At 50.4% G+C, this 57,671-nt stretch carries 47 protein-coding genes and 1 tRNA gene (1 of these 48 running past the window's edge); 25 read left to right on the plus strand and 23 right to left on the minus strand.

Features of this window, described 5'->3' with window-relative positions; translation table 11 throughout:
* Positions 1 to 113 precede the first annotated feature (113 nt).
* Positions 114 to 1,022: an oxygenase MpaB family protein gene (locus M2120_RS00005; RefSeq protein WP_280796686.1), complete on the plus strand. Its 909-nt coding sequence runs from the start codon at positions 114 to 116 to the stop codon at positions 1,020 to 1,022.
* On the opposite strand, the gene M2120_RS00010 is transcribed toward M2120_RS00005, so the two are convergent.
* Complete coding sequence (locus M2120_RS00010) at positions 1,011 to 1,910, minus strand: inositol monophosphatase family protein (protein WP_280796687.1); 900 nt, start codon at positions 1,908 to 1,910, stop codon at positions 1,011 to 1,013. The two genes, M2120_RS00005 and M2120_RS00010, sit on opposite strands and share 12 nt — an antisense overlap.
* 815 nt (positions 1,911 to 2,725) lie before the next feature.
* Here M2120_RS00010 and M2120_RS00015 point away from each other — a divergent pair.
* Together M2120_RS00015 and M2120_RS00020 are read left to right on the plus strand one after the other, a co-directional pair.
* A complete protein-coding gene (locus M2120_RS00015) occupies positions 2,726 to 2,968 on the plus strand; it encodes a tyrosine-type recombinase/integrase (RefSeq protein ID WP_280798130.1) in 243 nt (80 codons plus the stop codon).
* A gap of 522 nt (positions 2,969 to 3,490) precedes the next feature.
* Positions 3,491 to 4,330, plus strand: coding sequence for a hypothetical protein (locus M2120_RS00020; protein ID WP_280796688.1), 840 nt, complete (start codon positions 3,491 to 3,493; stop codon positions 4,328 to 4,330).
* A 1,056-nt stretch (positions 4,331 to 5,386) separates the two neighbouring features.
* On the opposite strand, the gene M2120_RS00025 is transcribed toward M2120_RS00020, so the two are convergent.
* Positions 5,387 to 6,238: an FHA domain-containing protein gene (locus tag M2120_RS00025; protein WP_280796689.1), complete on the minus strand. Its 852-nt coding sequence runs from the start codon at positions 6,236 to 6,238 to the stop codon at positions 5,387 to 5,389.
* 221 nt (positions 6,239 to 6,459) lie between these two features.
* Positions 6,460 to 7,362, minus strand: a complete 903-nt coding sequence (locus M2120_RS00030) for a hypothetical protein (protein WP_280796690.1) — start codon at positions 7,360 to 7,362, stop codon at positions 6,460 to 6,462.
* Between the two features lie 848 nt (positions 7,363 to 8,210).
* Between M2120_RS00030 and mobF the strand changes: the two genes are divergently transcribed.
* Positions 8,211 to 11,861: a MobF family relaxase gene (mobF, locus tag M2120_RS00035; protein ID WP_280796692.1), complete on the plus strand. Its 3,651-nt coding sequence runs from the start codon at positions 8,211 to 8,213 to the stop codon at positions 11,859 to 11,861.
* A gap of 23 nt (positions 11,862 to 11,884) precedes the next feature.
* Here the strand turns inward: mobF and M2120_RS00040 are convergent, their stop codons facing one another.
* Positions 11,885 to 12,496 (minus strand): DUF6036 family nucleotidyltransferase, encoded by a 612-nt coding sequence (locus tag M2120_RS00040; protein WP_280796693.1) that lies wholly within the window; start codon positions 12,494 to 12,496, stop codon positions 11,885 to 11,887.
* Positions 12,497 to 12,504: 8 nt separating this feature from the next.
* Positions 12,505 to 13,074, minus strand: coding sequence for a helix-turn-helix domain-containing protein (locus M2120_RS00045; RefSeq protein ID WP_280796695.1), 570 nt, complete (start codon positions 13,072 to 13,074; stop codon positions 12,505 to 12,507).
* 82 nt (positions 13,075 to 13,156) lie between these two features.
* Between M2120_RS00045 and M2120_RS00050 the strand changes: the two genes are divergently transcribed.
* Complete coding sequence (locus M2120_RS00050) at positions 13,157 to 14,566, plus strand: MFS transporter (RefSeq protein ID WP_280796696.1); 1,410 nt, start codon at positions 13,157 to 13,159, stop codon at positions 14,564 to 14,566.
* A 61-nt stretch (positions 14,567 to 14,627) separates the two neighbouring features.
* Here the strand turns inward: M2120_RS00050 and M2120_RS00055 are convergent, their stop codons facing one another.
* Together M2120_RS00055 and M2120_RS00060 are read right to left on the minus strand one after the other, a co-directional pair.
* A complete protein-coding gene (locus tag M2120_RS00055; RefSeq protein ID WP_280796697.1) occupies positions 14,628 to 15,029 on the minus strand; it encodes a hypothetical protein in 402 nt (133 codons plus the stop codon).
* A gap of 16 nt (positions 15,030 to 15,045) precedes the next feature.
* Positions 15,046 to 15,777, minus strand: coding sequence for a CDGSH iron-sulfur domain-containing protein (locus M2120_RS00060; protein WP_280796698.1), 732 nt, complete (start codon positions 15,775 to 15,777; stop codon positions 15,046 to 15,048).
* 185 nt (positions 15,778 to 15,962) lie between these two features.
* On the opposite strand from M2120_RS00060, the gene M2120_RS00065 reads away from it, so the two are divergent.
* The gene (locus M2120_RS00065; RefSeq protein ID WP_280796699.1) at positions 15,963 to 17,273 is read left to right on the plus strand and encodes a histidine kinase; all 1,311 of its coding nucleotides are present in this window, start codon (positions 15,963 to 15,965) and stop codon (positions 17,271 to 17,273) included.
* Here the strand turns inward: M2120_RS00065 and M2120_RS00070 are convergent.
* The gene (locus tag M2120_RS00070) at positions 17,270 to 17,866 is read right to left on the minus strand and encodes a response regulator transcription factor (protein WP_280796700.1); all 597 of its coding nucleotides are present in this window, start codon (positions 17,864 to 17,866) and stop codon (positions 17,270 to 17,272) included. The two genes, M2120_RS00065 and M2120_RS00070, sit on opposite strands and share 4 nt — an antisense overlap.
* A gap of 225 nt (positions 17,867 to 18,091) precedes the next feature.
* On the opposite strand from M2120_RS00070, the gene M2120_RS00075 reads away from it, so the two are divergent.
* On the plus strand, positions 18,092 to 19,615 hold the full coding sequence (locus M2120_RS00075) for a hypothetical protein (RefSeq protein WP_280796701.1): 1,524 nt from the start codon (positions 18,092 to 18,094) through the stop codon (positions 19,613 to 19,615).
* A 497-nt stretch (positions 19,616 to 20,112) separates the two neighbouring features.
* Positions 20,113 to 20,601: a hypothetical protein gene (locus M2120_RS00080; RefSeq protein ID WP_280796702.1), complete on the plus strand. Its 489-nt coding sequence runs from the start codon at positions 20,113 to 20,115 to the stop codon at positions 20,599 to 20,601.
* 485 nt (positions 20,602 to 21,086) lie between these two features.
* Here the strand turns inward: M2120_RS00080 and M2120_RS00085 are convergent, their stop codons facing one another.
* Entirely contained in the window at positions 21,087 to 22,049 is a 963-nt protein-coding gene (locus M2120_RS00085; RefSeq protein WP_280796703.1) for an amidohydrolase family protein, read from the minus strand.
* Positions 22,050 to 22,933: 884 nt separating this feature from the next.
* Between M2120_RS00085 and M2120_RS00090 the strand changes: the two genes are divergently transcribed.
* The 4 genes from M2120_RS00090 (at position 22,934) to M2120_RS00105 (ending at position 26,344) form a co-directional block, all read left to right on the plus strand.
* Positions 22,934 to 23,353, plus strand: coding sequence for a lipocalin-like domain-containing protein (locus M2120_RS00090; RefSeq protein WP_280796705.1), 420 nt, complete (start codon positions 22,934 to 22,936; stop codon positions 23,351 to 23,353).
* Between the two features lie 13 nt (positions 23,354 to 23,366).
* On the plus strand, positions 23,367 to 24,017 hold the full coding sequence (locus M2120_RS00095) for a GAP family protein (protein ID WP_280796707.1): 651 nt from the start codon (positions 23,367 to 23,369) through the stop codon (positions 24,015 to 24,017).
* Positions 24,018 to 24,188: 171 nt separating this feature from the next.
* Positions 24,189 to 25,913 (plus strand): hypothetical protein, encoded by a 1,725-nt coding sequence (locus M2120_RS00100; RefSeq protein ID WP_280796708.1) that lies wholly within the window; start codon positions 24,189 to 24,191, stop codon positions 25,911 to 25,913.
* Between the two features lie 65 nt (positions 25,914 to 25,978).
* On the plus strand, positions 25,979 to 26,344 hold the full coding sequence (locus M2120_RS00105; protein WP_280796709.1) for a LuxR C-terminal-related transcriptional regulator: 366 nt from the start codon (positions 25,979 to 25,981) through the stop codon (positions 26,342 to 26,344).
* A 178-nt stretch (positions 26,345 to 26,522) separates the two neighbouring features.
* Here M2120_RS00105 and M2120_RS00110 read toward each other — a convergent pair whose 3' ends face one another.
* Both M2120_RS00110 and M2120_RS00115 read right to left on the minus strand, forming a co-directional pair.
* A complete protein-coding gene (locus M2120_RS00110) occupies positions 26,523 to 27,566 on the minus strand; it encodes an LLM class flavin-dependent oxidoreductase (protein WP_280796710.1) in 1,044 nt (347 codons plus the stop codon).
* Positions 27,567 to 27,728: 162 nt separating this feature from the next.
* Positions 27,729 to 29,381: a hypothetical protein gene (locus M2120_RS00115; RefSeq protein WP_280796711.1), complete on the minus strand. Its 1,653-nt coding sequence runs from the start codon at positions 29,379 to 29,381 to the stop codon at positions 27,729 to 27,731.
* Between the two features lie 189 nt (positions 29,382 to 29,570).
* On the opposite strand from M2120_RS00115, the gene M2120_RS00120 reads away from it, so the two are divergent.
* Complete coding sequence (locus tag M2120_RS00120) at positions 29,571 to 30,851, plus strand: hypothetical protein (protein ID WP_280796713.1); 1,281 nt, start codon at positions 29,571 to 29,573, stop codon at positions 30,849 to 30,851.
* A gap of 77 nt (positions 30,852 to 30,928) precedes the next feature.
* On the opposite strand, the gene M2120_RS00125 is transcribed toward M2120_RS00120, so the two are convergent.
* Both M2120_RS00125 and M2120_RS00130 read right to left on the minus strand, forming a co-directional pair.
* Positions 30,929 to 32,569, minus strand: coding sequence for a hypothetical protein (locus M2120_RS00125; RefSeq protein WP_280796714.1), 1,641 nt, complete (start codon positions 32,567 to 32,569; stop codon positions 30,929 to 30,931).
* 166 nt (positions 32,570 to 32,735) lie between these two features.
* Entirely contained in the window at positions 32,736 to 33,416 is a 681-nt protein-coding gene (locus M2120_RS00130; RefSeq protein ID WP_280796715.1) for a hypothetical protein, read from the minus strand.
* Positions 33,417 to 34,355: 939 nt separating this feature from the next.
* Here M2120_RS00130 and M2120_RS00135 point away from each other — a divergent pair.
* Together M2120_RS00135 and M2120_RS00140 are read left to right on the plus strand one after the other, a co-directional pair.
* Positions 34,356 to 35,264: an ABC transporter ATP-binding protein gene (locus M2120_RS00135; protein ID WP_280796716.1), complete on the plus strand. Its 909-nt coding sequence runs from the start codon at positions 34,356 to 34,358 to the stop codon at positions 35,262 to 35,264.
* Positions 35,264 to 36,148 carry an ABC transporter permease gene (locus M2120_RS00140; RefSeq protein ID WP_280796717.1) on the plus strand — a complete coding sequence of 295 codons (885 nt, stop codon included), beginning with the start codon at positions 35,264 to 35,266 and terminating at the stop codon, positions 36,146 to 36,148. The genes M2120_RS00135 and M2120_RS00140 overlap by 1 nt, the downstream gene beginning before the upstream one ends.
* A 450-nt stretch (positions 36,149 to 36,598) precedes the next feature.
* On the opposite strand, the gene M2120_RS00145 is transcribed toward M2120_RS00140, so the two are convergent.
* From M2120_RS00145 to M2120_RS00170, 6 genes are all read right to left on the minus strand, one after another.
* Positions 36,599 to 37,033, minus strand: a complete 435-nt coding sequence (locus tag M2120_RS00145) for an HNH endonuclease signature motif containing protein (RefSeq protein ID WP_280796718.1) — start codon at positions 37,031 to 37,033, stop codon at positions 36,599 to 36,601.
* A gap of 19 nt (positions 37,034 to 37,052) precedes the next feature.
* Positions 37,053 to 37,973 (minus strand): type IV secretory system conjugative DNA transfer family protein, encoded by a 921-nt coding sequence (locus M2120_RS00150; protein ID WP_280796719.1) that lies wholly within the window; start codon positions 37,971 to 37,973, stop codon positions 37,053 to 37,055.
* A gap of 500 nt (positions 37,974 to 38,473) precedes the next feature.
* Positions 38,474 to 38,692, minus strand: coding sequence for a hypothetical protein (locus M2120_RS00155; RefSeq protein ID WP_280796720.1), 219 nt, complete (start codon positions 38,690 to 38,692; stop codon positions 38,474 to 38,476).
* Between the two features lie 347 nt (positions 38,693 to 39,039).
* Positions 39,040 to 40,227 (minus strand): hypothetical protein, encoded by a 1,188-nt coding sequence (locus M2120_RS00160; protein ID WP_280796721.1) that lies wholly within the window; start codon positions 40,225 to 40,227, stop codon positions 39,040 to 39,042.
* Between the two features lie 54 nt (positions 40,228 to 40,281).
* Positions 40,282 to 40,512: a helix-turn-helix domain-containing protein gene (locus M2120_RS00165; RefSeq protein WP_280796722.1), complete on the minus strand. Its 231-nt coding sequence runs from the start codon at positions 40,510 to 40,512 to the stop codon at positions 40,282 to 40,284.
* A gap of 397 nt (positions 40,513 to 40,909) precedes the next feature.
* Positions 40,910 to 40,983: transfer RNA gene (locus M2120_RS00170), tRNA-Met, on the minus strand.
* A 73-nt stretch (positions 40,984 to 41,056) separates the two neighbouring features.
* Here M2120_RS00170 and M2120_RS00175 point away from each other — a divergent pair.
* From M2120_RS00175 to M2120_RS00185, 3 genes are read left to right on the plus strand one after another with little or no spacing between them, the layout of a single operon-like run.
* Positions 41,057 to 42,439: an MBL fold metallo-hydrolase gene (locus M2120_RS00175; protein WP_280796723.1), complete on the plus strand. Its 1,383-nt coding sequence runs from the start codon at positions 41,057 to 41,059 to the stop codon at positions 42,437 to 42,439.
* A gap of 26 nt (positions 42,440 to 42,465) precedes the next feature.
* Positions 42,466 to 42,816 carry an SdpI family protein gene (locus tag M2120_RS00180; RefSeq protein WP_280796724.1) on the plus strand — a complete coding sequence of 117 codons (351 nt, stop codon included), beginning with the start codon at positions 42,466 to 42,468 and terminating at the stop codon, positions 42,814 to 42,816.
* Complete coding sequence (locus tag M2120_RS00185; RefSeq protein ID WP_280796725.1) at positions 42,809 to 43,768, plus strand: arginase family protein; 960 nt, start codon at positions 42,809 to 42,811, stop codon at positions 43,766 to 43,768. Before M2120_RS00180 ends, M2120_RS00185 begins: the two co-directional genes overlap by 8 nt.
* Here M2120_RS00185 and hutI read toward each other — a convergent pair.
* The 3 genes from hutI to hutH are packed head-to-tail and all read right to left on the minus strand — an operon-like array spanning position 43,755 to position 48,215.
* Positions 43,755 to 44,960 (minus strand): imidazolonepropionase, encoded by a 1,206-nt coding sequence (hutI, locus tag M2120_RS00190; protein ID WP_280796726.1) that lies wholly within the window; start codon positions 44,958 to 44,960, stop codon positions 43,755 to 43,757. The two genes, M2120_RS00185 and hutI, sit on opposite strands and share 14 nt — an antisense overlap.
* 19 nt (positions 44,961 to 44,979) lie before the next feature.
* Positions 44,980 to 46,638: a urocanate hydratase gene (gene hutU / locus M2120_RS00195; protein ID WP_280796727.1), complete on the minus strand. Its 1,659-nt coding sequence runs from the start codon at positions 46,636 to 46,638 to the stop codon at positions 44,980 to 44,982.
* A gap of 32 nt (positions 46,639 to 46,670) precedes the next feature.
* The gene (hutH, locus tag M2120_RS00200) at positions 46,671 to 48,215 is read right to left on the minus strand and encodes a histidine ammonia-lyase (RefSeq protein ID WP_280796728.1); all 1,545 of its coding nucleotides are present in this window, start codon (positions 48,213 to 48,215) and stop codon (positions 46,671 to 46,673) included.
* A gap of 87 nt (positions 48,216 to 48,302) precedes the next feature.
* On the opposite strand from hutH, the gene M2120_RS00205 reads away from it, so the two are divergent.
* Positions 48,303 to 49,088: an IclR family transcriptional regulator gene (locus tag M2120_RS00205; protein ID WP_280796729.1), complete on the plus strand. Its 786-nt coding sequence runs from the start codon at positions 48,303 to 48,305 to the stop codon at positions 49,086 to 49,088.
* Between the two features lie 9 nt (positions 49,089 to 49,097).
* Positions 49,098 to 49,430, plus strand: a complete 333-nt coding sequence (locus tag M2120_RS00210) for a DMT family transporter (protein ID WP_280796730.1) — start codon at positions 49,098 to 49,100, stop codon at positions 49,428 to 49,430.
* 285 nt (positions 49,431 to 49,715) lie between these two features.
* On the opposite strand, the gene M2120_RS00215 is transcribed toward M2120_RS00210, so the two are convergent.
* Positions 49,716 to 50,708: an excalibur calcium-binding domain-containing protein gene (locus tag M2120_RS00215; protein WP_280796731.1), complete on the minus strand. Its 993-nt coding sequence runs from the start codon at positions 50,706 to 50,708 to the stop codon at positions 49,716 to 49,718.
* A gap of 51 nt (positions 50,709 to 50,759) precedes the next feature.
* On the opposite strand from M2120_RS00215, the gene M2120_RS00220 reads away from it, so the two are divergent.
* The 5 genes from M2120_RS00220 to M2120_RS00240 form a co-directional block, all read left to right on the plus strand.
* Complete coding sequence (locus tag M2120_RS00220) at positions 50,760 to 52,250, plus strand: SDR family oxidoreductase (RefSeq protein WP_280796732.1); 1,491 nt, start codon at positions 50,760 to 50,762, stop codon at positions 52,248 to 52,250.
* Between the two features lie 117 nt (positions 52,251 to 52,367).
* Positions 52,368 to 52,856: a hypothetical protein gene (locus tag M2120_RS00225; RefSeq protein WP_280796733.1), complete on the plus strand. Its 489-nt coding sequence runs from the start codon at positions 52,368 to 52,370 to the stop codon at positions 52,854 to 52,856.
* 106 nt (positions 52,857 to 52,962) lie between these two features.
* Positions 52,963 to 55,197, plus strand: coding sequence for a heavy metal translocating P-type ATPase (locus M2120_RS00230; RefSeq protein WP_280796734.1), 2,235 nt, complete (start codon positions 52,963 to 52,965; stop codon positions 55,195 to 55,197).
* A 10-nt stretch (positions 55,198 to 55,207) separates the two neighbouring features.
* The gene (locus tag M2120_RS00235) at positions 55,208 to 55,564 is read left to right on the plus strand and encodes a hypothetical protein (RefSeq protein WP_280796735.1); all 357 of its coding nucleotides are present in this window, start codon (positions 55,208 to 55,210) and stop codon (positions 55,562 to 55,564) included.
* Positions 55,565 to 55,720: 156 nt separating this feature from the next.
* Positions 55,721 to 57,671, plus strand: the 5' portion of a protein-coding gene (locus M2120_RS00240) for a DEAD/DEAH box helicase (protein ID WP_280796736.1). 167 nt of this gene lie beyond the right edge of the window; only the first 1,951 of its 2,118 coding nucleotides appear in the window; the start codon lies at positions 55,721 to 55,723; its stop codon lies beyond the right edge, outside the window.

Consider the following 57,671-nt stretch of genomic DNA (forward strand, 5'->3'; position numbering starts at 1 on the left):
GAGGCAAAGACCCCTGCTGAAGGCAGCAGTGAACTTGATGCCAGTAGTGCCCACCCGCTGGTCTATCACAACCGCACCTGGCACAAGCTCGACAGTAACTCCAAGCTTGAGGCATGAGTCGATTTAGTGAGAGCATCCGCTCACACCTGCTGGAAACCTTCTCAGGAGATACAGCAGGCACACCCTACTGGGTGAAAAACATTGAAGCCGGCGAAGATATCGGTTTCTTTGGCCCAGGCTCTGCTTCGTGGACAGTTCATGGTGGCATGCCCACCATGGTTGCTGGTATTCGTGCACTGCTTATGCAAACCCTGCATCCAGGGGCGATGGCTGGCGTGCATGACTGGTCTCGCTATAAAGAAGACCCACTGGGCCGCCTTGCCGGCACCATCCAGTGGCTCATCACGGTCACCTTTGGTGACACGGAACTCGCAAGAAAAGAATCAGCCAGGGTATCCAAGTTCCACGACCGCGTTCGTGGAACCTATATCGATGCTCAGGGCAATGAACAAACCTATTCGGCCGGAGACCCTGAACTTCTCTACTGGGTTCATGTTGTCTTCACCGATGCTTTCCTGGGATGCCATCAGGCGTGGGGAGAACCCATCCCCGGTGGTGCTGATCAATACGTCAGAGAGTGGTCTATTGCCGGGGAGCTGGTGGGTGTAGCTAATCCGCCACGCTCGGAAGCTGAACTCGTTGCTGCCCTGCACACCTTCAATACCGAGGGCATTCTCAAGCACGATGAGCGGGTAGAAGAAACAATCGAGTTCCTGAAAAGTCCCCCACTGCGCCGCAGCATGATGACGTTCTACCGGATCATGTTTGCCGGTGCTGTAGCGAGTATTCCTGAGGAATACCGCCAGATTCTGGGGCTGAAGAAACCGTGGTGGCCAGCATTGTGGATGACGGGAGTAATCCTCAAGATGCTCAGGGCGCTCTTAGGGCCCTCCTCAACTTCTGAGGATGCTGCGCGGATTCGTATAGCTCGACTAAAGCGTGAAGGAAAATTAGCGAGCTAGTTCTGCCAGTACAGCGCTGTGGAGGAGTCCGTTGGTTGCCAAGGCGCTACCGTGCCAGATGTCTGCATGGCCATCAATCGAGGTGAACGTTCCACCTGCCTCGGTGACAATCGGCATCAGTGCTGCCATGTCATAGGGTTTGAGGTCGAATTCACCTGCGACATCAAGGATGCCTTCGGCAACCATCATGTAGGACCACATGTCGCCATAGGCACGGGTGCGCCACACCTTGCGGCTGAGGCTCACCAGCTCATCGAGGTAGCCTGCCTGATCCCACTGTTGAATGGAGTTGTAGCTGATGCTGGCATCAGCGAGCTCCTTAACGCCAGAAACTTCTAGTTTTCGTGGTTCTGCCACGGCCACCATGGGCTTCTCGAGATACTCTGTGAGCTCCTCAGGGATAAGAACAGTGGCTAATGGGTCCCGTGACTCGTCAACCCACGCACCGTTGCCTTTAGAACCCCACCAACGCTTACCCAGCGCAGGTGCGCTGACCACGCCAATGACGGGAACACCGTCAATGGCGAGAGAAATCAAGGTCGCCCATACTGGAACGCCGCGCAAGAAATTGGATGTGCCATCGATGGGGTCAATGATCCACTGACGGTGAGGGTGGTCTGCTGTTCCGGTGGGGTGTTCAGAGAGTGAACCTGCCTGCTCACCGAATTCTTCGCCCAGCATGAAGTCTTCACCGCGCTCGCGGCTGAGGATGTCAATGATTGCGCGCTCCACGGCACGGTCAGCATCCGTTACAGGGGTCTTATCTGGCTTAGTGCTCACCTCAAGATCCATCGCCAGGAACCTGGCGCGAGAAATCTCATCTGCAGCATCAGCAAGCTGAAGGGCGAGTTGGAGGTCTTCGTTGAGGGTGTAGTGGCGTCTGGTCACACTCCCACGATACTCGCCCAGTAATACACGATACTCGCCCAGTAATACAAGAAAGCCCTTCCGAAACCGGAAGGGCTTTCTCTTTTTGTTGCGGGGACAGGATTTGAACCTGCGACCTCTGGGTTAAGTTGCCTCATCACCAATCTCGACGTGTTCAGGAATACAAAACGTGCACTGTGGCCAGTAGGCCACACGGGTTAGTTATGTCAATCAATTGGGCACGAATGTGTTTCTACCCGAATGATTGGATAACCATTGCTGCTTAACAAATTTGAAAAATATCTTCAAGCAAGAAACAACCGACCTGGAACAATAACTCAACGAATCGGAGACATTCGAAGACTCCAGGAGCGATTTGAAGACCTAACAACCGTGACCTCTGAAGATTTAGAGAACTGGTTAGCGTCGAAGACTGAAATCTGGGCTCCTGAGTACAACAAGAGACAACGGACTACATACAGAATTTTTTATCAGTGGGCGTTCAATCGGAACTTTATTGAGAGCGACCCAAGTCTTTTGCTAAGTTCTGTTCGCATTCCGCGTACAGTGCCACGACGAATTGGGGAAAAATCTCTACTCGACGCCTTCAGATCGGCAACTTTACATGAACGAGCCATTTTGAGTCTTGGGGGAGTCATTGGGCTTCGCCGAGTAGAGATTGCTACCGCACACCCTCGGAATCGGTTTGGAAACTATCTATTAGTAACGGGAAAAAATGGTGATGAGCGTCATCTGCCTCTGGATGAAATAACAGTCGATTTACTGATAAATCTAGAGAAAATTCAAGGTCAGAGGTCGTATTACTTTCCGGGGAGATTTGGCGGGGATACCCATACTATAAATGGGTTCGCTCGACTACTGGCGGCTTTAATACTCATTCGCTAAGACATAGAGCGGGATCTAACGCGTACAAAGCAACACATGACATCAGAGCAGTACAGGAACTACTTGGACATAAGTCAATCTCTACAACACAGATCTATACGACAGTGGAGCCAGACTCTCTCATCGCTCTCGTGCAAGCGAATCAGCTAGAGATAGCAACTAAGTGCGCATGAAGATACATCCGAATACATCAATCTGAGGAGGTGAATGATGAATATTCCGATGAACCAGCAACTGCCCCAACAGCAGATGCCTTCAGCTATGCCTGTCGAAATGGTTGGCGGTTATGCAGTGCCCCAGGATCCGATGGACATGCTGCACTGTGATAGCTGTCAGTAAATAGAGAAATAGGCTCTTCCGTCATGGTCCTTGATTGTGTCAGAAGAGCCTATTTTTATCTAAATTTTCAACCATTTGCAGATGAGTTTAAGTAAAACTCCTCCAAGGATTGTCAACGCGATTTCTCGCAAATCGCCGAAAACAAGTTCAAATATTCGGAACCAGAAAGTAGTGTTCATATTCTTAACCTGTGCGGCGGACAAAAACGTGGTTTTTGCGTAATTATCTAAATAGGTATTACTTCTTCAATTGTCCCCGTATAGGTGACAAGTACTGGATTTACCGAAATTTCCGGTAATAACCTTTCACATGTAAGTGCTCTTCCCATAGGTAACTCTGAGCGAAAGGTTCTACACATGTTGGTTTTCAAGCAGAAATTTCTGCATCAAACAGCCCTAGCTACTGCAATATTGTGTGCAGTTTCAGCATTTACTGCCATTCCTGCACATGCTGAAACAAACACTGATGATGTGTTAACTACAAGCGAAGTGTCTTCTGCATTAGATAAAGCAGGATCTCTTGTTCAAGATGCGCTACCGTCCGTAACTACTTCTTCAGAGGCTGCGGTCTCTACAACTGGTAACGTAACGGTGGAAGTACCGAAAGACCTCACGTCCGGTGTTGACCTCACAGGTACAGGCCTTGATCTCACTATTCATCTTCCCAACGCTAACGATGCCGCTAAAGGCGTGAAGAACAGTGACGGGCAAGTCATTTACTCCTCACAAGAGGCAAGCGCCAACACTGTTATCCCCACAGAGGGAGGTGTTCAAATGCTCACCACCATCGCTAACTCGTCAGCGCCAGAACGCTACACCTATGAAGTAGAGACAGCTCCAGGGGATTACTTCCAAATTCAAGAAGATGGATCCGCCATTCTCTACGCGGCAGACGGTTCACTCAAACTAGCTGTTGCAACACCTTGGGCAACCGATGCTAATGGGCAGAATATTCCAACACATTATGAAACAGACGGCACTAGCCTCACCCAAGTTATCGAACACTCAACAGCTCAGGGCATTGCGTACCCTGTAGTAGCAGACCCTGTTATTTTCGCAATAGCTGGAATCGCGATTGCAATTGCAGCTGTAATTGGAATCGGAGTAGTTGTCTGGTGGTTTAATTATTGCCGAGGCATGAATATGTGGCCATCAGTTGACACGACGAGGGGATACACAATCAGATGCGTTCGGTAGTCGATAGTTTCGGAGTGTTAATTTCTGCCTACTGTGCGTTATTTATTATTTATTTGTTTCTAGCAGTCATATCCTTTAGTTCACTTACTGAAATAAATATTCCTGGATTCATTAATTTATTTGGATTCAAGGACACCTCCGGTTCACACGCAACAAATATTTATATTGTGCCCCTTGGAAATATGCTCTACGGAATAGTCTCCTTAGTACTTTTTCTCTCAATCAAAAAAACACGCTCCTCTAAAAAATATCAAACTAACTAATTTCTAAATTGATTACCATGAAATGTTTAAATCTAGGAATTTGGGCAAGGTAGCAATTAAGTTGCTAACGGCTAGGTACGAACGGGGGACGTAATTTTGGCGTGTGCCACATGATTCGCTCCAAAATCGTTCTTGACATTTTCACCGCCATTGCGTGTTACGAACTGTTTTGCATAAGTGATCTAGTTTTCCACGGATACTTCTGTAACTGGTTTAGCCCGATAAGCGCTTCACACTGCCTCCTGAATCTCGGTTCCATTTCGAAAAATTCAAGACTCAACTACCAAGCTGGTGGGTGTTCTTGGCTGGTCTATGCCCCCAGGGGTCACTTACACTTTTAGATATTTTGGAGGGAATTGTCGATGAATGATCAAAACGGCGAAAACACTTGGATAAACAAGTTTAACACTTCGTTGGAAGACTTAGTACTGAAGCATGAACAAGAATTCAACAACAAAAAGTTGGATCAAGTGGACTCCGAAAGTATTCCTGGATCACCAAACGCATCTCCTGGCAAGCTAATTCTGAGTTCGTTCTTACAGTTCGTTGGAACGGTATTTGGAACGTTGTTCAGATAACGGTTTAGTTCGCTTGGCTAAGCCTGAGTTCAACTCAGCTAACAACCTAACTGCGACGCTAGATAGCTGTCGCACACACCGCTTACGCGCTGTGATTGCCCACAGATATTTCTCTACTTGCGACAACCAGGTAGAAGTTGCCACTTCGGGAGTGCAGGACGAGGCGAATAACCTGTCAAGGGTGAATTGGTGTGCCGGTAATTGACCAGGAATTTCTAGAACGACAACCGTTTGAGCTCGACGAGTTGATCACCAAACATCATTTCCTCACTTGCCAGAACACGATCTCCAGGCACAATCTTGCGTTCTCCACCACGAACAGTAATCACACTCACGCCGTTACCGGAATGAAGATCTTCCACAAACCAGTCATCTCCTTCATTAGTCAACAGTGCATGTACACGTGAGATTGTCCGTGTCGGATCATCAATGCGCAAAGTCAACGAACCATCATCTGCCGATGGCCGACGGCCAACAACGACACGAGCACCAGGCAGCACATATTCTTTGCCCGCGACAACCAACATCCAAGACGAAGACGGCACCACTGTCCGGTCATCGACGACACTCACGCCACCACCAGCGACATGGTGCAAAGTCTCTGTCCGGACAGCATCTTTTGCTGTCGCCCCTGACACGCCACGTGACCGACTCTTGTCGCTACCTTGTCCGGACACGTCTCCGATGTCGTGTCCGATGTCGTGTCCGATGTCGCCATGTCCTGTCGCACTTCTGTCGCCTGGCTTGTCGTTACTGTCGCTGTCGTGTCGCGCCATGAGAGTTGTTGTCGCGTCACGTGTCGCCCCCGTCGCGTCTGCTGTCCGGACAGGGATTTCGAGAGTGTCGGCCATATCTGTCCTATTGTCGCTGTCGTGTCCGGACATGACACCGGACACGACAGCGGACATGGCGACAGATGCCGCGTCACCGACAGGTTTGGCGACAGCATCATCGGACACCTGTCTTGTGTGTTCTCGCTGCGTTACCTGTTTGAAGAATCGACCAGTTGCCTTCTCTGACGCTTTCACGCTCTTCTTTGACGACCTTGGCATTAGTTCATTAGACATTGTCGAAGGAAGTAACGATATAGAGGTTGGCTGATAGCCGGTGCTCAAATCCAACTGACAGTTATTGCACGACGGCAAACCCGATGGTTGGGTATGGAAACAGAACGGGCATTGCATGACAAGTGACTGGCTCATACCGATTGAACGAGGGACTTGCGCAGTTTGTTCTAGTTTTTACTCCGCATCAGCGTGAATTACTGAATCAAGTGAACTGGCGAATCTTATTCTTCGAAATCAAAGGAAAGTTGCCGTCCGCTTCGATAGTGTTCAAGAACTTTAACGATCACATGGTTCATTTTGAGATTGCCGTTAGAGTCGATGATTTGTTCACTTCGCAAAAGTACCCTTACAGAATCGCTGATACCAAAGACCGATGCATTATCTTCAATACGTTGTTTGAAGGATTCATCTTCAACCGCAGCGAAAAAGGTAGTTTGTCCGTCAGAGAAACGCCACTTTCGGAAATCAAATTCAACACTAACTATTTTGAGTATTCGTTCAGAAGTTGAAGTCGTAAGCATTTCCTCCGGCTGCAATGGAATCTCAAAGGCCGCCACATCATTCTCGAAAATTTGCAGCGGCTGTTCTTCTTGATCAAATGTGGCTTTGATTACGGTGACTCCTTCGGAGTTCAACGGCGAAACAAAGCCTTTAAGTGATTTCCTAAATCCTTGATGGGTGACGAGCAGGAACACGTTACTCGGGATGCTCATTTGTGTGCCATTGGAAAAGACTATTTCGACGATTCCTTCAGAGTCCACTTTGTCAGTGCGTTTGAACTTGCGTCCGCTTATCTGTTTAACAACAAGAACAGCAGCGAAAACCGAAGAAATGATTTCGGTAAGCCCTTTACTGGTTTGAACATAATCCGATTTATAAATCGAATTGACCGCATCCCAGGTTTCTGTGAGGGTCAGCCAAATATCAAATGACCCCTCTTTGAAGGCTTTGATCTTCAAATCAACAGGTGAAGAGCCAACCTCAGTGATTAGTTGGGCATATTGAATTGCGTCTGCAAGTGCTAACACGGCGGTGGCCAAATCTTTGGCATTCATTTCATGGTTTTGCAAAGCTGGTCCGTCATATGCGACCTTGAAATCTTGAGCAGCTACCTCTGTAACCATTCAGCACCCCTTCGATGAACCTCGTGATATAGATGTTACACACCGTCCTTTTAGTGCTGACGGTTTTGTATTAGAAGAAGCTATCTGCGCATTCTTCGATTCCTTCTGTGCTGAATTTTTCAGCACAGAAATGCGAAATAGATTCAGAGACTGTGGCGGCGGCTGGAGGAAAAGCTCTCCGCGTAAGTTTGGCCCATTCTCTCCACAAACCACACCGCCAACAGCCTGAACACAGCACATCAACACCGCAGCCGAAGCTCCTCAATCTTCGGAACTTTGACCTACACATTGGCACTAGAGGAAATTGCGTTGACAGTTGCGTTACATACAGTTGCGCGATGGGGTGCTTCGTAGGGCATGGTAAAGAGTCATGCGCAGGCCGTTTTTGAGGCCAAGATCCGTCAAAAGTTGACTGTGGGGCATCCTGCATCACCGTTAGATGGTGGAGGTGGGTGGGAGATTAGCTGTCAGCGAGCAGGGTGCGGGCAGGTGTTTCTCTCACCCTCTAGGCAGCGAAAGTATTGCTCATCCTCTTGTCGCCGTGTAGTTGCTGAGGTTGAGCGGGTGCGCTTTGCACGCATGTCTGACTCGGTACTGAATGTGTGTGGCCGGTCTGGTTGTGCGCAGGTGTTTATTCCCAGGCGTGAGGGACACCTGTATTGCTGTGCTTCCTGCCGGCGTAAGGCATGGGTTGAAGCATCTGCTCTGGTAGCGAGGCGTTGCCGGGTGTGTGGCGATGTGTATTCGCATCGGACAGTGCGGGCACAGTTCTGCTCCACGCGATGCAGGGTTACAGCACACAGGACTGCTATTTCATTGAACGGCTCGAAGGGAGCACGCAACTGATGATGACGATGAAACTAATCGGTGCAAGTAGAGATGCATGGAAGTATTTGATGAAATCGGTGAACCTGGAGACAGGTGCCGAACGGATCTCCGGTAAAGCGGCGTACTACATGGCTTGTGGGACACCTCCCGGGGTGTGGGCAGGTGCGGGCTTAGCCGCGTTGGGTCTTGCCGGGATGGATGCGGTGGAAGAAGACCAGCTACGTAACTTGTTCGGGGAAGGTTCCCACCCTCTAACAGGTGAAACGTTAGGGAAAAGTTTCGTTATTGCAGCAACCTTAGATGAGCGCATCAAAGCGAGGCTTGAAGTCGAAAGTTTCCAGGAAGCTTCGCTGGAAGAGCAGGCCGAGCTTGAGGCCCGTATTACTGGTGAAGAGCTTGATAAACCTGTGAAGCAGTCAGTGGCCGGGTTTGAGTGTGTGTTCTCGCCACCTAAATCAGTATCGTCTTGGTGGGCGATGGCTGACCCCGACATGAAAGACGCTATTCGGCAAGCACATCATGCTGCGATCAATGCCACGATCAACAAACTTGAAACAGAAATTATTCGCACCCGCACCGGCAGTGCCGGTGTCGCACAAGAACATATTCACGGAATCTCGGCTGCCTTGTTTGACCATTGGGATTCCCGTGACGGTGACCCTCAACTACACACCCACATGCTGATCTCAAACCGTGTTCAAGGCCTCGATAATAAATGGCGCACCATCGATTCACGCTGGTCACTCTCCCCAGCTGTGGCCACTGTCGGAGCATTTTATGACTCGGTACTCATGGATGAACTCTCTGCCCGGTTTGGTATCACCTGGACAACCGATGAGGTCATCAATAACCCTTCACAATATGCCGCCTGGTGTGAAGCAAACCAGCTCACAGATTCCTCCGCGACGGCATATCAATTCTCGCTGGAGACAGGGAATGTGAAATCAGGCAACGTTCATTGGCAGATCAGTGGTGTCCCGGCCAAGCTCAATACTGAGTTTTCTTCCCGGGCAGGACAAATCAAGAGACGCACCGAGACCATCATTGCCAACTACACCCGCAAATACGGACATGCCCCTGATGCGGCAGCGCTGATCAAAATACGTCAAGCAGCGACCATCCGCACCCGTGCCCACAAAAACATTCGCTCCCTGAAAGACCTCACCACGAACTGGCGCAACCGGGCAACACCCATCGTCGGTGACACCTTCAACTTCGCTGACCGCATCCACAACACCGGTTTGAAACTGCTAGAAACCTACAACCTGTGGTTGTTCCGTCACGACGACATCACCCAACACAACACCAACGATGTCGTCACATTAGTACTGAAACAATTAGGCACTACCCGGTCAACATTTAGCCGCACCAATGCTGAAGCGTTCGTACTTCGTGCAACGACTCATTGGCGTTTTCGAAGCGCTGAAGATCGTAACCAAACTACAGCCTGCATCGTTGGCGACGTACTTACCGCAGCTGTCAAACTCACGCCGGCTTCTACAAGGCATACGCCTGCTAAGTTCCGTACACACACCGGTGAGGATATGTTCGCCCCCCGCTCACGCCAGCTTTACACCACCACCGAAGTGTGGGATGCAGAAGAAAGACTGCTGATCGCCGGTGAAGACCGTAATTCAGTGAAGGTCTCTGAAGAAGTCATTGCCACACTTCTTCATGCCCCCACCACGAGTGAGAACCGCACCCTCTCATCCGATCAAGCAGAAGCTGTACGCAACATCATCACCTCCGGCAGGCACGTCGATGTCCTGGTCGGCCCTGCCGGGGCAGGAAAAACAACCAGCCTAGAAAAACTTCGTGAACTCTGGGAGGCAGAACATGGATACGGAAGTGTGCGTGGACTCGCCCCGACCGCTAAAGCCGCCGACGTGCTAGCAACCACGCTTGGTATCCGCACAGAAAACACCGCGAAATGGTTATATGAAACCAGTCGAAACACCATCGACAAACACGGTTTCAGCTACCAGCTTGCCTCCGGTGATCTGCTCATCGTCGATGAAGCCTCCATCGCCGGAACTCTCGCATTAGATGCCCTCCGGGAACAAACACAAGCCGCCGGGGCAAAACTGCTCTTAGTCGGTGACTGGGCACAATTATCAGCAGTAGATGCCGGTGGCGCTTTCGGACTACTTGCAACCTCCCGCCCCGATGTGGCAGAACTAACCAGCCTGCACCGCTTCAGTAACGACTGGGAAAAAGACGCCTCCATCGCGTTACGCCTGGGCAAAACAGACGCCATCGACACCTACCACGAACACGGCCGTATCCATTCAGGACTAAGTGAAACCATCCTTGAGGAGATTATTCAGGCATGGAAGAGTGACGAATCCCAGCTTGCACCAGATGGCACCGTGCAGACATCACTACTGATCGCCTCAAATAACGACATGGTGGATGCTCTCAACCAGAAGGCCAGAAAATGGCGTATCGAACAAGGCGTCGTTGATGCCAGTACCGAAGCCGTCATCTCAACCGGTGTCGCCTCCATCGGTGACCGCATCGTTACACGAGAAAACAACCGCTACCTGCGCACCAACTTCGACAGGTGGGTAAAAAACAACGACGAATTCACCATCACCGCCATCACCGCAGACGGTGACATTCACGCCGCCAACGGCGCCGAACACGTCATACTGCCTGCCGAATACGCCAAAAGCTCCATCCAACTGGCCTACGCCACCACCGCACACCGAGCACAAGGCCGCACCGTCACCACCGCACATGCCCTCATCGACTCGTCCACTACACGAGAAACGCTCTACGTCGGTATGACCCGTGGCAAACACTCCAACACCGCCTACATCATCATTGATGAAGACGACACCTACGGCGATAAATCCTCCACCAGTATGAGAAAAACCTGGCGTGAAATCCTAGAAACCGTCATCACCACACAAGGATCCAACAAAGCAGCACACGCCATCACTGCGCTGGAAGAACATCGCCTAGGAAACATCGGACAGCTCGTAGCCGAATACCACACCCTCATCGGAGCCGTACTCGAAGAGTATTACGCTCCACTACTGACCGAACTAGGACTACTCAACCCCACACATGAATCCCCCTACCTCGGCCCCGTCCTCGCCAACCTTCGCCGCCTAGAAAACACTGGTGCCAACATCCCAGAAACCATCACTACATTGCTGAACTCCAGAAGCACCCACGACGCCCGAGACGTCCTGGCCGTCCTCCACTACCGCCTAGCCAAACACTTCGAAAACATTCCTGAAACACACAACCAAACAAACATTGCAGGCCTGATCGAACCACCACCCCACCTGGACGACCCCGACATCACACACGCCATAGACGACCGCACCCGAGCAATCCAACTCCGCGCAGAACAACTACTCGACACAGCCATCGAAACCGGTGAACCCTGGCTTGAAGAACTAGGCCCCATCCTCCCTGGAGAAGAAGAAGCATGGCGACGTCGAGCCATCACTGTCACCTGCTACCGAGATCTCTACAACATCACTAGCAACACAGCCCTGGGGAAGAACATCACCACCTCCACCACAAAACAGCGCCACCATGACATCGCAGCCCAAGCACTCATCCATGCACCAACACACAACGTGGAAGATTTACAACACGCCGCGACAGAAAACCCCCACCCCAATATCGGCATAACCCACACTTTGCGGCAGTAACGCTAATTTGTTGGGCTGGGGAATTACATACCTAGTGAAGGACCAGAAGGTGTTTCAGGGATGTTGGGCCGTGGCGGGTAAGGGAAGGGTGGTTTGAAGAATTCATGGTTTGAGCTCTGTGAAGACTGTTCCAAAATTGCATCCAACATTCTCACTGCCTTGGAGCTGAGATCTTCTCCTGGCCGATATTTATTGATGATCTCTTCACATTCATCGATAGTAGTAATTCGAAGATGAGAAGTGAGCTGGCGAATATCGTCGACATCTTTACCCCTGCACGCACGGAGCTTCATGAAAAGCAGAACTTCAGGTTGTGGAACATACACCTCTAGATTTTCAAATTCCAGTGCCAACGACCAAATAACCGGCTCACCATATCCCTCAGGAATGAATTGCTGAGCCTGAGAATTAAGCCATCCTGTCGGCAACCTCAATAGAGCTCCAGCAGCTTCACTTGCTGCAACGACCGCACGTTCGGGAAGTAACACTGCATCTACATCCGTTGTTGATGCCCTTTCAAAGCCCATGAGAATAAGTGCTACACCGCCTACAACATTGATGCGTCCCTTTACAGAAGAACGCCCCAGTGCATGTGATACCTCAGTGAGTGCCTCAAAGATTTCATTTTTGTTCATAGCCAAACTCATACGCTCTCCAACGAGCCAACATCTAACAAGACATTGTGTTTCAAGAAACCTTGAGCAAGTTCATCATCATCAGGGTAAAACTTGATAACACTATCGGTGAGTAACTCTTTCTCAGGGGTAATCCGCGCTGGCTGATCTAGCCACCCTGGTTTGGGAAGGCCGAACAATGCCTCTTCAACGGCGCCGGCAATAGCTGCGTCATAAAGTGTTGACCCAGTCAACACGGGCTCCTCTACACTGACAGCAATGCGAATCGCTGGATCTAACGAGCGCAACCCATCAGAAAGCGACAGGACAGCCCGATACGCAGAACGTTCATCACCCGCGGCGAGCAACTTTGCAATATCGAACGCAGCCTCAGCCGGTGTCGTCACAGCCGTGGGGAGAATAACAAACTGACTCCTGGTCTTCAGGAGCAAGTTCTGAAACTTATCGGCAGAAATCCGACGCTTCTGGGCCTCAATCTCTGCAATAGCCGAGCGAGAAGTGGCACCAAGAACAGCAAGTTGAGCACCAGAAAGCCCAGCCTTCACACGCGACTGTCGAAGCCGTAACCCAAGCGACATACCAAAAACCCTTCGTCACCATATATGGTACATCTTACTCTGCTACTTCGGTTCACTTTCAGAGACATACCAAACGCACAGGATGATTGTGCTGGATATGCCGTGTCACCTGCTGGGTGACGAAACATGTTGTTTGGTACAGCTGACAGGTAATTTGTTTGTCAATCAGTGTCAATCTTTAGAGGAGAACGTGACGATATTTACAGGGCGTTTAGGCCATAGATTCGCTGCATGGATTGCAGGTTCATTTGTTTCGAATGTTGGTTCCTGGATGCAAGGCACAGCTCAAAGCTGGGTTGTCTTAACACAATTGAGTAATAATGATGCGGTTACTGTTGGTGCAGTGATGTCGTTGCAATTTGCGCCATCGTTTATCTTGGTAGCGCCAGCTGGTTGGGTGGCGGATCGACTTCCTAGAAAAACCACTCTGCTGATTACACAGCTTCTACAAGGACTTCTCGCAGCGATTCTAGGTTTGTTGCTGATCCAAGGTGTGGCAACAGTTGACACGATGTATGTTTTTGCCTTACTTCTTGGCATAGTTAGCGCGTTTGATAACCCCAGTCGACAAGCATTCGTGAATGATTTACTTCCTGAAAATGACATTGCTCAAGGTGTTGCGATGAACGCAGCAGCGTTTAATGCCGCAAGACTTGTTGGGCCTGCCCTGGCAGGACTATTGCTCGCAGTGTTTTCATCGGGTTGGGTCTTTGTAATTAATGCATTTACATACCTGGCGGTAATCGTTGTACTACTTTCAATTCGCCTAACGGCAAAAAATACTCAACAAAACCGTACCCGTGAAAAAGAATCAACCTGGGATGGTTTTCGTTTTGTTCTCCGCAGAAAAGACCTAGTTTCTGTCCTAGCATTGGCATTCATCGTCGGCGCATTCAGCATGAACTTTCCCATCTTTTCATCCACGATGTCTTTAGCATTCGGTAAAGGCTCAGAAACTTATGGGGTTTTATCTAGCGAAATGGCAATCGGTTCTTTGATTGCTGCCTTACTAGCAACTAGAAGAAAAAAAGTTGAGCTCAGTGTCATGCTGTGGTCGACACTCGGCATTTCGATCTCCTCATTGGGGATGGCCCTATCGCCAACAGTTGAAAAATATGGTGCTGTCAGCATTTTGATGGGCTTTTGTGTCGTAACACTGCTCACGACCGCAAACGGATATATCCAGGTCTTCACCCCGGCCAAACTCAGAGGGAGAGTACTCGCAATATTCCTTGCCCTGTTGGCAGGTAGTACACCAATTGGCGCACCACTTGTCTCACTCATTGCACAAAATGAGGGACCACGTTGGGCACTCGCAACCTCTGCATTTACTGCAGCAGCAATATATATTGTGATCCTCTTATGGAATAACCAAAGCAAGTCACAGTCCAATTCTGCCGAAGAACCGATCACCACAGAATTTGGTAGCGAGAAAATATTTGCACAAGCTAACACAGTTTCCCCCCTGCCTCCTGAATGCCATTGCCGCTAAGAGCGTTCAGCTGGCCTGCATTCCCGACACAAAAGGTGGACCATCCGAAAGTTCGGTTTGTTCAGATAGTTGTTGGAGATTTGGACCAAACCGATAACAAAGCATCCAAATTTGGTCGCATTTCATCCGCTGAAATAAGGGAAATAATGAGTTTGTCACCAGAAAATTCAATAAAGCTAAACCTATATCGGCCAATCCACGTCTGATCCCACAACACATGGGCTGAATTTTTCCCTGTATGTATGGTTTTGCCACTACCAGTGATGATTATTCGAAAATCTTGTCTGGAGTTTTTATATTTGGCCATCAAAACAACGAGTCGATCATTGTGAGTGAAGGTGAGCAACCCCATATAGGTCAGCTCTTGCTCGATGAATTCCTCGATATGATCGTCACCAGGTGATAAAAATCCCTTAAGTTTCCACGTTCCCCGAAGAGATTCTTGCAGACTTGACGAACTCATCAATTAAGTTGTTTCGCTAGTTAATCCCATCGCGATATTTCACTGACGCATGAGAGCCATCACAGAAAGGCTTATTGCTTGAGCTTCCGCATCGACATAGGGCTTGCCTTGTGCGAATTTCGTATGATTTTCCTTCTGCACTAATTACTTCAATACCACCCTGAACCATAATGGGGCCGCTTGCACCAATTTTGGGGTCTTCAATAAGTCCCAGCGCAGGTTCGACAGTATCTTCGATGATTTCTTTTGACTGATTATCCACAATAAGTAACCGGCCGCCGGGACAGTGATGTGCCATTCGTGTTGCTAATGCATCATGCTCGACTGTCCCAATCTGAACTTCTCCCCAGACACGCTCTCCTGCGTCACAAAATCTTCCATAAGCGCAATATTTTTCGTTATCCAATAAAGACTTAGTGGGGCCAGATATAAGTTCAGAGTGTTGAATTAACGGCTCAAAACTTGCTGTTTCTTCCAATACCCCAGCAGGAAGAGTCTGATGCGTACCGTCACAAAATGGTGCATTGCCAGAATGTCCACAGCGACACAGGTGAGCACCCTCGTCGCAGTCAAACACTTTACCCTCAACATAGTTCCAAGAATTTCCCTCTGGATCTTGCTTGATTGTCTGTTGTGAAAGCTTGGGTGCACCGTTGACAACGTAGGGTCCGCCTTCAGTGATTGTGATTCTAAATTCTGGCGAGGAAGCAGTCGTCCCTGGCTGAATATTTCTACTTTTTTCGGACATTGTCCCTCAATTCTTATTCTTGCCTTGCCGCATTGAACTCCGGCAGGAAACGTCGTAATTGAAAAGTAGTTTCTAGATATGAATCGCACCAGTAGATGTAGCCCCTGGGCCACGCAACGATCGATTCGAGATGACTAAATCCATACACTTGAAATAAATATACGAGTTGTTGGAGAGATATTTTGATGCAGAAAAGTAACCTCAACGAGGATTTAGCCGGTATGCCTCCCCAGCTACCTAATGACTTAATTCAGATGTTTGACAAAGACATCATTCCTGTTACTTATCTCTCACGGGTAAGAACCTTCTTTCTCTCATACACAGGAATAACCCTCGCCGTTACCTGTAGCGTGCTTATTAACTTGTGCGGTATCTTTCCGGCACTGGCTGTTTCAGGAAACGAGGAGATTTTTCCTGGACTAATCATTATTGGCTGTGGGATTGCAGCATCCTTTTCGCTTTATGCCCTGAACAAGTTTTCACTCATTTCCACGACAGCCCTTATCGGGTTTAGCTTCCTCAATCCTGCTCTGGCGCCCGCTGTTGCATTCTTGTTGGCGTTGTTGGGTATGCGTGGCCAAAGATGGCGTTTACTTCCGGTGGCAATAATGGGATTCATTGCACTCATCTGTGGACTATTTTTTGTTCATCAATTTCATTTTTTTGATCTGACTCCCGGGTCTATGTTTGCGATACTTACCGCGACAGTTTTAGCATTTACTCTCGGTTCACTTGGCGGAATCTGGCTAGATATTGCTGCACGAATTGATCACCAATTGGTGGCGACTCGTATCCGCCTGATTCGATATGAACAACTCGAAGCGCAAACAAATCAACAAAATTCACGAATGTGTATTGCGCGAACGTTACATGATGAAGTGAGTAGCAAAATCGCTGTGATTTCTTTGCACGCTGAAGTCCTAGAACATGAAGTTAAGAACAAGTCTGGGGGGCCTCAACAAAATGTACTAGCAGCTATCGAGTCAATTCGTGAAAGTTCACGAGCAGCAATGAATTCTTTAGCAAAAATGTTGGAACAACTCTCCAAGCCAGTACCAAACAACTCGTCATTTCCTCAATTCGCAATTCGTGAAATCTTAGATCTTGCCAACAAAAATGCGGCAGTTTTAGGCTTCACCATTGAATATGAACGTCCTGAAGAAATTTCTGAAGAAGATGAGGACAACTTCGCTTACTTTCTCCATGAGGCGTTTACTAACGCGTTCAAATATTCGCCAAAAGGCACGGTTATCGTGGCGAAATATATTGTGGATGATTTCATCATTACGGCCCGTGTGAAAAACCAGGTTTCAGATTCACATAAACAAGACCACAAGAGAATTAAAATGGGGTTACAAAATCTTCGCGAATACGCACACTTACAGGGCGGATATTTTCAGGTCCACCAAACTGAAGATCCTAGAAACGTCAAAGAATTTATTATTGAGATGACATTGCCACGAGATGAGAAATTCCTGGTACACGTTAATAACTAGTTTGAAACTTCACGATCCTTCAGCATCACTAAAGCCAGTTCAACGCGTGATTCTGCTTCAAGTTTCTTCATCGCTCGTGAAACGTAAGTTTTTACTGTCTCAATCCCAACGCCTAAATATTCCGCAATTTCGGTGTTAGTCATTCCCCGCGAAACTAGCTTTCCAACCTGAATTTCACGTTGTGAGAGATGTGAAAAATCACTAATTATTTGTGCCGGGAATTGACCTTTAAGGGAATCGATAAACTCTGTCACATCAAGTTTTGAGATAAGCCTCACATCAAGACCATTAGCTGCCTCGTACATCTCTCGAGACTCTGAAGCTGTCATGAGTACAACCTCAATATTTGGAAATCTTGATCGGACCGCTGCGGCCAGATGAAGACCTGAACGGTTACCTAAACGAACATCGGCAAGAACAATATCTGGCTGCTGAGAAATAATGACTCTCAGTGCTTCCTCCGCACTTACGGCAGATTCAATTATTTCAAGCCAAGGCTTGCATGCGGCAAGCAACAGCACTCCTTGCAAGACAAGTGGATCATCATCAACTACTAAAACCCTTACCGGTTTATTCTCGCCAACTTGTGACACTAGAAAGCCTCCACTATTCGAGCACTTCCCAGCATCTATTCAGGAAAGGCTCTGTACAAAGAATAGTTACAATTAGAGTTAGTCGATCCAAACTGTAGCCCTGGGGCTACAGCCTTAACAAGGGAAGTCGATCCTTACCCAACTTCTCAACTAATAGAAACAGCATTCATGCGCAAATATGGAGTTCAGACCACAAAGCAAACTCTACGTAACACTGTTTCTGTAGTGCTTCTATCATTATTTTTGAGCCTTGCGGGAATGCAGGCTGCTATGGCGACAAGTGCAGTGTGGAGCGTTCCTGGATCGATACTCGCTCAGTCGACTCAAATTGCCGACTCACCTGTCGTAGCTTTTGACGGTTACGGCAATGCCACAGCAGCGTGGATACAGTCTGATGGTTCAACAAATCTCGTCATGACATCAACTCGCCCCCCAGGCGGTTCCTGGTCGGCACCAGATACTCTGTCAAACGCAGGAGTGTATGCAGACCAGCCCTCAATTTCAGTGAATTCGACAGGCGATACCCTTGTAATGTGGCGTTCGGCAAATACACTTGGCGGTGCAAGTTCGGTAGTTACCGCGTCTAAGACCGCCGGCAGCACATGGACAAGTCCAGTTTCCCTTACAACTTCTGCCCCGGGAACCTCGTATATTCAAGGTGCACTTGACACTAACGGGAATGCAGTAGCCATCTGGGCACGGTGGAATGGCAGTAACAATATAGTTCAAACGGCCAATAAACCAGCTGGCGGATCGTGGACCACTCCAACTAATTTATCCACTCTGGGCCAAGAATCTGGAAGCCCCAGAATTGTTACAGATGCGACAGGCAATACGACAGCCATCTGGATTACATACGGAACGTTTGGCGGAGGCTCAGTGATGGCATCCTCAACAACGTTAAACGGGAACTGGGCTACTCCAACAGTTCTAGCTAGTTCACCCCAAGGAGTGGAACAACCCGGACTTGGAGTCGACGCAAGCGGCAATGTTACTGCTATATGGTTATGGTCAAACCCGAGTTACCAAGCCGCCTTACAATCGTCTGTCTCGACCACTTTCGGAAGTTGGTCATCAACTGTGACAGTTACTACAGACCCGGTAGCTGAACTTCAGCTTTATATCGATGCAAATGGTAATGCATCAATTATCTGGACCTCGTGGAGTGGTGGCTCTATTATCAAATCCTCCTACCGCCCATTTGCGGGAAGTTGGGAAACCCCAGTCAATGTATCAACGTTGAACTCTGTAGGGCTTTCTACACCACAGATTGTGATGGACTCTTTTGGGAACAGGACAGCTGTGTGGATTGCTTATGATGTGAACTACAAGTCGACTGCCAAAGTTGCGTCAATGCCTGCTGGCGGCAGCTGGCAAAGCGAAATCACTCTGAATTCAAACACTCAAGATTATGCATTCAACCCTGAGTTAGCAGTAGATAATTCTGGAAATGTCATTGCTATGTATCACGGGAATTTTACGGGTGGGATAAATGCTTTCGTTGCATTCTCTGACGCAATAATGCCAACTCCGACTCCGACTCCGACTCCTAGCCAAACCCCCAACGGTTCAGGATCAACACCGTCAGTAACACCTACCAGCGATCCACTCGTATCTGCAGCAGCTTCTTCCTCGTCCCTTGCAAATACAGGCGCGAAAATCAATGTCACATTGATAATTTTCGCATTTGTATTTTTCATACTTGGTAGTGGATTATTTGCATTTAGATTGTTGCAAAACCGCCGCTAAATTCCATGCTGTGCAAAACATTTATTGATGCATGAACATCATTTTTAAGAGGATAGCTTTACCCTTCACACCCTCATTAATTGATGCATATTTTGGCATTGCGGAGGCTATGTCTCGCCCAATAGTGAAGTTGGGCAAAGATAACACTAATTTCTTGGGGTAATGATTCTCTGATTACTTTTGCACGCCCAAGTCAAAGTGGATGAGGTTTATCATCCTTGGCAGCACGAGGGCTTACATTTCCATATTTTTGGACGTAAATATTCCACGTCATTTAGATCACTCAGCACGTATGTGAAGGAGCTCCCTGCACATGACTTCTTTGGAATGTGCGCATATACATTACGGATTATTCAAATCGAATTGTCTGAGAATACGTTAGCCAACAAGGTTCCAGCAATTCTTTTGTAACCGTTAGGCCACAAGCTCTTTTTGGCGCTAGATAGTAAATGTAGTTTTTAAATCACTATTTCAAAATACTGTGGGGACAAAATATCATGGAAAATTTCACCGGAATTCCTGAAGACACAGCACTATTTATTGCAATTCTGCTCGTTGTTGCATCCATCATTGCCATCGGCATTTTTGTTTTTACGGTTATTGCTTACATGTTCTTTTTTGCAAAATTTGAAAGACCGCGTTGGTCAGCTTGGATTCCCATTTGGTTTGAATGGAACATGTTCAAGTGCGCAGGAATGTCCACTGCTTGGATTCTCATTCCCATCATTGCTTGGTCATATCCTTTTGTGATCGGATATTTTTACGGTGACTATGTAACCCAAAATCCCGTTTTTGGTTTGATTAATTGGATAGATATTTTAGTCTCCATCGCTTATCTCACTGTGATGTGGATTTCTGCGGCACGTATTTCAGTGAAATTGGGATTTAGGAGAGCACTCGTGTTAGTTGCAATCTTCGCTGAACCGGTTTGGGCGGGAATTATTGGTCTTGGCAAGTCACAACCTTCTGAACAATCTACAAATTAAGGATGCTGTCCTTGTCATGACCATCTCATCAATTTCGTACAGTGCAATGATTTCGATCACAAATTGTGCCAACTCCCCACGATTCGGTCTTGGCACTAATGAGTCTTTGTATGGCATGACTTTTCAATCGGCCATCGCCACTTCTTCCGATTCAGACATCAGTGGACAGCCCGATGTGGGGTGGATTATTTGGGTCGTAAGCTGCATAATCGCTGCCGTATGGATTGCACTCTATATTTTCAAGCAATCAAGATCAAAATGACAGAGGGTACAGATTCCATGCCGGAGTAAGTGAGAAGTTGTCCGGTCCTCTATTGCGAGTAATTAACGCCCTCAGTTCATCCGTTACATCAGCAATGACGTGTTGAAAATAAGTAGTCATCCGGCGAAGCCAGAATGTGGATGTCTAGGCTAAACAATGCGTAAAGGATTCGCCGCCTAGAGAAATCAATTTCTCTAGGCGGCGATTCAAGCCGATACTGCTTCTACAGATTCCAATCCTTCGGATCAAAAACTTTCTCTGCATTACCGCGATATATTTCTTCGACCGTAACCTCATCCAGTCCAGATTCTTGAACGTAATCAACAGCTCGTTTAAAAATTGGTCCAGATTCATAAGGAAAATCAGTACCGAAAAGCAGACGAGACGATCCAAACGTAGCGTCAGCAGCTTGGAGTGCAGGTACATGCCCATGCCCCACAGTGTCGTACCACATTTTCTTTGCTTCGAGGCTTGGGCGATATGGCGTTGATGGTGCTTCCCACTGGTACTGATTATCGAGTCGTTGCATCAACATAGGTAATGCACCACCTAAGTGAGAGTTAATAATTTTGATATTGGGGTAGAGCGAAGGTATGCCATTAATAATCATGTCTACTATCGAAACGGTGTCTTCCACGGGGGCTCCAACCATCCATGTCATGGGCGCATCCTTGATCAAAAGTGATTGAACAGACTCACCTGCTGGATGAACGTATAGGACCGTGCCTCGCCGATTGAGTTCAGCCCAGATTGGAGAAAATTTCTCATCCGTGAATGGAATTCCCTGCACAGTAGTAGTTGTCGCAACACCAACAAAACCAGGAAGAGAGAGAGCTCGATCCAACTCATCTAGTGATTGTTCAATATGCGGAAGCGGCAACGAAGCGAACGCTCGAAATCTTGTTGGATGTGCCGCGACCACTGCAGCGTATTGGTCATTGACAAACTGGGCAGCAGCGACAGCCTTTATTGCATTAGAACCATAGGGCATTTGCGGTGAAGTGGAGAGAACTTGAACTTGCACACCAGTGCGATCCATCAAGTCAAGCCGTGCTGAGAGTTCCGGTCCGCCGCCTGCACCCTGGCCACGTTGAGTATCGGTGTCGGTTTTTCCCAGATCTTTAATGAGATCTAGGTAGTCATCAGTCCAATAGTGGGCATGCACGTCAATAGCGTGTGGATTCATTTAAAACGTCCTCAAGGTAGTTTCGAAGGGTTTACCCGTCCTAAGGTATGTGTCGAAATTCAAAAGTGGAACGCCATCTCACCCCACAGGGGACAAATTCATGCATAGCGGCGGCATTAAGTCCGCCTAGATATTGCACAACTTCTTGTACGCAGATTACGTGCATGTTTGATGCACTGGTTGCACTGGTGTTGTGTCAGAAATTTGAAATTGTGCACACTTCACTTTGGATGCGAATTCCCGCATTTAATTAATTATTGAAAATGCGTAGTCAGTGTTGGAGAACAATCTCAGATAGAGAAAAACGTTAATTTCGCCCCATCAATGACTATGTAATAGAACTTATACGAAGAAAAAGTAATAACTGAGTTAAGAGCACATATTCCGAAGTCACCTGCCAGAGGTTTACAACTAAAAAACCTCGCACAACCTCACTCACATTGCTCGCAATAGTTTGTTGAGTCCTTTCTTCCTCATGTCTTACTTAGGTCGTCTGATCCGGACAAGTTTGAATTGTGATTTGAATCTTTGCCGCTCAAATTCTGAACATGAAAATTATGCATGAACGACCTTGATAAACAAGTTGTCGTCGCTCGAAGGTGAACAAGTGAGCTTCTAATTATCCAGATATGTTCCCGAGTCCACACCATCCTTTGTAATCCCTGGGCTACAAAGTATGTGGCATTGGAAACTACTCATATACATTAATTTCTCATCCAAGTAATTCCTCGATTACTAAGGAAAAAGGCAAGCCCTGACACAGGGAAATGTTGACTTGCCTGGGGTCATTGCTTTCGCAAACATGCCGACCTCAACTCCGGTGCGAAAGTAGTGACCCCGTCTCTCCAGCTAGTGAAATGACACGACTCGAGAAAGTGTGAGAAATGGCAGCCTCCATCATAGGCGTTTGGAAACTTCAACATCTCATCCGAACAAATCTTCATATTTGTGAGACTGTGCTTCCATACGGGAATGAACCATATGGATTCATCACCTTCATGGCAGACGGGACGTTCTCAAATACTGTCGCGTCACAAGATAATCAAGGTCAACTCATTGCAGAGTCTGGGAAATACATAACACGCGCTAAGAAAAAAGTCGAACTTCGCTTCAGATCCGCTTTTGATGAAACTGGCATCGAAAACACCGAAATTCGCAGCTATCAAATCGATCATGATGTGCTGACGATTGCCTCTTGTCTTCAGGATGAAAGCGGATATGAATATTTAGAGACCTTGGTGTGGCATCGCTGGCCGGTTCGTACCGAAAATCAAGGTAACCCCTCAGTCACAGTGAATGCTTGACTGAGTTGACATTGTGACTTCTGACCAGATTGCTCTCTTAGTCCCGCTTGCGATGGGCCTTATTGCAAGCCCCGTACCTCTTGCTGAACTGGTAGTCATCCTGATTGCTCAGGGAAGGGTGCGAAATTCAATACTATTCATTACTTTCCAAGGGATCTTCCTCATCATCGGACTTGTGGCAGGAAGTTATTTCTCAAAATCTCTTGCAACGCTCCCATCTGTGCCGAGTTCGATTCAATTCATCATTGAGTTGATTCTTGGTGTCACACTGGTGATTGGAGGGGCTATTTATGCAACGAGGAAACGTTCAGCCCCGTCTCAATCTCAGCAATCAAATAGCAAGCGCATCCACACTGGAACTGTGATATTCCTCGCGTTAAGCGCAACATTAGCCAATCCAGTAAATTTGCCGCTCATATTGGCCGCAGGCCATGTAATCAATACATACACTGCGACAGAAATGTTGAGTGCCGCCTTATTCCTATTGGTCTCGCTAATGCCTTTTATCTTTATCGTCCTAATTGGTATAGCTGGAGGTGCCAAATCCGCGCAACTTCTACATACACTTCGTGTCTGGTTGATGAAACACAGTCACACCATTAATGTTATTTTCTTTGAAATTTTAGGCATCTGTTTAATACTCATAGCCTTCAAATCAATGTAATTCTCAAAGAAGAAGAGGACCGAGGCGCCACCGGATAACGATTCCCTTCATTGTCCCCAAACCGGTTACAAAACTTGAAATCGCCTGAAAAACCAATGTTTTATTAACAATGGTGTTCCTTATAAAGATGCGCCCAGCTACCTTGGCACCCACTAACAAGAATTCATGGATATGAAAATCAAAGACCTTAGCATTGCTGCTCTCTCTGCGTTCCTTCTTAGTTTAGGAATGGTCCTTCCCGCACAAGCGGTCGTGACGCCAACGTCCGGCCCCGCATCTGGTGGGACAGTGGCCACCATTGATGGCATCAAATTTGTACAAATCGCTACCTCTGTCGGCGGTGAACATCATCTTGGGCTCACGAGTGAGGGGACAGTGTATTCGTGGGGAATGAACACGTATGGCGCTCTCGGTAACGGCACACAGTCAAATTCATCAATTCCTGTGCAGGTCAAAGGCGTTGGGGGAAGCGGTTTCCTAACAGGTATCAAATATGTTGCAGCGTCGTCCTACAGCTCTTACGCAATTTCAATTAGTGGTGAAGTTTTTGCCTGGGGAGATAACCAATATGGTGAGCTTGGAGATGGGGCCCCTGTTTATCAGCCTCAGCCGGTTTTCAGCACCACCCCTGTGCAGGTATTAGGTGTCGGCGGTTCGGGTTCTCTTACCAATATCGTTGAAATTTCTGGTGGTGGTAACCATGTGATTGCGTTAAACAGTTCGGGGGATGTTTTTACGTGGGGACAGTCAATGGTGGGTCAGCTAGGAAACGGAACCTATGCTGACACGTCACTTCCAGTGCAGCCAACTGGTGTCGGTGGCGGAGGCCCACTCACGGGAATAGTCCATGTGACAGCAGGGTGGCAGCACTCACTCGCGATTACCCAGTCAAAAACTGTTCTTGCTTGGGGAGCAAATAGTTATGGGCAGTTGGGTATTAACCAGCCACTTGGATTTACTCCAACCCCGGAATATGTTGTTGGTGTTGGCGGAACCGGATTGTTAAGCAACATCACCGCTGTTTCAGCATCATTACATTCAATGGCCCTGTCTTCAAGTGGTGAGGTTTATGCTTGGGGCGCCAACTGGGGCGGTCAGCTAGGTGATGGCACCATATTCAGTAGCCAGGCTCCCGTTCAAACACGCGATATTGGTGGTACTGGCGTGCTGAGCGGCATTACCGCAATTCAGGCAGGAGTCCAGCAGGGTTATGCCATCACTACCGCAGGGGAACTTCTTTCTTGGGGTCCGAATATAAATGGCGAAACGGGAAACGGACTGCCTCCTGCAGGGAGCCTAGTCCCCGATTATGTTTCAGGAATTGGTGGAACAGGTCACCTCACTGGAGTCTCTTCCGTTGGGACAACATATGATTCAGCCTCTGCAGTGCTTACAAATGGTGACATCGTCAGCTGGGGCGCAAACCAATATGGACAACTCGGTAACGGGGTAAATGGCGGTAGCCCATTGCCAGCTATGGGGCCGAACTTCCGTCCAACCTCTATCGCTTTCGATGGAACCCCAGGCACATCTCTGAGCGCATCAGGATCAAGCTGGAATGTCACTACCCCCGCACATGCAGCTGCAACTGTCAATGTTGTAGGCACTGCAGACCTTTATGGAGGTTTGGTAATTGCTGGTGCACCTGTATCTTGGACGGCTGGAACATTCGAATATCTTGCAGCGGCATCAGCCCCTGTTAGTTCGCCAACTCCAACTCCTTCGGCATCTACTTCCGCATCACCGACGCCATCACAGTCTGCATCAAGTAACACAGCTTCGAGCTCTACCCCACTCGCCTACACAGGAAGCAGTTTTGTTCCACTTGCAGTACTAGCTGCAAGTGCTGTATTGGTCGGTCTCGTATTCCTGATTAGAAGACGTTCGTCTAAATAGTCATTTGCTGAGGAATGAGTTACCCAAGCTCATTCCTCAGCAGAGAAACCCTCGACCCAGTACAGATGACGAAAACAACCTCAGAAAACCAGATGGACTTTCCGCTTGCTATTTCTCAGATGGCAAACCAACGAGATTTTCCCCTCGACTCAGTTGTGCACCGGCTTACTCGAACACAGTTTGAGGTTTTCCAAGCTGTAGCAACAGGTATGACAAATAGGGAAATTGCTGATTTACTCGATGTCCGAGAAAACACTGCCGCCAATCATCTCATCGCAATTTACGACATCCTTGAAATACCCGTCAATTCAAATCGTCGTGTAGCAACATCTCTTCTCTTTCACCTTGAAATACAGCGCTCAAATCAGCTTAATTTGACAACTGAGGATCAACTCAAGCAGCTAATCAAGAAAATATTTAGCGAGTTTTAATTCGCCTTCGACATGAAATCTCAACGCTCAGAAATTTCATAAATTGACAGCCAAAATGCGATGCAATCCAGTTAGGTCAAAAACTTAGTACTCCACACCGACTGAAGAACATGCAAACCTAATCGAAAATATCTCATAATCTCACTCGGAAATCTGGATACGCGGTAAAAATCTATTTCTACTCCAACTGAAAAAGTAATTCACGCACAAGAGGAACCACAACCTCACCATAAAGTCGAATGCTTTTCATCAAATATTCGTGAGGCAGCGTTCCGGCACTATATTTCAGGTCAAAGCGTGAAATCCCTAACCCATGAATACTTCGAGCTAATTTTTTAGCGACTGTTTCTGGGGAGCCAACGAACAGTGCTCCTTCCGGACCTGCTTCTTGTTCAAACTCGGCACGAGTCAATGCAGGCCAGCCACGAGAGCGGCCAACGCGTTCGCGCATCACCTGAAAATGAGGGAACAACATATCTTTAGCCTCATCATCCGTTTCTGCAACGAAACCAGGTGAATGTTGACCGATAGGAAGAGGTTCGAGTTCAAGCTGTTCCAAAGTATGGTGGTACAAATCAACAAATGGGCGAAACCGTAGCGGGTCTCCGCCAATAATTGCCAACATTAAAGGCAAACCATACTGAGCCGCCCGAACCACTGACTGTGGACTTCCACCCACACCAATCCACGTCTTGAGTTTGCCGCCCTCAACTGTTGGATAAACCATCTGCTCACGTAGAGCAGGTCGAATAGTTCCTTCCCACGAAATGGGACCACCATCAACCAGCCGGGCAAAGAGATCAAGTTTCTCTTCAAATAGCTTGTCATAATCCTGCAATTCAAACCCAAAAAGTGGGAACGATTCAGTAAACGAACCCCGGCCGACCATTACTTCTGCACGCCCGTTTGAGAGTGCATCCAACGTAGAGAATCTTTGAAAAACACGAATGGGGTCATCTGAACTAAGCACTGTAACAGCAGAACCAAGATGAATGTTCTTAGTTTGAGCAGCAATAGCACCAAGTAACACCTCAGGAGAAGAAACAGCGAAATCATCACGATGATGCTCACCAATACCAAAGAACTGTAAACCAAGCTCATCCGCAAGAACAGCCTCGGCAGCCACATTCCGCAAAACCTGGGCCTGCGAGAGAAGAACCCCATTTGGATCAACTGTGACATCACCAAATGTATCCAACCCGAATTCTATATTTTGTGCCACGGTTAGTCCTTTTCTGTGATTTCTTCCAACGGTTTGAATATTCGCAAAATAAGTGATCTAGCCAATTTCTCGTGGATTACGCACAAAATCCCAAAATTGTTTGAACATCTACAAAAGTAATTTTGAGCAGACCAGTGTTGAAATACTCATTTGATCATTCAATTAATCGATTTGCTTTTTCCGCAAAATTCGATTTCTAATCAACACGAAAACAACCAATCCAGCACCAGCCGTGAGAGCAAATACGCCAAAGAAAATCAGGGGTGCATTCACACTAAACCCTGTGTATGCAAGGGGTGTGGAGGATGCGGCCGAGACTGATGTTGTTTGTGTAGGTGTGGCAGATGCCGAAGGTGTAGAACCGGCCCCTGCAGAAGAAGGTGTCGGTGTCGGTGTCGGTGTGGGTGCTGGAGTTGGGACAACAGCATCAACCACAATGACGTAGGCGATGCTCTGTGCATCAGTAATGCTAAATGCAGCTAAGAGGTTTCCCGACGGGGCGACTGCAATTGATGTGCTTACAGGCACGGGGGTATGACTTGGTGTTTGAGTCAGGTCTGTAACAGTGCCCCAACTTCCCCCGGCAGGCATTGTTGCTGTTAGAACGATGCCCTCCCCAATCAAATTCGATGTACTCCACAATGCGGTGACATTTCCTAATGCATCAGAAACTATTTGTGGATCGTTAATTCCATTAGGGTTCGGTGACGATACATCCACAGCAGCAGTCCATGCACCACCGACTGGTCGAGTAACAGCTTGTAGGACAGTTCCACCACCATTGTTATTTGTATATGTGCGCCAAACTGCAGCAACATTACCGGCTGGGTCAACACTGGTAACCGTGTCAAAAGCATTAAAGGCAAGAGTCGCAACTGTTACAGGGCTCGACCAGCTGCCTCCAAGTGGGAGGTCTGCAGCTCGAACAGTCGAAACAGAACCTGTACTCCAGAGTGCTGTCACTTTACCGTTCGAAGAAACAGCAAGTGCAGGAGCAAAAATACCACTTGGGTCAGTGTCCAAAACTGTAGGTGTGCCGACCAATAACCCCCATGAGCCATTTACTGACTTTGAAACCACAACTGCCTCGGTGGTTGTAGCTAACATGTTGTACTGTGCCCACACTGCAGTCGAAGTACCCGACGAGTCTGTCACGATCCGAATCGGCGCCATAGCCGAAGACGTCATGACATCAGATAGTGGAACTGAAAGACTCCAACTGCCATTAGCTGGCTTGCTTGACGACTGGACCTGGCCGCGTCCGCCAAGGGTGGCATTAGTAACTAGCCACACTGCTGTCGCATTTCCGTTGGCATCGACAGAAATGACAGCATTCGAAGCGGGAGAAATTGCATAATTCAAAGCAACAGGTGTGCTCCATGAACCACCGAATGGTTTAGAAGATGAATAGACGAGTTGGTTAGCGTAACCATTTACAAAAGCAGTCCATACTGCTTCGATGTTCCCAGACGAAGACACTCCCGTACTGATAGAACCAAAGACACCACCATCGGAGTTAGGGACAGAAAACACCGTTTCCGGAGCAGACCACGAACCACCTGCAGGACGGGTAGCCGATTGGATATGTACCGTCGATCCATCATTGCTAGCCCACAACGCTGTGGCATTACCTGAAGAATCGAAAACCACGTGTGGAATATAAACCCCGCCAAAGCCACCCTGTGCAAGCACAGCTCCAGGAAGACTCCACACCGCAGTTGCTGCGGTGGCACTGCTGATTCCGAAAGTACAAAAAATTACAACGAGTGAAGCCGTCAATATCGTCTTCACCGAACGAAAAAGTTTCTTATGCATACCGTCAATTATGGAATGTTTGTATTACTAATCACACTTGATGTCCCCCTCCGGGCTACAAATATGTCCTAAGTGTGTAAATCGGTATTAGATTTCAAAAACTATGGGTACTTACTTGAAGTATTCCTTTGCATTGAACTTTTAAAGCACTTAATTTCAAGGTGATTATTCAAGTTGAAAGGAACAATAATGGGGTCGATTTGCCGCGTTTCCACTGCAGATGAATTATTGGCTGCTTTATCGCAACACACTTCAATAATTGAAGTTGTTGGCGTCATCGCAGGCATGCCATCGATCACTCTTCCTCCTGGAACAGAATTGAGAGGAGGTACTTTGCGTTTTGGTGGTCCTGGCGTGAAAGTAACAACAGATAACTCCATTCGGGATATTTCCATTGAAACTGCACTCACGGAAATCGCAATCAAGTCAGACTCAACCGTTGATTCCCTCGGCACTCTTTGTATGGAAAACATCAAATCCATTGGTCAGATAGCGGTCATTGCAAAAAATAGTCTTCGGTCGGGACACATTGTCGCGAAAAATGTGTGGGTGCAGCAGGCTGATTTACGCGGGAGAGAACGACGTCCAAATGGTTATGGCGTGGATGTTCTGCAAGGTGCATTCACAATCTGGAATACCCATTCCAGCCCAGAAACACTGATAACAGCAACTTTGGAAAACATTTCTGCCGGCACAGCAAAGACACCTGTTCGTGGAAGCGGAATCTTTGTTGCGGGAGGAGCATTTCACGATGGAGGAAAATTTACTGCTGACCTCATTACAACAGGAGAAATTATTATCGATGGAGGAATCACTCTTGGAACTCCGGACATCATTAGTGGAGGAGTATTTGTTCTCTCAAGCGCAATCGTCGAAAATGTAATAAATATGGGCCCAGTAACATCACACGGCCCAAACGATATGGTTTTAGATAACTGGGGAACAGTCACAAAGTGGGAAGCGCAACGACCCATTACTTCTACCGGCGCTTCTGGTATTGGTTTTGTGAATTTCGGTGACATTACTACTCTCAAAGTAAACGCCCCCATAGTTACTACCGGCCCTGGTGCCAGAGGCTTCAACCTCTACGATGGATCGCTTCTCTCCGCAGTTTTCGAAAGCATCGCAACAACTGGGGACGGCTCAATTGGTGTTCAAATCAGCAAGCCCATGGGCGAGATTACAATATTAGGAAATCTAACAACAACCGGGTCGGTCGGCACGAGCCTTGTAAAGGGCCACCAATTGGTTCTATCTGCTGATGCCCTGAGCATAAAACAAGGGGGAAGCCTCGGAGCTCTGAAAGTAGGTGGGAATATCTCAACCTCTGGTGATTCTGTGACCACAATAGAGTTACAAGGCCCTATTGATCGCATTTCCATTACCGGGGAAATCTTAACCTCTGGGCAGGGAAGTACTGCATTCGTTGGCGAAGACAACAGAATTTCTGAAATTCTCAGTAAGCATTGAATACTCCCCTCAGGCGATGACATTAAGTATTCAAGGATTCTAATTTTTGAAAGAGTGTCCTGATTAGCTAGTTGCGCTTAGAGTACGTCAGTTTTTTCGTTTATTAGAGAACGTTTCCTAAAGATTCTGTACGAAGTCAAGCTGAGACCGAACAACAAGGCAACTAATCCGATGAATATCAGTGGGATATTTAGCTTGAAGCCTGTATATGCAAGTGGTGTTGAAGTTTCAGATCCAGCAATGGTTGGTTGGCTAGAAGGCGTGGCAGAGGGAGTTGAACCTGACCCTGAAGACGAAGGTGTAGGTGTTGGAGTCGGGGCAGAAACTGGCAAAATCGCATCAAAGGCCGCAAGAATGTAATTTCCTTGGCTGTCACGATAATTACAAATAGCTACTACATCGCCATTCTGATTAACCGCAATTGATGGATGAAGGAATCCACTTAATTGTCCAGGTCCGATTAAATCTATAGCGGTTTCCCACGCGCCACCTACGGGTTTTGAAGAAGTTTGAGCCACTTCATTGTAATTTTGATCAAAAATTCCCCAAGTTGCCGTTGTATTCCCTGAAGAGTCAATAACAACTTCAGGTCCAAAGGCACCATTTGGGTTTGGGATTGACAAGTTAACAGGTGTATTCCAACTAGCTCCTGAGGTACGGGTTATCGATTGAATGACGGTCCCGCCGCCACCACTGTTCGTATATGTACGCCAGATAGCAACAATGTCTCCGTTGGAGTTAACATTCATTTGTTGCTCATAAACGGAATTGCTTGGATTTGAAATAGTCACCGGTGAAGACCATGAGCCTCCTTGCGGCAAGTCTGCAGATTGAAGCAAGAGACCGTTTTGGCCATATATTGTCCATAAAGCAGTAACAGTTCCATTCGGGGCAACAACAATACCGGGATGGTAGGCACCCTGAGCGGAAGTTGCCAACACAGTTGGACCAGTCCACGATCCATTCAGAGATTTACTGGCCGAAACAATGGAATATACAAAACTTGTGGTGTCATATTGCAACCAGGTTGCAGTCGAACTACCAGATGAATCAATGACAATACGAGGCGTGTCTGTATCGATACCAACAGCCTGAGAAAGATCTACAACAGAACTCCAGCTGCCACCTGAATTCTTGCTCACAGATTGAATAACAAAGTTTTGTCCATTCTGAAACTTCCAAATAACTGAGGCATTTCCATTTGCATCAATCGCAACATGTGCATCTGCAAGGGATGTTCCAGAAGTTAAGTTTTCTACTGCAGTCCATGAACCTCCTGCAGGTTTAGATACAGAGTGAACATATTGAATACTTTGATTATTTTCAGCAGAGGTCCAAACAACAATTACTTCACCCGAAGGAGTGACTGCAATATCCGAACTTCCAAAAAAAGTTCCACTACCAGCAGGAAGACTATAAAGCGTGGAAGGCGCCGACCATGACCCGCCGGCAGGACGTGTTGTCGAGAACAAAACAGTATTTGAACCGCTCTGTGCGAACCATACAGCTGTAGTATTTCCCGACCCATCTACAACTACACGTGGATAGAAGTTTGCGCCATTTGCAGACTGAGTTATGACTGCTCCAGGGATGTTCCAAGCTAAAGTTGCTGCCACCGCACTTGAAACACCAAACGTACAAACAAGAACAACAAGAAAACTTCCAACTAAAAAATGTAGGTAAGTTTTTATCGAAAACATTTTTAGGGAAATCATCACGGATACAATAATACAATCGGATTTGAATTCCCCAGTTACAGAGTCTCACTCAAGTGCTCAAATCCCCATCCCCGCAATTTAATCAATAAGTTCTTTTCAAGTGATGTCAAAAAGCCATGGCTGTCACCTCCAAAGAGAGACAGCCAAGACTGCTATGTTCTTCAGATCACATGCCGGGTGCCGTGGTGTGGCTCACCTGCGCAATCACTGTCGGTGACCCAGCCTGTGGCGATGCGGCAGCGATCGTGTAATCACCGGCAGGGGGCCGATATCCGTGCAGGTTCAACGCCACAGGCGACTCCCAACACCCCGTAGGGACACCAGAAGGCTCACCCTGAGAGTCAATCCCCACACCAGGTGCAGAAGCCTCAGCACCCTCTGGTGCCGATCCGAGCTCGGCCGTCGGCCATCCCTCATCAGACATCGTCGCGTAAGAGTCCTCAGGTGCTGGTTGCTGAGTAGTAGTGGCGGCCTGGTTAGCTGATGCGGCCTGAGAAGTAGCCTGTGCGTCTTCAGGCAGTTTCGTGAATGCTTCATCCTTACCGAACGTCTTCACACTCAACTTCACATTCACATAAGTCTGGCCATTTCTCTCTGTGGTTACTTCTCGTGTTGTGCCAAGCACAATCAGAGGCGCACCAACAGGAAAGCCCTGGACCAGTTCTGCCTGTTTACCGGTGAATTTTCCGTCATACCAATTTGGGTCATCCTGCGTAAACGTGCCATCTTCGTGATGAATCCACTTATCTTCCACCAGGCGCAGATAAGCAGTCGCAGGTCGATTCTCTGTTTCAGGCAGAAACCTTGCTTCTGAGGTGGTGCGGACACGGAAACCTTGCATAGACATGATGTGCTCTTCTCAAATGATGTTGACCGTGCAGATACGGATTTGTATCTGCCTCAACAATGAGAAGGCACCCCCAGCGCACCCCTAGCTCAGGCCGAGAAGCTCTCACATGAAAGATCAGTACTACAGCAAGAAAAATGGCGTCCATTTATACGCTAACGATCTATGACTATTACCAACAATGGTTGAACCATCCAGGCCGAAGCCTGGATGGTTCAAGTGAAACAAGTCACCACCGCCAGGTGAGTGTTATCTCTCAGTCGTACTTTCTGAATCGAGCTACGACGTACATCAATGCTGCCCCAACGAGAAACACCGCTCCCAACCCGATCTGGTTTGTCGCCAAGACAAGAAGCAACCCGGTCCAAGCCCAAAAGGCAGTGAACAACAACTGTTTAGTAAGCCTTGTGAGGTTCGTTGCCCGTAAGCACAACCCAACTAAGAAAAGAACCACCAAGCTGGTTCCGAGAACAAAAATTAAATGTGTCAGCATCAGACGTTAGCCAGTCCACTCTCTGCTCTAGAAACTAAGACACCATCGGTTGTTGTATGTAGACCGGCGGATACACTACCGATGCCTCGAAAACTGGCGGGTCTAACAGTTCAATATTTAGTCTAACAGTTCAATATTTAATTGTCCGGTCAATGGGTCGATCATTCAGGGCAGACTGAACTCAGAGTTTTCATTTCTGTATGCACGTGAAAACCGCCTCCGTTACAGCTTCTAAACGAACCTGAGCGGGCTTACGAGTTACAGCGGACTCACCTCCTAAGTTAAAAGAGAGACACAGACTTCATGAAGCTTTTGTCCCCTCAGGGCTACAAGGCAAGCTGTTTATGTTATGCGGAAGCTACCCTTTAGTAAAACAAATGGAAAAGTAATTCTTTGAGGTGACATACAAAGCGAAATTCCTTTCTACATCAGCAAAGGCCGTTGTTATGCCACAGATACGGGTGTCAAATCTTACGAAGCGCTTCGGTAGTTTTACTGCCGTTGATGACGTTTCATTCGCTGTTGAAGCGGGAAGTCTTTTTGCATTCCTTGGTGCAAATGGCGCTGGGAAATCAACCACGATTGGGTGCATTACTACGACGTTACGTCCTACATTCGGACAAATCATCCTGGATGGTTTGGATGTAGCCACAGATGCTTCGTTGGTTCGGCGACAAATTGGGGTTGTGTTTCAAAACTCAGTGCTTGATACTTCGCTCACGGTGAAGGAAAACCTGTCTGTCCGGGCAGCACTGTATGGCTTAACAAGCAAGCAACTCGTAAAGCGGATCGGTGAGCTTTCTGAGCTTGTCTCTTTAGGAGATTTTCTGAACCGGAAATATGGCTTGCTCTCAGGTGGGCAGAAACGCAAAGCCGATATTGCTAGGGCCCTCATCCATAGCCCTACCGTGTTATTCCTCGATGAACCAACGGCAGGTTTGGACCCACAATCACGTGAGCAGGTCTGGACTACCGTAGATGGTCTGCGGAAAGAACATGGTTTGACTGTTTTTCTCACAACTCACTACATGGAGGAAACCGAGCGTGCAGATAATGTTTGCATTCTCAGTCACGGCAAAGTGGTAGCCCAGGGAACCCCTGCCAAACTTCGAGCTAAGTACAGCAGAAGCATTTTGACCATTCGGTGCACAGATATGCATGCCACCGTGACGCAAGCGTTGCGAGCTGGATTTGCAGTAAGTGATCTGCGAGAAACAGGCGAATTGAAGCTTGAAACTGAAAATATGAATGATGTCATCGAATTCTTGAAGACCAACCCGGTGGAGGATTTTGAATTCCGCCATGGAACCATGGATGACGTCTTCCTCACGCTGACCGATGGAGTGATCAAATAATGAGCTTTGCTCTAACACTCACCCGCAGAAATCTGACGATTTTCTTCCGCGATCGTGCGGGAGTGTTTTTCTCTATTTTGTCGGCTCTGATCCTAATTGCCCTTTACGCGTTCTTCTTGGGAAATTTGCAGGTAAAGAACCTCCAAGAACATTTCCCACACGCTTCCACCCAAGACATCACATGGTTTGTAGATAGCTGGGTTTTCGCCGGCATCACCATGATCACTACACTGACAGCCTCACTGAGTGCTTTGAGTATCTTGGTCGAGGACAAATCAACTGATCGCTTCAAGGACTTCCTCGTCTCACCAGCATCTAAAGCAGACTTAATTCTTGGATATCTGCTTTCAAGTTTCGCTGTTGCTGTAATAATTAGCTCGCTTGTAGCCGTAGTCGGAGAACTCTTTTTGCTGAGCCAGGGATACCCGACAGTCAGTTTTGGCGAAGCCCTGCAAATCCTGTTTTACATAGCACTCTCGTCAGCAGCTTTTTCCGCCCTGGCAAGTTTTCTGGTTACTTTCCTGAAATCCTCAGGCGCATTTGCTGCACTTTCGGCTGTTATTGGAACTCTGGTTGGTTTCCTCGCCGGTGCCTACATCCCACCAGGGACACTCCCTCTGAACGTAATGAGCGTCGTTAACGCACTGCCTTTTGCCCAATCAGCAATGTTGATCAGACAGCCATTTACCGCGCAAGCCACGGAAAAACTGATCCAAGGACCAGGCTCAGAACAAGCAGGGGAAGCACTCCGAGATTTCTACGGAATTACTGCAAATGTCGCAGATTTCCAGCTAACAGATAGCCTCGCAATTACAATTTTGCTTATAACATCAGTGACGTTCTTTGTGTTTGGCACCTACCGCATACGACGCAGTATTCTCTAATGCCAAAACTGCCCGCAGTGAACAGCGGTAGTTGGCCATTCAGGGACACAACCAGCCACTGCTATTCCGAGCAGACCCAGTACTAGAAATACCGCGATCGCGAATTCATTTCAGTCCATGATTTTCTTTTCTTGAGACAGCGCTCATCACCATAGTTTGATCTGTGTGGAACTGAGTGTTCCATCGGGTAATCGCAAAAAACCTCCTAGAAAATTCCTTGTACGAAATGCACTACAGCATTGACAAGAGAAACCAGCGCTTCGACAATCGCACTTCCGAAATAGTCACCAGATTGCCAAGAATGTTTTCTGCTTTTTCTTGCCACAGAGCCCTCCTTGATGTCGCTAAAAACTATTACATAGACATTTATGGGGCAATAGGCCTGTAACCCACAGGCCACATATTTTCAGCAACACCGAGGGCCGGATATGGGCCGCGCTAAGAATAGTTCTACAACCAAGTGCGCAGACTGCTCACACCATCAGCTCTCACACCCTGCCCGGCGAGCTCGGTGATGCCGTGTTGGTGTCGGATTGTGGCCAGGGCAAGATTATTCGCCTGGATACGAGAGAGTTTCCGCCAACTTTTCGTCCCCGCCATTACGTCATGTATGTGTTCATGACAGGTCCGGCATAACGGCCACAAATCTTCGATACTCTCGTTGCCTAAGCGTGTGTAGTCAATATGGTGCACATCATCACGTTCTAACCGCCACGGCTTCTCACACCCCACACACGTCACAGGCATGCTCCTGCCAACACTGATCGTTTCGAACCACCACTGGCGGGTAGCAAACCAGGCAGGTGAATGAATGTAGGCCTCATATGCTTCCCGATGTGCCTGGCGGCCTTCACTGCGGCGGGCAAACACACTCAATTCACGCATCAAACTCAGACATCCTCTTCTAGTTTGCTGTGTTGTTGTAGGTGTCGATGGCGTGAGCAAACGGGGATGCTTCCTTCATCAACTGTGCCAACTCGGCACTATCAGCCACATACTTCGCAAAGTGTCGTTGCTGATCAAACCCGTTCATCTTCACAATGACCGGCTTCAAGTGCCGGTAAAACATGATCGAATAGCCAGATTTCAGTTCACGGATCTCGTGTGCTTCCAACACGGCACGGCGCTCTTCAGAAACCGACACTGACGGAGTTAGTGAATGGCCGAACGTGTGTGATTCACGCTGAATGTAATGGTTACCAACCAGTTCAGAAAAGTCGCCTAATTCCCTCGCGTCGCCACCACCCGGCAGCAAGATTTTAGCCACGGCCGCATCCCACATCGTTTTCGCATTTTCTTCCCCCCACCCGGCAAGTTGCGACTTCGACTGGAACACTGCCACCGCGATACGGCCACGGCCACCACCGGCAGTAATCAACTCTGGCAGGCCTTGATAGGTGAAATTCCCTGCCTCATCCAAAATGTAGGACAGGGGAGGGTCAAGTCGACCACCCGGGCTTGCATTAGCCAACCCTTTAGAGACATAGTCCAACTCGGCTAACAGCCCGTCGATGATGCGGACAAACCCGGCAGCTGCTGCTTTATCACCAACAAGATACAGTGTGCCTTTACCCAGAATGAACTCCACCAAGTTCATGCGGGTATCTTCGGTCGGTTTCAACCATTCACGTGCTGAGCGTGACTCTAGGAACGCCAATACGGTCGGTAACACACTCCACTGTGTTGCTCGCTGTTCCGGCGGCATATTGATGACTTCTTCTAAATGGTTCGCATGCTCACTCATCCCGTAAGGGTGTTCACGAATGGCGTTAACAGCTGCCCGTGCCCGCTCGGGAGAAGAAACCCACTCCCACAACACATCCACATCCACGCCTTAAAGACCGGCTCCACCGGAGCCCCAGGACGTTCAAGTTTCTTCAACCCGATCAGGGCAGACTCACGCAACGAATCAGAAACATCCCCAGACTCCGCAATAAGGCGAATCTGCGACACCTTATCCAAGGTCAATTTCGAAATACCCGTCGACTGCTTTGCCAGGTCTTCAATATTGAGAGGACCATCCATGTCAGCAATTTCGCCTTTACCGTTACCGAGATTCTCGGTAACGGTAAACTCTCCCTCTTCAACCTCACGGTTACCGGGATTTACGGTAACCGTAGACTTCTGGTTCTGAATAAGTGATGAGGCCTGTTTTTTCTGAGCTAGGGCTTTGTATCGGGGTTCGTAGTAGGTGCGCCAGGTTAGTTCTAGCTCGATGGGTGAGAGTGCTTTGCGGATCCGGTTTGCTTCTGCTTCGACTAGTTGTCGGTCTTCTTCGGTGAGGCCTTCAACGATGATCGCGTCGATGTGTGTCCATCCGGCGTCTTAAGCTGCTTGGAGTCGGTGGGCACCGTCGACGAGGACATAGTCCTGGTTGAGGACGATGTCTTGAATTTGGAGATCACCGAGTGCTTGGTAGGAGTCGAGGATGTGGGCGACGTGTTCGGTGTCTACTTCTCGTTGACGTTTTTTGAGCAGAATTTTCTCGACGGGAACCTTTTCACTTCGACGGTTCGTCGGGTTCAGTAGAGCGATAGTAGACATTAGTTATGCGCCTTTCGACTGGGGGCTGTAGGTAATGATTTCTTTCGGGGTGTGAGTTGAAGTCCAGACTGAATCTGCGGCTTCGGTAGTGCAGGCAGTGCAGAGGTGTTGATGTGCTGGATGTGTTTTACAGGTGCAACTCCACACACGTGAAGCATGTACTGGGCAGTAAGACCGAAGCCGCGAGTGAAGAATCAACGCCCACCCTTGACTAATCGCCTTGTGAAGTTCAGGAAGGTCAATATCCCATGCCTGTTCAGACAGGCCAGGAAACACATCAAATGTGTTACGACACGACTTCACGTCGCAGGCAATGCCGGTGATTTCTTTCCGAAAAATGCGGCCCATTAGTTCACCGCCATCACAGAAGTAGCCGAGATAGCAGGTGGGGTGGATGGTGTGCAGATGGCGGAGCATTCACGGCAGAGCTGATCGTGTTGGCTCCAGCGTTGATGCCCATCCGTGACACAGTTCCATTCATCACTTCGGATACTGGTTTGGCAGATGTAGCAGGTGCGCCAGGGGCCAGCGAAATCTGTTTTGTGACCATCAACATCACATACCCACTTACCCGGCACCGAACTGCCAGCAGGGGTAGCTGGAAGCAGTGCAGGGTCAAAAAACTCGGTAGGTGCTTTCACTAACGCGGCAGCGATGAAAGCTGCCGGATTCATAGGGACACTCTTTGCCCGTCCAAGAATGACTTTCGCAGCCCGCACCACATCGATCGTGGCTAGTACCGGGTAGAAACTCTCCGGCACGGCCAAGAAAATACCCCGCCACGTAAGACCTGGAGAAACTAAACCCAGGGAATGATCCAACGGATTAGCCAACCTAGGCTCACCAGCCACAGGCTCAGGCACAGCCACGGCAGCGACAGCGAGCTCGAAGCCGGATGCATCGGCAGGGGTGGAAGAATTCTCAGATGAAAAATCATCATCGTCCACAGACGCCGAAGTGCTCGACTCGTAACTTAAGTCGTTAACTGATGATGATTGGTTTTCTTTAATTAGTTTTCTTTTTAAGGGCTCCTTAAGGGTCGATCCTTTTGGGGTCACGGTTACTTCGCCTTGTTTATGCGGATTTTGCTTTTCACCCCTTGAGTTATCCACAGAAATAGTTGACCGTGTACCCTTTTGGAGCCACGGTTCATTTCCCGAGTTAACAACAGGGTCAGATTGACGTTCTGAGTGTGCAAATGGGTCAAGAATTGTGTAGCTGATCGACCCCCATTTACCGTCCGGACCTTGGGTCTGAATGCCTCGCCGAAGGTAACCTGCATCTTCTAATCTCTTGCAGGCAGCAACAAAGGCTTTTTTACCAAGTTCGAGTTTCCTCATCACAAGCTCACGAGTAACAACAAAGCCGGGCTTGTGAGAGTTGATGTAGAGAAAGATGCTCAGCGCGTTACCCGTAATGCGGGCATCACGCACCCAATCATTTCGGACTTCGAAATAATCTCTTTCGAAATCATGTTCAGGACGCTCAAAAACGATAGATCCTGGAGGTGGGGTATAAACTAATTTCTGGTTCATTACGGTTCTCCGTATCGCCCCACGAGGTGCAACTCGTGGGGCATTCCTATTTCTTTAGAGGCCAATAAGTTCTTGTTGTGCTGGTGAATCCACAGTTGGATCAGATTCCGAAGATGACCGGTTAGGGTCTAAACGATCGAGCTCACGACGGGGAATCCGAACTGCACCACCGATTCGTACAGCGTTAATGTGGCCGTCATGAATAAGCCGATAAACCTGTTTATTTGACAGGCGAAAGTGAGTTGCGACTTCCTTCACGGTGAGGTACTCAGACACAATGTTCATATTGGCAATATATACCGTTTTTTTCCTAATAGGCAACGAATTGCTCTTAAAAAGAAAGTTTTTCGATAAATACTCTCAACTTGGTTCTAAAATAAAGCCATGACGATCTTGCAACTACAGCCTTCAGAGTCAGATGGCACAGAGGTACTTGGACAGCGAATTCACGCCCTAATGTATGGCCGCTTCCGCTCCTACTCTGCGCTTGCTAGGGAGATTGGATCTTCACCGTCGGAGCTGAGTAAGAAGCTTTCAGGGCAGCGACTCTGGTACTACCGCGATATCAAAGCTGTTGCGAATGCGCTTGGTACTACCGTCGGCTACCTAACAGGCGAGACCGATAATCCTGAGCCGTTAAAGAGATCAGACCCGGCTTCTGTCGAAACCGGGTCTGGCTTTGTTGCGGGGACAGGATTTGAACCTGCGACCTCTGGGTTATGAGCCCAGCGAGCTACCGAGCTGCTCCACCCCGCGTCGGTAGTACCAGTTTACCACGCAGAAATGATGCCCCAGACCACTCGCAGTAAGCAGGCGTAGGCTGTGGACTATGAAGCAAGCAGAGCACACACTTCGGTTCCTCGGGGGAACAGGGACAGTCACGGGAAGCAAGTACCTGATCGAAAGTGGGGGTAAGCGAGTACTCCTAGATTGCGGGCTATTCCAGGGCTACAAAGCCCTGCGTGAGCGCAATCGGGAACCTTTTCCTGTGCCACCAGACACGATTGATGCCGTGTTGCTCACCCATGCCCACCTGGACCACTCTGGCTATGTCCCAGCGCTGGTTCGAGATGGCTTTTCCGGTCCCATCATTACGACTACCGGAACTGCGGAACTGTGTTCAATCCTGCTCCCTGACAGTGCTCACCTCTTGGAAGAAGAGGCGGCACATGCTGCCCGCAAGGGATATTCCAAGCACAACCCACCCACCCCGCTTTACACAATCCAAAACGTGGAACAGGCACTGTCCCAATTCCGCACTGCAGATTTTGATGAGGTGCTTGAGGTTGTTCCAGGAGTAAAGGCAACCTTCCTCCCTGCAGGCCACATCTTGGGTGCATCACAACTTCACCTCGAGGTTGCCGGAACAAGCTTGCACTTCACCGGAGATATGGGTCGTCAACACGATCCACTGATGAAACCACCACGTGAATTTGAAGGCGCTGAAATTCTCATCACCGAATCCACCTATGGCAACAGGACTCACCCCAATATCGATCCTGAAAAGGAACTTGGGCCTGCGCTGAAGCCAGTGCTTGATCGCGGTGGTGTGGTGGTGATTCCTGCCTTTGCTGTTGGCAGAACACAAGGCCTGATGCTGCACATCTGGCGACTGATGGAACGCGGTGAGATTCCCCGCGTTCCGATCTATGTGAACAGCCCCATGGCCGCCAGTGCCACCAGGATGTATCACAAGCACAGGGAAGAGCACACGATACCGACGGAAGAATTTGAAGCCGTCTATGACGTGGCACACATGGTGGGCTCAGTCGAGGAATCTAAGAAACTCAACGAAAAGAATGGCCCCATGATCATCATCGCCGCCTCAGGCATGATGACCGGTGGTCGCGTGCTGCACCACCTCGTTGCTTTTGGAGAAGACCCCAACAATGCGATTGTGATTTCTGGTTATCAAGCTGGCGGAACCAGAGGAGCACTACTTGCGGCAGGGGCGAAGACTCTGCGGATCTTTGGGCACGATGTGCCGATTCGTGCCGAGGTTATTCAGCTTGAAAGCATGTCTGGACATGCAGACTCAAGTGAGATTCTGGAGTGGATGAAACGCTCAAAGACAGAACCCAAGATGACCTATGTCACCCATGGTGAACCTGATGCTGCAGACCGGATGCGTTTCACCATCGCAAGTGAGTTGAAGTGGAACGTTCGTGCGCCAGAACACGGTGACGTGATCGACCTTCAAGACCCTCGCTAACCTGAGTGACAAAGTAGCCTAGAGGTATGGATACCAGCCTTCACTACCTCATCGTTGCGCTCTCGATTGTGGTTGACATCATTTTGTATGTTGTCGTCGCACGTTCGGCAACCGGCAAGGTGGGACCCAATGCCTGGGCCGGTATTCGCACCAAGGCAACACGCAAGAATGACAAGACCTGGCTTGCCGCCCACGTGGCTGCCTACCCGCTGATGCGTGACACGGCATTGGCAAATGCCACCTTGCTTATCGTTTCTCTTTTCCTTCCTGCCGAATACCAGGCATACCTGGTCGAAGTGGCCTCGGGAGCATTGCTGGTGGGTGTCATCTTTGCCGCGGTCCAGGGCCAGAAAGCTGCAAAGGCTGCTGATGTCTAAGGCGCCGGCAGGGTTATCCACCGATCCACTGTGGCCTCGCGCTGGCGGGTGGCCACACCCAGAAGAACTTCCTGCGGGCAAGCGCATCGATGTGGCGATGGTGGGTATTCCTGCCTCGCAGACCTCTCTCAGTGCCACTAACGCTCACGAAACCCCTGACGCTATCCGTCAGGCGCTCTATCGTTACTCGCCTGCACTCATGCAGGACCGTGGTTCCACAGAAAAGGGTGGACCTGCCGCAACGGGGATTATTGATCTGGAAGAGATCACTGTCGCAGACTTTGGCAATGTCAGTGAACCTGATTCCCCTGCTGGCGAAGCCCGCACCATCGCCTTGATGGCCGATGCTGCAAAGGCTTCTGAGTTAGTTATTGCACTCGGTGGTGACAACTCCATCACCGTGGCATCAGCACTGGGTGTCTGGGGGAGTGACCTGGAGACTGCCGGACTCATTACTCTCGATGCACACTATGACTTGCGTGACGGGGTGAGTAACGGTTCTCCGGTTCGACGCCTGATTGAAGCAGGAATGAACCCTGCACGTATTGTGCAGATTGGTATTCAAGACTTTGCTAACTCGGTGGCCTATGCTCGCCGAGCACAGGAGCTGGGCATCACGGTGATCCACCGTGACGAACTCGCTCGACGTCCCATGGCAGATGTGATGGCTGATGCGCTCAGCATTGCTGGTGCTGCCGGAGGACCAATTCATGTCGATCTGGACGTGGATGTGTGTGACCGCTCGGTGGCGCCTGCGTGTCCAGCGAGCGTGCCAGGCGGTATCAGTGCTTATGAACTGCGTCAGGCAGCCAGGTCAGCAGGTGCGCACGCTCAGGTGAGATCAATTGACCTTGCAGAGATTGATGCCACGATGGATGCACCCGATGGGCGAACCGTTCGCCTTGCAGCACTGTGTGTGCTGGATGCGGTTGCAGGCTTTAGCCAGCGATAAGTTCGCCGTCTTTCCAGACTCTGCCCACAAGCGGCACTCCTGGCCGGTAGGCCAGGTGGATATAACTTGATGCGGTGATTTCTGCGATATCTGCGCGCATACCGACGGAAAGCTTTCCCACGTCAGTACGACGCAGTGCCTGGGCGCCACCTGCGGTGGAGGCCCAGAGAGCTTCGGCAGGGGTCATACCCATCTCGCGCACTGCTACGGCTATACAAAACGGCATCGAGGAAGTAAAGCTCGATCCAGGGTTGCAGTCCGTGGACAACGCCACGCTCACCCCGGCATCTAGCAGTGCACGCCCTGAAGGGTAGGGCTGCTTGGTGGAGAATTCCACCCCAGGCAATAACGTTGCCACCGTGTCAGAAGCTGCCAGCGCAGTAATGTCACTGTCAGTTAGATATGTGCAGTGATCTACTGAAGCAGCTCCTACCTCAATTGCCAAGGCAATACCTTCACCTGGCCCTAGCTGTGATGCGTGAACACGGGGGAGCAGACCTGCGTCCTTGCCGGCGTTGAGAATTCGGCGTGAATCCTCAACGCTGAAGGCGCCTTCCTCACAGAAGACATCAATCCACTTGGCATGAGGAGCGCACTTCTCGAGCATCTCCCCAATGACCAGTTGCACATACTCTTCGCGGTTGTCCTTGTATTCGGCAGGGACGACGTGAGCCCCGAGGAAGGTGACTTCCTCGGTTACTTCACGAGCGAGACGAACTAAGCGTTCCTCGGTGGCAACATCGAGGCCGTAGCCACTCTTGATCTCGATAGTGGTGGTTCCTTGTTGATGCATCTCTGCCAGCAGTGCATGTAGGCGAGAACGCAGTTCGTCGTCTGTGGCTTCTCTCGTTGCTGCCACGGTGGAACGTATTCCGCCTGCGGCATACGGTTTGCCTGCCATGCGGGCAGCAAACTCACCCGCACGGTCACCTGCGAAAACAATGTGTGAGTGTGAGTCCACAAAGCCTGGAATCAGAGTGTTTCCGTGCACGTTGACCACAGCATCGATATCAAAACCGCCACCGGTTTCGGCATCAATGGCGCGACCAACCCAGGCAACCAGACCGTTCTCCACAATCATGGCGGCATTCTCGATCTCCCCAGTGGGAGTTGTGGTGCCACCAGCGCGCACTGCTTCACTCGGATTGTTCGTTACGAGCAATCCGATATTGGTGAAGAGTGTGCGGGTCATGGTTGGAGCCTAGTTGGGCTTAGCCTTCCTGCATAGGAACGCGCAGACCGCGCTCGCGAGCAACTTCTTCAGCTCGTTCGTAACCTGCATCTACGTGACGCATGACACCGGTGCCGGGGTCGTTGGTCAAGACGCGTTCGAGCTTTTGTGCAGCGAGTTCGGTTCCGTCAGCAACGGTCACCTGGCCACAGTGGATGGAGCGACCAATGCCCACGCCGCCACCGTGGTGGAGGGAGACCCAGGTTGCACCTGAAGCAGTGTTGAGCAGAGCGTTGAGCAGTGGCCAGTCCGCAATGGCGTCTGAACCATCCTTCATCGCTTCAGTTTCGCGGTAAGGAGAGGCAACGGAACCAGAGTCTAGGTGGTCGCGGCCGATCACGATCGGTGCCGAGAGCTCACCTGAGGCAACCATTTCGTTGAACTTCAGTCCTGCGAGGTGGCGTTCCTTGTATCCCAACCAGCAGATGCGGGCAGGCAGACCCTCGAAGTGAACCTTCTCGCCTGCCTTGGTGATCCAACGCTTGAGGTGCTTATTCTCAGGGAAGAGTTCCACGATGGCCTTGTCAGTCTTGGCAATATCTTCTGGGTCACCTGAAAGTGCAGCCCAACGGAAGGGTCCGTTTCCTTCGCAGAAGAGTGGGCGGATGTAGGCGGGAACGAATCCAGGGAATTCGAAGGCACGCTCGTATCCACCGAGCTTGGCTTCGGCGCGGATGGAGTTTCCGTAGTCGAAGACGATAGCGCCGGCGTCCTGGAATTCAACCATCGCTTTGACCTGCTTGGCCATGGCGGCACGAGAGTGCTCGGTGAACCAGACGGCATCCTCTTCTGCCTTCTTGTGCCATTCCTCAACAGAAACACCTTCTGGCAAGTAAGAAAGCGGGTCGTGAGCACTGGTCTGGTCGGTGACGATATCGATCGGTACCTTACGCTCCAGCAGTTCAGTGAACACATCGGCAGCGTTGCCCACGATTCCCACCGAGAGTGGAATCTTGGCTTCTTTAGCCTCGAGAACCCGAGCAATTGCTGCATCAAGGTCATGGGTCATTTCATCGAGGTAACCGTGTTCAACACGGCGCTCGAGGCGGGTAGCGTCCACATCAACGATCAACACCACGCCATCGTTCATGGTCACGGCCAGTGGCTGTGCGCCACCCATACCGCCACAACCACCGGTGAGGGTCAGGGTGCCAGCAAGGGTGCCTCCGAAGTGTTCACGGGCGACAGCGCCAAAGGTTTCGTAGGTGCCCTGCAGAATGCCCTGGGTGCCAATGTAGATCCAAGAACCAGCGGTCATCTGGCCATACATGGTCAGACCTTCTGCCTCGAGTCTGCGGAACTCTGGCCACGTTGCCCAGTCACCGACGAGGTTGGAGTTAGCGATTAGGACTCGGGGTGCCCACTCGTTGGTGCGGAACACGCCAACAGGCTTACCCGACTGCACAAGTAGCGTCTCGTCAGATTCGAGGGTCTCGAGGGTGCGCACAATGGCGTCATAGGCCTCCCAGGTGCGTGCTGCCTTACCGGTGCCTCCATAGACCACGAGCTTCTCGGGGTGTTCGGCAACCTCGGGGTCGAGGTTGTTCATGAGCATGCGCAGAGGCGCTTCGGTCTGCCAGCTCTTTGCAGTGAGTTTGTTGCCACGTGCTGCGCGTACGGTGCGAGGTCCTGAGGTCATGATGTTCTCCTTGTGCGGTGTGACGGGCTGAGTTAGATCAGTGGGGTTGAGGAAACGGATTGGGCAACCTCAGCAATGCGTCCGCTGAGGGTAAGTTCTGCTGCTGCTTCAATCTCGGGCGAAAGGAAGCGGTCAGCTCCGGGGCCGTAAACACCATTGCTACGAAGTTCAGCAATGACAGCACCGGTGATGGGGCTTGGCTTAAGCGGGTCGCGCAGATCAATACCGCGAGCAGCTGTGAGCAGTTCGATTGCTACGACTCGGGAGAGGGCATCCACTGCCTTGCGAAGCTTACGTCCGGCGTGCCAACCCATCGAGACGTGGTCTTCTTGCATGGCGCTGGAGGGGATGGAGTCTGCCGAGGCTGGAACGGCAAGACGCTTCATCTCCGAGACGAGTCCTGCTGCGGTGTATTGAGCAATCATGAGACCTGAGTCAACTCCGACCTCGTGAGCGAGGAAAGGTGGCAGGCCCTGGTTGCGGGAGCGATCCAGGAAGCGGTCCGTGCGACGTTCACTCATCGATGCAACATCGGCAGCCACGATTGCCAGGAAGTCGAGCACATAGGCAACGGGTGCTCCGTGGAAGTTACCGTTGCTTTCCACACGGCCGTCAACGGTGAGCACAGGGTTATCTACGGCGGATGCCAGTTCACGGCCTGCCACCATTTCAGCGTGAGCAATAGTGTCTCTGGCACCGCCGTGCACCTGGGGTGAGCAGCGCAGCGAGTAGGCGTCCTGCACGCGGCCATCTTCTGGTCCTGCGTGTGAGTGCACGATGGGGGAGTCAGCCAAGATGTTGCGCAGGTTGGTTGCGGATTGTCCCTGGCCAACCTGGGGGCGAAGTGCATGCAGGTCTGCCGCAAAGACCTTGTCGGTGCCCATCAGTCCTTCGATGCTCATGGCTGCTGAGATGTCCACGGTGGTCATCAGCATCTTGAGATCGGTAATGGCCAGCGCCAGCATGCCAAGCATGCCGTCGGTGCCATTGATCAGGGCGAGGCCTTCTTTTTCTTCGAGCTTCAAGGGGATTATTCCGGCTGCTGCGAGTGCTTCTGATGCGGGCATCAGAACACCCTCGGAGTCACGAACATCGCCTTCGCCCAGGGTTGCTAGTGCGCAGTGGGATAGGGGTGCAAGGTCTCCTGAACAACCCAGTGAACCGTATTCGCGCACTACCGGAGTGATTCCTGCGTTGATGACTGCTGCATAAGTCTCAGCAACAACGGGACGCACACCTGTGCGGCCTGTCATCAGAGTTGAGAGGCGCAGCAGCATCAGGGCGCGAATGACTTCACTCTCTACTTCTGGACCAGATCCTGCTGCGTGTGAACGAACGAGGGATGCCTGGAGTTGTGCTCGGCGATCGGACTCAATGAAGGTGGTGGCTAGTGCGCCGAAACCGGTAGAGATTCCGTAGTGGGGGTTGGGGTCAGATGCCAACCCGTCAATGACTGCCCGGGAGGCAGCAACTCCTGCCAGTGCCCCAGGGTCGAGGGTGATGGGGGCGTTGTGGCGAGCTACAGCAACAACGTCTTCAATGGATACGGCACCTGTGCCGACAACTACAGAACTCATGCATCTGATTTCACACTAAAAAATTACTTGAAAATACAGTGAAAGATACCCTTGTGTCTGAGATAACAGACATGGCAGACTGGCGCTGTGAGTAAAGTTCCTGCAGCTGATTCAACGCTTCGCATCATGGAGTATCTGGCGCATCAACGTGGACCAGTTCCCGCACAGTCCATTGCGACAGCACTGGAGCTGCCCAGGTCATCGGTGTATCAAATTCTTACCGTCCTCACCGAGCGCGGATTTGCACTACATATCCCTGAAGAGCGACGCTATGGTCTCGGCCCTGCCGCTTTTGAACTCTCCTCTGCCTACACCAGGCAACAACCATTGACACGACTGGGTGCTCCGCTGCTTGCCAAGCTCGTTGATCACATTGGGGAATCTGCACACCTTGCCGTGCTGCACGGCACAGATGTTCTCTATGTTGTAGAAGAGCGTGCACCTCGGCGAATGAGTTTGATCACGGATGTGGGGGTGCGTCTGCCGGCGCATTTGACCGCATCAGGGCGTTCCATGCTTTCTGCGCTTCCTGCAGCACAGTTACGTGCGTTATATCCCGACAGTATTGTGTTCACCCAGCGTGCCGGGGTCTCTGCGCCCGGACCCAGAACCTACCGAGAGCTCAAAGCCCTCGTGACTGAAGCGGCAACTGTAGGTTATGCCATCGAACGAGGAGAGATCACCGACGGCGTTGCCTCTGTCGGAGTCGTGGTGAAAGACCACCTGGGCTGGCCTGCGGCAGGTATTGCCGTGACCTTCTCCTCTGCGACACTGACCAGCCCAGAAGCTCTGCAGCAGCGCATTGACTCCCTGTTGCCGGAAATGACAGCAACAGCTCATGAACTCAGCCGTCGTATCCACGGAGCGAGTTAGGCTGGAGACATGGTTGTTGCATATTTACTACTCGCCCTGGCGATTATTGCTGAAGTTGTCGGAACTCTCGCGCTGAAGATGAGTGAAGGCTTTACCAAGATTGTTCCCACCATCTTCGTATTCGTTGGCTACCTCACTGCCTTTGGGTCCCTAGGTTTGGGCCTGTCTAAAGGCCTGAGCATGGGCGTTGCCTATGGCATCTGGGCCGGTGTGGGAACAGCACTCGTGGCGATCATGGGAATCTTCCTATTCAAAGAAAACCTCAACGTCTGGGGCTTCATCGGTCTTGCCCTGATCATCGTGGGCGTGGTGTTGCTCGAGATGGGTAGCTCTCACAGCTAATTAAGCTCTGGGCGACATGCCCGCTTCTCGCGTTGACGTTCGTGAAAAACAGGCGCACACTTAATACAGACCACGACCGGTCAGGCGAAAGCCCCGACGGTCACCCCTTATCGAAGGAGACCATATGGCAACCGCAAACATCAAGCTTGAGACCCCTTCCGCTACCCTCGGTGGCGGCGAAGAGGGCGGCTGCTGCGGCGGCGCGTGCTGCGGCGGAAAGTAAGCATAAACACAGCGCACAAGGGTTCGACCTCGATAGAGGTCGGGCCCTTGTTCTGTTAAACCCTATTCGCAGACAACCCCATCTTTATCCCTGTCCCGATACCAGGCATATTCTGGATCAACGCCCTGGTAGTAGGGACCAGCACCATTAGCCTGTGCTACCTGGCAGGTTCCATAGTTCGGGTCGAGAACACCGTCACTGACAGGGGCTGATTGCTCCGGCGCAACACCCACACCGATATCTGCCTTCTCCGGAAGGGAAATAGTGACAGTTGAGCAGCCGTTAAGCACTGACTGCAGTGTGAGGCGCTCGAGTGAATCCACGCTCAAACTCCAACGCCACTTCACGGCAACCCAGGTTGCCGCATAGTCGCAGAAGTAGGAGTGGTTAGCAGGCATCCACTTCGCTGGATCCTTGTCACTCTTGGAGCGGTTTGAGCTCGCAGTAACTGCCAGCAACGACGCGTCGTAGCCGAGGTCATTGCCATAGCGGACACGCGTGGCTAAGTCCCAGCCATAGGCGCCAGAGATCCAGGCCTCATTAAGTGGAACAAAGTGATCTATATCTAACGAGCTGGCATCGCTCACACTGGCTCCGTCATAGGCAGAGATCCACTGCCCGGTTGTGATGGTGCACGTGCCACGCGAGGCCACGCTAGTGAGTGACTCAGCCATCAACACTTCCGCCCGGGTATTGCAGCCATCGTTATCGGCATCAATCCACGCGTTGAAGTAATCACGCTTATATCCGGTGTGAATTGCAGGGGTGTCATCGGTGGGAAGCTGCTCCAGCATGCTCACGAACTGTGAAATCTGAGCCGAAGTGAGGGCGGCATTATGCGTTGCCGGAATGGAGGGAGTTGGCGAAGGAGTTTCGGTGGGAAGTGCAATATCTACGGGCGATTCAGTACTTCCCAGTGCTTGCTCTAACGAATCCACGGTGGTGGCAGTTTGCATGGAGCGCACGGCATTGACGGCAGAACCAATGGAGACAACCAGAAGCAAGATGAGCACGGCAATGACACCACCAAGCCAGAGCTTCTTCTGAGGCTTCATGTCCCCTCCCTGATATAGAAGTTACCAAGCTTTCAGGCGTAGAGTCAGGTCATGGCACCTCGCACAGCTCTTGTCACCGGTGCAACCGGATATATCGGTGGGCGACTGGTTCCCAGACTCTTAGATGCTGGCTTCGCTGTTCGCGTGCTTGTTCGAAACGCTGACAAACTCAAAGACGTTCCCTGGCGAGCACAGGTAGACATTGTCGAAGGGGATTTGCTCGATCAACACATTGTTGACCAGTCCTGCGTCGGAGTGGATGTCTTCTACTATCTCGTGCATGCCATGGGACAAAAAGGTGACTTCGAAGCAAAAGAACTGCAGGGTGCACGAAACGTTGCCACTGCTGCACAGAACAATCACGTATCCCGCATTGTCTATCTGGGCGGACTCCACCCTGCCACCGGAGAACTGTCCAAGCACCTTCGTTCACGAGCTGAAGTGGGTGAGATCCTGCTTGCTTCTGGTGTGCCAACTGTTGCCCTGCAGGCAGGAGTCATCATCGGCTCTGGCTCAACCAGTTTTGAAATGATTCGCCACCTCACCGATGTCTTGCCAGTAATGACTGCCCCAAAGTGGGTGGGCAACCTGATTCAACCCATCGCAGTGCGTGACGTGATGTATTACCTCATCAAAGCCGCTGATCTCCCACCTGAGGTGAACAGAACTCTTGATATTGGTGGGCCCGAGGTTTTGAAGTATTCCGAGATGATGAACGGCTATGCCCTCGAAGCGGGTATGAAAGAACGCGCCATTGTGCGACTGCCTGTTCTCACCCCGTATCTCGCAAGTCAGTGGGTGAACCTGGTCACCCCGATTCCTCGGGCGCTCGCCGTGCCCATCATTGCCTCCCTGCAGCACGACTGTGTGATGAACGAGCACGATGTTGACCAGCTCATTCCTCCGCCAGCAGAAGGTTTGCTTCCTTATCGAACAGCAGTACACCTTGCACTGGAGAAGATGAAGCAGGGAGATATTGAAACCAGCTGGCAAAACACCAGTGTGGAGGGTGCTCCGAGTGACCCGCTACCTTCCGACCCTAACTGGGCGGGTCACCGGGTTTATATCGATCTCAAGGAGCGAGACTGTTCTGCCCCTGCAGAGGATCTCTGGGCGATTATCGAAAGTATTGGGGGAGAGAACGGATGGTATTCGCTCCCCATTGCTTGGGCTGCTCGCGGCTTTGCGGACAAACTCGTCGGTGGAGTTGGACTTCGCCGAGGCAGAAGTAATCCGGACAAGCTGCGCTTAGGTGAAGCAGTGGACTGGTGGAGAGTGGAACGAATTGACCACGGAAACTTCCTTCGTTTGCGTGCAGAGATGAAGGTTCCTGGTTTGGCCTGGCTTGAACTCACCGCAGATGCTCTGCCTGATGGAACCTCCCACTACACCCAGAGAGCCATTTTCTTCCCCCGTGGTTTGGGTGGGCGTCTCTACTGGTATTCGATCCTTCCTGCACACGGCATCATCTTCAACGGTATGGCCAAACGCATTACTGAGGCGGCGCTGAAGCACTATGAAGAACGAATGCAGAAATCTTGAAAACTCTAGGTTTGTCCTTATCTCGTTCATAGTGTCCTCATAGATTCCTTCTCCATTGTGTAATTACAGGCCACACGGGCCAGGGAAACCCTTCCCACACAATGAACGTAAGGAGGCATGAAGATGCCAAAGAACGACAACGAAAACCTAGACAACACCGAGGCAACTCAGACTCCTGCTGAGTACACCCCTGAAGCTGTTGCTGAGGAGAGCGAAGCTCCCGTTACCCCCATTGCTGAAGCACGTGCTCGTAAGCGTGGACTGGGCACCGGAGCAATCATCGGAATTTCAGCTGCTGGTGTGGCACTTCTTGCCGGTGTGTTTGGTAGCGGCATTGCTGTTGCCAACGTGATTGGCCACAACGGTGGCGGACCAGCACTGGGCATGGTTGGCCAGGGTCCAGCACAGGGTCAGATGGGTGACGGAGATGGTGATGGTCCTCACGGCCACCGCGGACCGCAGGGTGGTATGCCTGGTGGAGCGCAGGGTGGTCTCGAAGCTGATGGATCGATGCCAGGTAACGTGCCACACGAGCACGATGCCAACGGTAAAGACATCATTCCTGAGGGTTACCCCACCACCGCCCCCAGTACTACTACGAACTAACGAGTTCTTCACGCAATGCCGTCCCGATAAGGGGCGGCATTGTTGTGTTCTAGGGGAATACTCTGAAAGGGAGAAACGTTTAACACGTGTGAAGGAATGAGGAGCTATGGCGCAATCACCCACTTCAACAATTGTGTTGGGCGTCGAAGGTATGACCTGCTCGAGTTGCGTTGCCCGAGTCGAGAAGAGCCTCAACGAATTGCCCGGCGTCACGGCGGCGGTCAACCTTGCGTTGCACAGTGCCAAGGTTGAATTCCCTTCACAGGTAAGCCCAGAAGACCTCGTTCACCAGGTTGAAAAGATTGGCTACACCGCCACCTTGCCACAGAGTGCTCCAGTTTCAGATGAACAACTTGAAGGTGGAAAAGCTGGCAACGTGACGCTCTTAGAGCGTCTGATCATTGCCATTGTGCTCTCCACACCAGTCATTGTGTTGTCCATGGTTCCGGCCTGGCAGTTCGAGTACTGGCAGTGGATTTCTCTACTATTGGCGACACCTGTCGTGTTCTGGTGTGGTCTGCCCTTCCACCGTGCGACATTTTTGAATCTTCGCCATGGCACCCTGACCATGGACACCCTCATCACGATGGGCACCTTTGCTGCATATGGCTGGTCTGTATATGCACTGTTCTTTGGTGCCGCAGGGGATGCTCACATGCATCACAGCATGGAACTTTTTGCCTGGCAGGCAGACCCCACTCACAACATCTATCTCGAGGCAGCAGCCGGAGTCACCACTTTCTTGCTACTGGGCCGTTATTTAGAGGACAAATCACAGCGTTCTGCAGGTGCAGCACTGCGTGCTCTGGCCGAACTCAAGGCAACCGAAGCTTCACGGCTTGTAGGCAGCGTTGAAGAACGCATTGCTGCTGCAGATCTTGCGGTGGGAGATGTGTTTGTGGTTCGCCCCGGCGAAATCATTGCCACCGACGGTGTTGTTCTCGAAGGGCAAGCAGCAGTCGATGAAAGTGCACTCACTGGAGAAAGTTTGCCGGTGGACGTCAGTGCTGAGGCGCGGGTGACCGGTTCCACAATTGTGCTCGATGGTCGACTGGTGGTGCGCGCCACCGAAGTGGGGCAGAACACCCGCATGGCTCAATTGGCCACCTTGGTTGAGGATGCCCAGCTCCACAAAGCAGCAGTGCAAAAGTTGGCAGATCGTATTTCTGCGGTCTTTGTCCCCATTGTCATTGCTATTGCCGTACTCACAATTCTTGGCTGGGCACTCACTGGTGCTCCACTAGCGGTGGGCTTCACGGCAGGTATTGCTGTTTTGGTCATTGCCTGCCCCTGTGCCCTGGGACTGGCAACGCCGGTGGCCTTGATGGTCGGCACCGGGCGTGCTGCCCAGATGGGCATCATCGTTTCTGGCCCTGATGCAATCGAAAGTTCTGCCCGGATTAGCACCGTGGTGTTGGATAAGACCGGAACTGTCACCAGCGGTGTGATGAGTGTGCAGAGCGTGGAGGTTACTGAGTCTGAGCACACTCTGGCTCTGCGACGTATTGCTGCTCTCGAAGCTTCTTCAGAACACCCGATTGCCAAGGCAATAGTGGAATATGTCACCACTGAGACTTCTGAACCATTGCCTGACGTTTCTGCGTTCCGTTCGGTGGCCGGCAGTGGAGTTCTGGGAGTTGTGGAGGGTGTCACGGTTGCTGTGGGAACACAGGACTGGATGCGCGAAAATGCACTGGTGCTCAGCGTTCACCAAGAAGCACAACTTGCTCATGCCCGTGCCACCGGTGCAACCGCCGTATTGGCAGGGTGGGATTCGCAAGTACGCGCCATAGTTTCTGTGGCGGACACCATCAAGACAGACTCTGCACAAGCCATAGCTCGGATGAAGAAGCTGGGACTGGAGCCTGTGCTACTCACTGGAGATCATGAACAAGCTGCACACCACATTGCTGCGCAGGTGGGCATCGCTCACGTAATTGCTGGTGCAAGTCCCGAGAGCAAGGTTGAGGTGATATCTGCTCTACAGGCCGAAGGAAAAACAGTTGCCATGATTGGTGACGGCGTCAACGATGCTGCCGCCCTTGCCCAGTCTGATTTGGGTATTGCTATGGGTACGGGCACCGATGTCGCTATCGCAGCCAGTGATATCACTCTGGTTCGTGGAACTCTTTCTGCCGCCGTTGATGCCATTGAACTCTCTCGTCGAACTTTGCGCATTATTCACGGCAACCTGTTCTGGGCTTTCGCCTATAACGTTGCAGCGATTCCGCTCGCCGCACTGGGATTTCTAAACCCCATGCTGGCAGGGGCGGCAATGGCGTTCTCGAGTTTGTTTGTTGTGCTGAATTCTCTGCGTCTTCGCAGGTTTGCACGTAACTAAACTAAAGAACATGGCACGTAAGCAAGAAGAACCTCAGCTCATTCGTCCTGGCATTGTGCCCGGACTAGCAGGGGTTATCGCGATGTTCATTGGTATGGGTGTCTATGGTTCCGAGTGGTACATCACCATCTTGTTCGTGGTGAGCATTCTGGCTGCCATCCTGGCGGTATTCACCTGGCAGTGGGCAGATCCTAAGAAGTGGATCTTCTTGCCCTTGTTTTTCCTCATCGCGATTTACTGGAACCCCATCGTTCGACTCACTGATGGAATCACTCCGGGCATTCAGTGGTGGATGCTTCTCCAAACTGGAGCGGCGGCCGTTTTCTTCCTTGGTGGCTTCCTGATTAAGACACCTGCTCCCAAGTAGTAGACTAAATACGTACCACCCCTCTAGTTTCAACTGTCGCCGGCGCTAACGCGTGATGCGCGAGGTTCCTATCTGAGGCACGGTGCAGTTTGGGGCATTACACAAGCTTGTGCTTGTGAATGATGCCATCGTTTCATTTAGTCATGGAGACCAGAAGTGGCCCGTACCGGCACTCGTCGTAACACCCTCGATAACTCGGGGCTCATTCCTATCCTCGCCCGCAAGGTGCGCGAGGTGGAAGCAAAAGCACAAACAGGCAAGAAGGTTGGCCCCACCAACCGCACTAAGTTCCAGGTGATCGCCTTCCTGGTGCGTGAAGAGCGTGCACGTGTCAAAGGTGATGCGTCTCTCACCGATGCCTCACGTGCAGAGCAGCTCAAGCGCCTCGATGGTGTTGCCACCATCTTGGCTAAAACTGCTGCCCGCGACACTTCACTGATTCAATTGCTCGAGGTTGACCACGCCACCTCACCTGTTGCGCAGAAGATGCGCCGTGACTGGTTGGTGGAATCAGGCGCTGAAATCAACCCTGAAGACCTCATCATCACCACCGAGCAGGCCAAGCCTGTGCAGGAGTTTGCTCCAGAACTTGCTGAAAAGCAGGTGCTTCCCTTGTCTGTTAAGGCACGACTAAAGTCCAGTCCCTTCTTAGAGCCAGACTTCTCCAAGCCTGCCACCGGTTCCATTCCGGTTATGCGTCTATCTAACTGGGAATTACTTGGCCCCCTGTTCAAGTCTTTTGAAACAGGTGCTGGTGGTGGCTCGGCATGTATGCCGATGCCAGCAGTGCCCAAGTTTGATCGCTACTCACCTCAGGGCCGCGAGCTGATGCCACACCAGATTCGCTTCATTGAAAGTGTGCGCGAAGGACACCGCACCTTCTTACTTGCCGATGAACCTGGTTTGGGTAAGACTGCGCAGTCTCTGATTGCTGCTTCGGTGGCTAACGCCTTCCCGCTGATCGCCATCGTTCCTAACGTGGTGAAGATGAACTGGGCACGCGAAGTGGAGCGCTGGATTCCTGGCCGCAAGGCAACCGTTATCCACGGTGACGGTACTGACGTGGATGCCTTTGCCGATGTCTTCATCGTGAACTACGAAGTTCTCGATCGCCACCTGTCGTGGATTGGTCAGATGGGCTTTAAAGGAATGGTGGTTGATGAGGCTCACTTCATCAAGAACCTCACTTCGCAGCGTTCGAAGCACGTGTTGGCTTTGGCTGACCGAATTGTTACACGCACCCCTGGTCACAACCCGCTGCGTATTGCATTGACGGGTACACCGCTGATCAATGACATTGATGACTTCCGCGCTATCTGGATGTTCTTGGGCTGGATTGATGGCGACAAGCCTTCTGCCGAGCTGACAGCCAAGCTGGAGGCAACTGGTTTGACTCCTGCCGATCAGGGTTTCTATGCCTCTGCCCGTGACACCGTGGTGTCAATGGGTATTGTTCGTCGCCGCAAGATTGACGTGGCCAAGGACCTTCCTGCCAAGCGCGTGGTGGATCTGCCGGTTGAACTCGATGACGAACTGGGCAACTCCATTAAGGCTGCCGAGGCTGAACTGGCCAAGCGCCTGCTGGATCGTTACAACCGCCTCACCGTTTCTGGAAACTTCCGAGGTTCCAGTGCTGAACTCATCCGCATGGTTGCCCAGCAAGAACTGGATGAATCTAAGGGTCAGAAGACCGGCGACAACGTCTTCACTATGGTGCGCAAGATCGGTCAGGCCAAGGCAGGTCTTGCCTCTGACTATGCAGCACAATTGGCACGTTCCGTGGGCAAGGTTGTCTTCTTTGCTAAGCACATCGATGTGATGGACACGGCAGAGCGAGCATTTGCCGCGCAAGGCATCAAGTCTGTCTCCATCCGTGGTGATCAGAGCACTGCAGCGCGTCAGGAGGCTATTGACGCCTTCAACAAGGATGAATCCGTCCAGGTTGCTGTCTGTTCACTCACCGCTGCTGGTGTTGGATTGAACCTGCAGGCCTCCTCCAACGTTGTTCTAGCGGAACTGTCCTGGACCTCTGCTGAGCAGACTCAGGCCATTGACCGCGTTCACCGTATTGGTCAGGAGATGCCGGTTACTGCATGGCGCATCATTG

The organism is Aurantimicrobium minutum, from assembly GCF_029893825.1.
Taxonomy (GTDB): Bacteria; Actinomycetota; Actinomycetes; order Actinomycetales; family Microbacteriaceae; genus Aurantimicrobium; species Aurantimicrobium minutum_C.

Coding starts and splice junctions, on each gene's coding strand:
- M2120_RS00005 (WP_280796686.1), top strand. CDS start 114: ATGAGTCGATTTAGTGAGAGCATCCGCTCACACCTGCTGGAAACCTTC.
- M2120_RS00020 (WP_280796688.1), top strand. CDS start 3,491: ATGTTGGTTTTCAAGCAGAAATTTCTGCATCAAACAGCCCTAGCTACT.
- M2120_RS00025 (WP_280796689.1), bottom strand. CDS start 6,238: ATGTCTAATGAACTAATGCCAAGGTCGTCAAAGAAGAGCGTGAAAGCG.
- M2120_RS00030 (WP_280796690.1), bottom strand. CDS start 7,362: ATGGTTACAGAGGTAGCTGCTCAAGATTTCAAGGTCGCATATGACGGA.
- mobF (WP_280796692.1), top strand. CDS start 8,211: ATGACGATGAAACTAATCGGTGCAAGTAGAGATGCATGGAAGTATTTG.
- M2120_RS00040 (WP_280796693.1), bottom strand. CDS start 12,496: ATGAACAAAAATGAAATCTTTGAGGCACTCACTGAGGTATCACATGCA.
- M2120_RS00045 (WP_280796695.1), bottom strand. CDS start 13,074: ATGTCGCTTGGGTTACGGCTTCGACAGTCGCGTGTGAAGGCTGGGCTT.
- M2120_RS00050 (WP_280796696.1), top strand. CDS start 13,157: ATGATTGTGCTGGATATGCCGTGTCACCTGCTGGGTGACGAAACATGT.
- M2120_RS00055 (WP_280796697.1), bottom strand. CDS start 15,029: ATGAGTTCGTCAAGTCTGCAAGAATCTCTTCGGGGAACGTGGAAACTT.
- M2120_RS00060 (WP_280796698.1), bottom strand. CDS start 15,777: ATGTCCGAAAAAAGTAGAAATATTCAGCCAGGGACGACTGCTTCCTCG.
- M2120_RS00065 (WP_280796699.1), top strand. CDS start 15,963: ATGCAGAAAAGTAACCTCAACGAGGATTTAGCCGGTATGCCTCCCCAG.
- M2120_RS00080 (WP_280796702.1), top strand. CDS start 20,113: ATGGAAAATTTCACCGGAATTCCTGAAGACACAGCACTATTTATTGCA.
- M2120_RS00085 (WP_280796703.1), bottom strand. CDS start 22,049: ATGAATCCACACGCTATTGACGTGCATGCCCACTATTGGACTGATGAC.
- M2120_RS00090 (WP_280796705.1), top strand. CDS start 22,934: ATGGCAGCCTCCATCATAGGCGTTTGGAAACTTCAACATCTCATCCGA.
- M2120_RS00100 (WP_280796708.1), top strand. CDS start 24,189: ATGAAAATCAAAGACCTTAGCATTGCTGCTCTCTCTGCGTTCCTTCTT.
- M2120_RS00105 (WP_280796709.1), top strand. CDS start 25,979: ATGACGAAAACAACCTCAGAAAACCAGATGGACTTTCCGCTTGCTATT.
- M2120_RS00115 (WP_280796711.1), bottom strand. CDS start 29,381: ATGCATAAGAAACTTTTTCGTTCGGTGAAGACGATATTGACGGCTTCA.
- M2120_RS00120 (WP_280796713.1), top strand. CDS start 29,571: ATGGGGTCGATTTGCCGCGTTTCCACTGCAGATGAATTATTGGCTGCT.
- M2120_RS00130 (WP_280796715.1), bottom strand. CDS start 33,416: ATGTCTATGCAAGGTTTCCGTGTCCGCACCACCTCAGAAGCAAGGTTT.
- M2120_RS00135 (WP_280796716.1), top strand. CDS start 34,356: ATGCCACAGATACGGGTGTCAAATCTTACGAAGCGCTTCGGTAGTTTT.
- M2120_RS00140 (WP_280796717.1), top strand. CDS start 35,264: ATGAGCTTTGCTCTAACACTCACCCGCAGAAATCTGACGATTTTCTTC.
- M2120_RS00145 (WP_280796718.1), bottom strand. CDS start 37,033: ATGCGTGAATTGAGTGTGTTTGCCCGCCGCAGTGAAGGCCGCCAGGCA.
- M2120_RS00155 (WP_280796720.1), bottom strand. CDS start 38,692: ATGTCTACTATCGCTCTACTGAACCCGACGAACCGTCGAAGTGAAAAG.
- M2120_RS00160 (WP_280796721.1), bottom strand. CDS start 40,227: ATGAACCAGAAATTAGTTTATACCCCACCTCCAGGATCTATCGTTTTT.
- M2120_RS00165 (WP_280796722.1), bottom strand. CDS start 40,512: ATGAACATTGTGTCTGAGTACCTCACCGTGAAGGAAGTCGCAACTCAC.
- M2120_RS00175 (WP_280796723.1), top strand. CDS start 41,057: ATGAAGCAAGCAGAGCACACACTTCGGTTCCTCGGGGGAACAGGGACA.
- M2120_RS00180 (WP_280796724.1), top strand. CDS start 42,466: ATGGATACCAGCCTTCACTACCTCATCGTTGCGCTCTCGATTGTGGTT.
- M2120_RS00185 (WP_280796725.1), top strand. CDS start 42,809: ATGTCTAAGGCGCCGGCAGGGTTATCCACCGATCCACTGTGGCCTCGC.
- hutI (WP_280796726.1), bottom strand. CDS start 44,960: ATGACCCGCACACTCTTCACCAATATCGGATTGCTCGTAACGAACAAT.
- hutU (WP_280796727.1), bottom strand. CDS start 46,638: ATGACCTCAGGACCTCGCACCGTACGCGCAGCACGTGGCAACAAACTC.
- hutH (WP_280796728.1), bottom strand. CDS start 48,215: ATGAGTTCTGTAGTTGTCGGCACAGGTGCCGTATCCATTGAAGACGTT.
- M2120_RS00210 (WP_280796730.1), top strand. CDS start 49,098: ATGGTTGTTGCATATTTACTACTCGCCCTGGCGATTATTGCTGAAGTT.
- M2120_RS00215 (WP_280796731.1), bottom strand. CDS start 50,708: ATGAAGCCTCAGAAGAAGCTCTGGCTTGGTGGTGTCATTGCCGTGCTC.
- M2120_RS00220 (WP_280796732.1), top strand. CDS start 50,760: ATGGCACCTCGCACAGCTCTTGTCACCGGTGCAACCGGATATATCGGT.
- M2120_RS00225 (WP_280796733.1), top strand. CDS start 52,368: ATGAAGATGCCAAAGAACGACAACGAAAACCTAGACAACACCGAGGCA.
- M2120_RS00230 (WP_280796734.1), top strand. CDS start 52,963: ATGGCGCAATCACCCACTTCAACAATTGTGTTGGGCGTCGAAGGTATG.
- M2120_RS00235 (WP_280796735.1), top strand. CDS start 55,208: ATGGCACGTAAGCAAGAAGAACCTCAGCTCATTCGTCCTGGCATTGTG.